Source organism: Alteribacter aurantiacus DSM 18675 (assembly GCF_000429705.1).
Taxonomy (GTDB): Bacteria; Bacillota; Bacilli; order Bacillales; family Salisediminibacteriaceae; genus Alteribacter; species Alteribacter aurantiacus.
Map to the genome: position 1 here is coordinate 173,015 of NZ_KE386941.1, position 56,147 is coordinate 229,161.

Here is a 56,147-nt window from a genome sequence, read left to right on the forward strand (position 1 = left end):
TACAGGTGGAAATGCTAAAGCCGTGGAAGCTCGCTTGAAAAAGAGTCGTGAGCAAATCAATAAAATATGTGAACCTGCAGGTGTTAGCATTCATCCTAAATTCTTAAACAGTAAACTTGAGGAATTATTTTTGCAAGTAGAGTATGCACAAAAGATAGAGGAAGAAAAAGAAGAACAGCGAGAGATTCGAGAGCGGATGCGAGAAGAAGAAAAAGTTGGACGGGAAATAGAAAAGATAAAGCAGAAAATCCAGAAAGAACAAGATCATTTTGAACAAGCTAAAAAAGCTTATGAAGACCAACTGGCTACAGCAACTGGAGAAACAAGGGAAGCTATTCTAGCTAAAATTCAAGAGACAAATATACTATTGGAAAAAACAAAGGCAGAAAAAGAAGATGTAGAATTACGTGAAAAAAATGCACGAGCAGGGTATGTTTATATCATCTCCAATATCGGTTCCCTTGGTGAAGAAGTCTATAAAATTGGAATGACCAGAAGGCTTGAGCCTATGGATCGGATTTCAGAATTAAGTAATGCTTCTGTACCTTTTAACTTTGATGTCCACGCTATGATATTCAGTGAAGATGCACCGGGGCTAGAAGCAAAACTGCATGAGACCTTTAAAGATCAACGTGTCAATAAAGTAAACCTTCGAAAAGAACATTTCAAGGTGACCTTAGGAGATATTGAAAAAGAAATCCGTGATAATCACAATGATACTATTACTTTTACAAAGACTGCTGACGCAATAGAGTATCGTCAGACTCTGGTCTTGAATGAAAAAGTGGAAGAAAAAGTGAGCTGATGTAAACAGGTGCTATCAACAGAGTTGATAGCACCTGTTTACTAAATTATCCGTAATATATGAAATGCTGCTTTTAAGAAAGTGAGGTCAACATGACTATCATTTTTATCACAGGTCTATCAGGGGTAGGGAAGACCAGTGTGTTAGAGCGCTTAAAGAAAGATGGTTACAACGTCATCGATACAGATTATGGCTACATAACGATCAAGAATACCGGTGGTGTTGAAGAAAGAGTTTGGGATGAAGATAAGATTAAGAGGTTGCTAAATAGCAGTAAAGAGGAGAACTTGTTTTTATCTGGATGCTACTCAAATCAAGGGAAATTCTATTCCTATTTTGAACACGTTGTTCTTTTGAAGGCCGACTTGAATGTGATGCTAGAAAGGATCAACAAGCGGAGGTCTCATGATTACGGAAAAAGTGAAGAGGAAAGATCAGAGATAATGGATAGTTATGAGCATGTCTTACCGTTACTGGAAACAAGGTCAGATGTCATTATTGATACTACTCATTCTGACATTGAAACGGTTTGTAACCGTCTTAAAGAGTTAGTAAGTGGGGATTTGAGAAATGCGTGAAATCCTGTTGGCACGAAAGGGAGTGAGGCGTTGATTTATGACAAAAGCCAGAATACGTTAACAACGGACAGGCTATTGCTTAGACCATTTAATAGATTGGATGCAACGAGGGTAACGAAGCATTGTAATAATTATAGGATTTATAGACATACGTTGTACCTTCCTTATCCTTATTTAAAAGAACATGCTTTAACATGGATAGACACTCATCAAAATAACTTTAAATTAGATAAATCCTATGAGTATGCCGTCACTCTTAAGAAAGATGGAGACTTGGTTGGTGCTATTGCGTTAACGAACAATCAAGCGTTCCATCACGGAGAGCTTGCCTATTGGATCGGTGAAGAGTATTGGGGACAGGGATATGCAACAGAGGCTGCACAAGGAATAGTGGATTTTGCTTTTAGAGAAAAAGAGTATCACAAGGTTTTTGCCCGCTGCTTCCAATCAAATCCCGGTTCAGAAAAAGTACTGAAGAAAGTAGGCATGAAAAAAGAAGGTGTGTTGAAGGATCATGTGTTTAAAGAAGGTCAATATGAAAGCCTCATTTATTATGGGTTAGTAAAAGGAGAGATATAGAAGTAAGGAGATCTAAAATGGTGAGGGGAAAATTTGAATGAGGATAAAAAAAGTTGTAATCATAGTCATGTTCTTCATTGTTGCATCATATAGTGTATATTGGGCTTTCTTCGACTGGAGTAGATTCAAACAGGAACTAATTGCTGAATCTACTTCACCGGACGGCACGTATACCATTAATGCTTATCTAAATAATGAACACGCAACGGCGCCTTTTACTGTCCTTGGGGAATTGGTTTTTAACAATGAGAAAAAGCGTTCAAAAAAGATCTATTGGGATAAAACAGATCGAGGTCAAATTGAGTGGATGGATAACACCACTGTTGTGATAAATGGGGTAAAGATCCATTTGCCTGATGAAACGTATGATTTTAGAGAGGTACAGTGACTTTTAAATACGAGAGTATTAATTAGAGATTTTATATGTGCGGAAAACCGGAAATGAAGTAGTTAAGGAAGTGAAAGGAGAAGATGCTACTATGGATTTGGCTTTGGACATTATGAGTGCTTTATTTCCACTTATCTTCGTGAGTTGTATTGTCGTATTTGTCATTCTTAGGATGAATCATAAATATAAAAAAGGTACCTTGGGTAAAAAAGAATCTAAAGGGGCTCAACAACTACTAGATAGTTCAATACCACTAGGGATGCTCATTGGTTGTATGGTTGCGATCGTTCTTAGCTTCTTTATTCCGCTTACATTACTCGATTCCATAAGCTATGGTATTGGAATAGGCTTTTTACTTGGATATGTTGCTTATGAGATTTATAGCAAAAAGGAAGAGAGTATTAACAATTAGCAGTTTTCATAAACAGTAGCTTTATGTGAGCAAAGTGAAAAAGCAGAACTTCCATGTGTATGAAAGCTCTGCTCTTATCACTACAACCATCTGAAATCTATTAATACAAAGACGTATACATACTTTTAATCTGAGTATTTCACCTAACAAAGATACTTCTCATCTATACCGTGCTTCTCTGGTGAAAAAACAATAACACTCGAGAGATCACAGCTAATATCGGAAGCTCCAATAAGGGCCCTATCACTAATGTTAAGGCAATTAACGGCTCATCAGGAAAAGCGGTCATGGCAATTGCTAAGGCAAGAGGGGAGTTCCTTGCAAGCGTAGTAAGGCTAAAACTGGCTCTATCAGGCAGTGAGAAACCCATCAGCGATCCGATTTTTTGACCAACAAAAAAGTTGATCACAAAAAACAGAAGAAGCGGAATGGAAATTTGCAAAATCAGTTCCAGGTTGTCCATCAATAGGTGCCCTTGTGATGCAAACATGGCCACAATCGCAAGGCTCAGAAACAGAATAGGGAAAGGCCCAACCTTTATTATAAAGCGCTCTCGCCTCTCTTCGTTTGATATGATTTTTTTTGTAATAATAGCTAACGCAAGGGGAACAAGTAAAACAATCCCTACACTCTCCAACAGGTAGACCGGTTCAATAACCCCTGATGTACCGCCGAAAATGAGTAGATAAACTGGGAGTAACAGGACTTGGAGAATCAAATTCAATGGTAGGATAGCTGTTGAGAGAGCGACGTTCCCTTTGGCGATTCCTGTAAAAATTAAGTACCAATCCGTACACGGGGTGACCATGAGCATAATGAACCCGATGTATAGTGCCGGGTGATTTCCTAAGAACACCATTGCTAAGAGCCAGGCTAGAATCGGTGCCCAAACAAAGTTCATAATGAGCGACGTGTAGGTAAACGAGATGTTTTTAAATGCTTTCTTTAAATCTTTAAAAGGAATTTGTAGAAACGTAAGATAAAGCATAGCCACCAATAAAGGAACAATCAAGGCTACTAAATGGATTCTGAACCAATCAAATTGCCCTAAGCTTATCCCAGTAATGACGGCCAAAAAAATGATAATGGTATAATATTTTTCTAATAAGCTCATCGCATAACTCCCTGATCTTTTATGTATGCTGTTTTCGTACAGATTTTTGCTTTTTAATATTCTCTTCATCCCTTAGAATTGTTGTTGAAGCATACGGGCCCTTCGCTTTCCGTGGCGGTGCTAGCAAGCCTCCTCGGGCAAACCTGTGCTTCTTCCTCTGCTAGCCTATGCTTCGAGGAGTCTGCGTCGAAGCAACTCGAAGCTTACTCTTGATGTAATCGCTCGTCCCTGTGGGGTCTTGCATTGCCCCCACTGCCACTGGAGTCTCGAGCCCTTCTGCTTCAACCTTTCTTGTATAAAAGCAACAATACTTCCGAAAACAGCGTTTATGTAATTGTTTTATTTATTTTATCATTCCCCTTTGTCTGAAGGACTTAATGTAATATTTACTCGTATTACTAGCCTTAGTGGGTGAAGTGGAGTTTCCTAGATCATTAAGATATTTATGGTAGTTTATAAGTAATTTAGGAGAATAAAGCACATGGATCGTGTGAGAATCCATGTGTTTTTTACAATTCTTTGTATTTTTTTGGCGTTAAGTGAAGGTTTACCCTTTTTAATATGTAGGAAATCGGTTACAATTATCAGATAATACTAGATATTTCGATCTATTCATTATTATAATAGAGGTAGCTATGCTGTTGTGAGTCGGGAAAGTTGTGTACGTAGGTGGAGCATTGTTCATCGTTGCACCTAATGAAAAAGCCAACTCTTTTTTACAAATTTCGGAGATAAGGAAGGGTACTATGAGCAACTTACAGAAGAAAACAGATGTGATTTTAATCGGTGCCGGTGTCATGAGTGCCACTTTAGGAGCGTTATTAAAAGAGCTAAAACCTGAGTGGGAAATCAAAGTATTTGAGAAACTGGCCAAAGCAGGAGAAGAAAGCTCAAACGAGTGGAACAATGCAGGAACGGGGCACGCTGCCTTGTGCGAGCTTAATTATACGTCCGAGAGACCTGATGGATCGATCGACATTTCAAAAGCGGTAAAAGTAAATGAACAATTCCAGCTATCAAGACAATTTTGGTCTTACCTTGTAAACTGTGGTTTGATTAGTAGACCGCAAGACTTTATCATGCCTATCCCTCACATGAGTCTCGTGCAAGGGGAGAAAAACGTTGATTATTTACGAAGACGTTTGGAAGCGCTATCAGATAATCCGCTGTTTGAAGGAATGGAGTTTTCCGATAATCCGGATAAGCTAAAAGAGTGGATCCCCCTTGTCATGGAGGGGCGGACCTCTAATGAGCCTATCGCCGCAACCAAAATTGATTCCGGTACGGATGTGAATTTTGGTGCATTAACATGTACGTTGTTTGATCACTTGCAAAATGAAGGGGTAGAGATCAATTACGAACATAGTGTTGAGAACCTGAAGCGCACAGAGGACGGCTCTTGGGAAGTGAAAGTCCTTGATATGAAAAACGGGAACATGGAACACCATACAGCCAAGTTCCTCTTCATTGGGGCAGGCGGAGGCAGCCTTCCGTTACTTCAAAAAACCGGTATTCCTGAATCGAAGCAAATCGGTGGCTTCCCTGTAAGTGGGCTGTTCATGGTTTGTAAAAATCCAGAAGTTATAGCCAAGCACAATGGGAAAGTATATGGAAAAGCCAAATCTGGAGCCCCTCCAATGTCGGTTCCTCACCTTGATACGAGATATATCGGTGGCGAAAAAGCCTTATTATTCGGACCTTTCGCAGGCTTTTCACCAAAATTCCTAAAAGAAGGCTCTAACTTAGATCTCATCAGTACCGTAAAACCGAATAACGTTCTGACTATGCTTGCAGCAGGTGTAAAAGAAATGTCACTTACAAAGTATTTGATTCAGCAAGTGATGTTGTCACATGATAAGCGTATGGACGAGCTAAGGGAGTTTATCCCGAACGCGAAAAATGAAGATTGGGAAATCGTTACTGCAGGTCAGAGAGTGCAGGTAATTAAAGATACAGAAGCAGGCGGAAAAGGGACGCTTCAATTTGGTACGGAAGTCGTAAGTGCTGCGGACGGATCGGTTGCTGCATTGCTTGGAGCTTCCCCGGGAGCATCCACCGCTGTACACGTTATGCTTGAAGTGATGGAGCGCTGCTTCCCTGAGCATATGTCAGAGTGGGAGCCTAAAATTAAGCAAATGATCCCATCCTATGGCGTTTCCTTATCGGAAAACCGTGAGATGTTCCTTGAGCTACAGGCTTCAACAGCAGAGACACTAGGATTATCTCAGATGGAGAAAGAAAGAGCGCTTGTGTTAAATTAATGACCAAAAGGACCTCCGATCTCTTGATCAATTGGAGGTCTTTTCGTTTGTAAGGGCAAGTGCACCAACCATTGTCTAAATAGATATGCTTACATTATTGAGGAGGAGATTCGTATGAAAACAGAACGTCGACCTTTACCCACCCTGTCCATGTACCGCATCACAGCCAGGTTGTTCACCCATGTGGAAGCCTCTGTTAGCAACTCCTTTGAAGAGGAAGGAATTAGGCTTGTTCAAAGAGGAGTGACTAGGTTTGGCTATGACCTTGCACAAAATATAGCTGTGAGAGCCTCAGAAGAAGGAGAAGCACATGTATTAAGCGACTACATACCAAAAGAGGTTGAAAAGAAAAAACTCGATCTTAATGAAGCGACCGTATACAGTCAGATGGCGAAATTGTTTGGACAGGTAGCGAAAGTAGTGGTCGACCATTACGGAGAAGAAGGAAAAGACGTGGTCCGCGAGGGGGTTAGAACCTTCGGTGAATCAAGAGGGAAAGGCATTCGAGAAAGAGCTGCCCACCTTGGGCTAGACAATACGATTGAGAATTATTTATCCAACTATGACATGGCTCGTAGCGAGCTGTTTGAAATGGAAACCATTCATAAACCGGAAGTCATTGAACAAACCTTTACCGTATGTCCATTTGGTCAACAATGGGCAGACGACGATATGGCTGAATACGGTATTTTGTACTGTGAGATGATCGACCCGTCCATTGCTAAAGGGTATAACAATGACTTTGACGTCGATCATGACAGATATGTGTTGAAAGACGGGGTGTGCGAATTTAAGTTTAAGTTGAAAAAGTAAGTGACATACGTAATAGCCAGAGTTAATGTCTTCTTCTACCAGTCCCTAATGAATATAAAATGACAGGATTATAGATTTACAAAGAGCTATGATAAAGCCAGGAGGTGATTGTATGACGTTAGTCGAGTCATTAAAAAGAACGATCGACATCATTGAAGAGTCATTGCCGAAAAGCGTCTCCATTGAAGAAGCTGCCCAGGTCGCTCACATGTCGCCAGCACATTTGCAAAAAGCGTTTACTGTGTTAACTGGGATGACTGTGGGAGAGTACGCGCGCAAACGAAGGCTCACACTTGCAGCTGAGGAGCTCACAAGAGGTGAGACAAAGATCATTGATATTGCATTAACGTACGGGTATGAAACACCTGAATCATTTGCAAAAGCGTTTCGAAAGCAACATGGAATGACGCCGAAAGAAGCAAGGATACCAGGAGCTCGTCTATCGTGTTACAACCGCCTGCTCATTCATGTAACGTTGAAAGGGGAAAAGGCCATGAGGTATCGAATTGAAGAACGAGAAGAGTTTCAAGCAATCGGGATTCACAGACGGATGACGATGGTTAATAACGAACAATCGAGAGAAATCCCGAAGCTGTGGGGAGAAGTAAACGAGAACGGAACATCAGAGAAGCTTTTCAATTTAAACAACGGGAATATTAAAGGCTTGCTCGGTCTATGCATAGATAACGGAGATCAAACGTTGGACTATTGGGTAGCTACAGATTATATAGGTTCAGTACCGGACGGGTTTTATTCCATTACCGTTCCTTCATCAAAGTGGGCTGTATTCGAAGTTGTCGGAGCTATGCCTCATGCTATGCAACAAGCATGGGAACAGATCTTTTCGGAGTGGTTTCCTTCCAGTCATTACGAGCAGGCTGGAACAATAGATTTTGAGTTGTATAAAGAAGGTGACCCGATGAGTGAAGATTATTACTCGGAGGTATGGATACCGGTGAATTAGCGAAAAGAGAATAAGTGGATCAAACTACAAATAACTGGAGCGAAAGGAATATAAGTGGATCAAACTACAAATATCTGGAGCAAAAAGAAAATAAGTGGATCATCCGAAACTCGAAACATCCACACAAAGCATTCAGCTACCGCTTCTCCTATGGCTGGAGTGGCATGATTAACGAAAAATAGGTTCCGGTTGGATACGGAGCCTTTTTGTGGTGGGGAAGTTCGGGCGGTAGGCGGTATTTGTAGCTAAACCGGAAATAAGTAGCGGGTAGCCGTGAATCGTAAGCGGCTTCCCGTAAATGGAGACGCTCAACCCGTTAATTCCCTATGTGAAGACGTTAATCCACCATCAGAACCCGTGAATCCCCTATGAAACTCTCCCTTCCGACTCCCACTTCACTTCAAAAAACAAGGGACAACGAACCTCAAATCTACCCCGAGCATACGGTATAAGGAGAATGCCTATGAAAGGAATGACTCCTATGTATTCGTATCCCTTTTTCTACAGAAATACATCTAATGAGACCATTGAAGCCGTTCAAGAAGGCTTGAACAAAGAAGCGACGGCGGTGGATTTGTTTAGTCGCTTGGTACATGAAGCCCCAAACACCGATCACCAGCAAGAAATCCTACAAGCACTTCAGAACAGATTCATGCATTTTAACCAATTTGCCACCCTTTACTACTCCATGACGGGTGTTCAGCCTGTCTATCAATTGGAGGAGGTCCGTTACCACGATTATCAAGACGGTTTGCAAAAGGTCACCCAGTTGGGGACTCGTTCATCGAAGCAATATCAATCTCATGCTCAAAGCACCCCTTATCCCCTCGTACAACAAGCATTCTTACAAGCTGCAATAGGGGAAGGATCGCTCCGTTCCTTGTATCGTAATGATATTCAAGACTATGGTTCAAACCCTTACGTAGTAGATATTGAGGAAGTAACTACACAAAATGACACCTTTCGTACAGCGTTGTGGACAGGAACGCACTTGCAGCTTACGTTAATGAGCATCGATGTAGGGGATGACATTGGACTTGAGGTACATCCGGACGATGATCAATTCCTTCGCATTGAAGAGGGGCAGGCGTTGGTTCAAATGGGGGACAGTGAAGATAATCTTACGTTCCAACAAGAAGCCTACGCAGACTACGCTATTTTTGTGCCGGCGGGAACGTATCATAACGTGATTAATACGGGTACTGAGCCACTCAAAATTTACTCGATCTATGCCCCTCCTCATCACCCATTTGGCACGGTTCATCAAACGAAGCAAGATGCCATTGATGCAGAAGGATAAAACGAATTTCATTGAAATACAAAAAAGCATGAGCTTCGTTAACGAGGTTCATGCTTTTTGTTTGCAGGAATGTGTGATGGATAGGAGAGTGAGTTTAGCTGTATATAAAGAGTATGTAGTAGTGGGTACGTTTCTAAAAAGGGGAACCATTATTTTTTCTATCAAGCAAGACAGCTGTCAAAACTTGAATATCATCATCGATTAGTCCCTTTAATGTAAAGTCATCACTATTATTAAGTTCTCTTTTCATCTTTTTAAGTTCATATATAAGAATTTGCCGCTCTTCATCAGAAAGCAAATTAACACCCCATTTATTCCCTAAGTCTATTTAAATGTACCTTACCATAATCATACAGAAAAAGAGAGTGAAATGCGAAGATTAAGAAATGATTGTTTGAAAGATAGTAATATAAAGTTAAAAAAATGTTTTAAAAAGAACATACATCGCTTTATAGAGAAGGTTTATCTCCAATTTAGTAAGGGCACAGAATGATATGAAATAGTCATAGGGGGAGTCTACATGTTAAAGACAATCATCGGATACGCATTGGTAGGACTGGGGATTACGCTCCTGTTAGGTATCATTACCGTGCTCGTATTTAGTTGGCGTGTGTTTCTGTTATCTACTGTGATCATAAGTGTACTAGCTTTTATTCCATTGGCATATGCCGTACTTACAAGCAAAGGGGCCCCTAAACCAACGATATACGGAACATCGGCTCCGAAGCGACACACTACCATTGGAGTGGATGAAGGAAAAAAGACCAGCAAAACAGTAAGCAAGTGGGCCATTCGTTCAGCTGCAGTTGGCGCAGCCATGTTTGTCTCTTTTTTTATTCTGACCATACTCACACTAGAAGGGATTCTCTAATTTCACTATTATCATAAAGGGGATAATCTGGTAAACTCTTCAACTGAGGAGGGGGATCATGAACGTCATTAGTTTTCTAATTTCAGGGTGGGTGCTTATAGGGAGCACCGTAGTCGTCGACTTTATCGTTGATTGAACAAACAAAGAAGATTTACGGTCGTCAATAAAAATTACAGTAGAAAACGAAAAAGCGGATAAAGTGGTTGAGGAGCTGCCAAACGTTTTTGAGCAATACTCATCATACGAATGGGAACGTCGTGAAAGTGACGACAAAACAACAATTGCATTAGATAATCGTGTGAGTGACACGAGCATGAGTAACGTGTTTGCTCGTTATGGAGGTCATGATTCGAATTTCTATAGCCGAACCAAATCACTTCCATTTTATTATTCTAAAATAGTTGAAAATAGAGCATACATAGCCGAGGACCTAACAGCTCTTTTACAGAGTGATGGGCTGGATGTGAAAAGTCGGTTTATCCTGCATTCGCCGGATTTAAAAGAATCAAATGCACAGCAAATGATGGAAGACGGGGACGTTCACATTTGGACTTCCAGTACAAACGAATTGGACATCGTATACACGTTATCAGAAAACAAAGTCTACATTCCCCTAACAGGTGCATTCCTTTTACTAACAGCAGGTACGTTTGCATACATAAGTCGAAAAAGAGTGAGGCCGGCTGAGTAAAACAGGTTGGTAGCCGGTCCTAACGGGAGGTTGATTCATGGGTGGTAAGAACCTACGATCAACCTTTTTTATTTTGCAGAAAAAAGAACAGCTTTTTCTTTATAATAAGGGCTTTTGATTACGATTCCTATTATTAAAGCCTTTGCTCATTTATAACAAAAAATAAATATAACGTAAGTATAACGGAATTCAATAAAATAAAATATTTATAATTTATTTATTCAGAAAATACTAACAATAATCCCTTTTTCATATTGACAGCGCTTTCATTTAGTCTTACTTTTGATATAACGTGAAAATTATCCGGCGTTTTATTTTTATGATGAGGAGTGTTCGTGCATGTCATTTTATACTCGTGAAGAAGGAATCGAGAAACATGAAATGGAATCGATTCAATTTGCCCGACTCAAAACGACCGTTGCTAATGTTTATGAAAATGTCCCGTTTTATAAAAGGGAGTTTGAAAAGGCGGGAGTGAAACCTGAAGCCCTCCATAGTCTCACTGACCTTAAGAAGCTTCCTTTTACAAAGAAGACAGATCTTCGTGATCACTATCCATTTGGCCTTGTAGCTGTTCCTATGGATGAGGTTGTTCGTATTCACGGTTCGTCAGGAACAAGTGGAAAACCTACCGTTGTGGCTTATACGAAAAATGATATTGAACATTGGTCTGACATCGTTGCAAGATCGATATATCTTGCAGGGGGACGAAAAGGAGATCTTCTTCATAATGCTTACGGATACGGTCTTTTTACGGGAGGGCTTGGTCTTCATCATGGCTCAGAAAAACTGGGGTGTGCCACCGTTCCCGTGTCCGGTGGTAATACGGAACGTCAGATTACACTTATTGAAGATTTTAAACCGAGAATCATCTGTTCAACACCGTCTTATCTTTTAAACATTGGAGAGACGATGCTTGCTAAAGGTCTCGACCCGAAAAAGACAAGTTTAGCGTTTGCGATCCTTGGTGCTGAGCCGTGGACGGAAGAAATGAGGGCGACGATAGAAACGATGTTTGATCTGAAGGCCATGGACATTTATGGATTAAGTGAAGTGATGGGGCCAGGGATCGCCATGGAGTGTGTAGATTGTCAGGATGGCCTTCATCTTGCAGACGATCACTTTATTTGTGAAATCATTGACCCTGATACGCTTGATCCTGTACCGGATGGGGAGAATGGAGAACTTGTATTTACGAGTCTTACAAAAGAAGCGTTGCCAATCATTCGATATCGAACGGGAGATATTGCGTCTATTACTCGAGAAAGGTGTGCATGCGGCCGAACGTCAACTAGAATGAGCCGGGTAAAAGGCAGAATTGATGACATGTTTATCATTCGTGGGGTGAATGTGTTTCCATCCGAAGTGGAACGAATTCTTTTGCAGATGGACGAGCTCGTTTGCCACTACAATATTCATCTTAAGAGAGCTGGTTCAATGGACCACGCGGAACTCCATGTGGAAGTGTGCGAATCGTTCTTTAACAGACTACCGAATGGGGACTTTTCGGTGGGAGAAGGGCCGGATCTTATTAAAAAAATCAAATATTCATTAAAATCACAAGCGCTTATTTCGATGGACGTCTGTTTAAAAGCGCCTTACTCTATCCCAAGGTCTGAAGGGAAGGCCAAAAGGGTTATTGATTTGAGGGGGGAAAACGCACTTACAGTAGAATAAGCTGCCTTATTTTTTCCGGAAGTTTAAACTAATCGTTTGTAGGGGGAGTAAAAAGGATGAAGAGTAAACGGAACTATGGTGAAATACATCCAGGGATAAAATGGGGGCCATTTACAATGCGGCTCCCGGGTGTACATTTAAAGCTCACGCCAAGCCAGCACATACAAGGAGGCCTTCTTTTATTAGCTACGTGTGGTTCCATTACGCCGTTAATGATGATGTATTTTGAAGTGTCCTTTGAGGTAGCTTGGACCGTTAGTCTCGTGATGCTGTTTTGGGTATTAGCACAAACAGTTCTGTTTGGGGATATTTATGCTGCAGGAGCCATAACCCCGGCTTTACCACTAACTCTCGTTTACATGAACACGTTAGCCCCAGGGATTGATGCAGTTCACGGCATGATTGCTCTTTTTCTTTTAGTCATTGCCTTGTTTTTATTCTTTGGTGTAACAAAGCTTGGAGAGCGATTTAACAATATGGTTCCTGTTGCCTTAAAAGCGGGGATCATTATGGGGGCCGCCATCGCTGCTTTTCAATCTGAAATGAACCGCTTGCCAAGTATGCCATATTCTCTTGTAACCTCATGGATTATTGTATTGGTGCTTTTGTTTTCAATTCCTTTTTCAAAGTTGCCTGACACCAGGTCAAAGCTGATGATGGGTTCAAACGCCCTTCTTCTTTCACTAGTAGTAGCCGGGGCGGTCGGTTTTTTTACAGGAGAAATGACGTTTCAAATGGAATGGGGATTCTTCATACCGCCAATTGCTGAAACGATGAGTACACTTTCCATTTGGGCTGTTGGCATTCCGTCTTGGGATGTGTTTCTCGCTGTTTTCCCGATCGCGCTCGTTGTTTACATTCTCGCTTTTGGCGATTTGGTTATTGCTCATACTCTTTTAAGAGGAGCTGATAAAGCGAGAAAAGATGAAAAAATTGATATCAATCCTACTAGAAGCCACTTTGTACTAGCAGCTCGAAATGCTGGTCAGCTAATGACGGCTGGACCTTTGCTTTGGATCCACGGACCAATCTGGACAGGCGTTCAGGTATTCTTGATTGAACGGTATAAAAAAGGTCGTAAAGTGATGGACTCGATTTATGATGGTCCGATGAACTTTTATATTATGGCGATTCCACTTGGATTGCTCTTACCGGTTATTGCAATCATTATGCCAATCTTCCCGATTGCTCTAAGCATTTCTCTTTTATTAACAGGATTTGCTTGTGCTTATGTAGCCATGTCTTTGGTTAAAACGAACATCTCAAGAGGTGTCGTTCTTGCGATCGGTATGCTTACCGCTACTTACGGACCTGTTTGGGGAATCGGAGTTGGCATTGGTCTCTACATCTTATTAATCGGACGTCACGGTGAGAAAGTAGAAGACTCTCTTGGAATGGAGAAGGAGGCCAAAGACAAAGAGGATGCAGCTTCTTAGTTGGATAAGCTAAAAAAGCTTAAAGAACACAAAAAAGCAGCGACTGACGCTGCCTTTTTGCGTTTTCTTAAAATGGTACTTCCTCGTCAATATCTTCAATGAGAAGTTTTGTTTCAGCTAAAGCTTCCATGGCTGCACCAAATGATTCAAACCAAGCACCGATAATCCCGAGTTTTCGTCCTTGAATTTGTTGTTGTTCATCAGGTGACACTTCAAGGCTGAAACCAAAGGCCGCTAGTGCGGTGCCAATGGTTTGTAACCAAACACCGGTTACCGCTTGTCGCTCTAATGCAAGCCCTTCTTCATCCGTTTCTCCTTCTTCTTGGAGAGCTTGTAATTCCTCCGTTACCCCAATGGCTTCCAGTGCCGATCCAGCAAATTGAATCCAAACGCCGGCCAACACTTTACTTTCTCCGGAGGAAAGGGAAGGGCTAGGCTCTCGTTCAGCATTATTCAATCTTGTTTGAAGTTCTCGAATACTATTCTTATTTAATTCTCCTCCTTCATCTAAAACGGGTTGGTTAAACGTTCGTTTTTTGAAGTGTTTTCTACGGGCCATTTTCTCGACCTCCACTGCCTTGTATCGCTACCTTCAAGATATTCTTATACAGAAAAACGTGTGAAGAAAACAGGCTCTTGGCGGTGCGAAAACTTTGTGATGCCGTTCACGTGGTGACTGACCCTGTGTTCAGCTATTCACGTAGTGTCTGGCGGGGAAATATAAATGAGTCAAAAGATACGTTTTACTTCCTTTTAGATAGGTAATAGACACCTAACACATAAAAGGAGGAATGAATGATGGCAAATCAAGACAGTAATTCCGATAAAGTAAAAGGAAACGTGAACAAAGCAAAGGGTGAAATGAAAGATCAGACTGGAAACCTGACCAATAATAAAGACCTTCAACGAGAAGGGAAAAAGGATAAGGTGAAAGGGAAAGTTCAAGAAGAAGTAGGGAACATGAAGGATTAAGAATGAAAAAAATACTTAAGTACTAAAATAGAGTAGTACGGCATTACTTTTCCGGTAGGGGCTAAATCCCTACCGGTTTTTTTCGGAGCAAATCCGAGGTGTTTTTCGATTCAACCAGGGCACTGACACTGCTAATAATCCCTTTTTACACTTGATTGTGAATCTATCGCCCAGAATTCCGCCTTTTCCGTTTTAATAGCATATTAACCCCCATTACTAAGGCTAGCATTTCTTCATCGCTTAGGTTATCAGAAAGGTTTTTAACTTCATATGATGGGGATGAAAAGAACCCACTTTCTCTTTTAAAGTGGCCGACGATGGCATCGCTTCCATCTGCTTTGATTTCAAACTCCGTACTAAAGGCTTCTCCGACTACCGTGTAAGAGCCCCGTTCTGAAGTAAGGTATTCGAATTTTTTAGAGAAAAAAGTGAAATTCTGCTTAAGCACCCCTAACTCACGATCGGCATAATCGACAATTGTCCATTTGTTTGAGAAGGCAGGGAACCGAGCTTTTACGAGTACTTCACCGTCTATATTTAATATATTCACATTTGAATTGAATGCACTCTGTAGGTCTAGGGAGCCAATTTCTTTTTTATCCTCATTATAAATGGTCGTTTCTCCAGCTGAGAAAAAGTTATCTGAAACATGCATCGTCGTCATATGATCACTCCGTTCAATAGTAGCTTGGTAGTGTGTACGTTATGGAAGAAAAAAGGTTTCAATTCGGGCAATGAACAGTGTCTTAAAACTCTTTTGTATTTCACATACCGTACACTTATACCGCGGTAAAGAATCCACTTAATAAAAAACAATCCGAATTCATCATTCCAAAAGGGTTGTCCAATCCGCTATAATGAAAACACAAATTGTTTTACCGCAGGAGGAACTATGACGAAAAAAACGATTGTATTTACAGGTGGCGGGACGGCCGGTCACGTGACACCGAACATAGCCATTATAAATGAACTTGACGAATCGAAATGGGATATTAAATACATTGGATCAAAAAAAGGGATTGAAAAAGAGCTGATCGAGAACCGCAACATTCCTTATTACGGTATTCGAAGCGGGAAGCTTCGTCGATATATTGATAAAGAGAACATCATAGATATGTTCCGCGTAATAAAAGGTTGTCAGGAAGCTCGCTCAGTACTCAAAAAACTCAAACCCGCCCTCGTTTTTTCAAAAGGCGGATTCGTATCCGTTCCAGTTATCATCGCAGCCCGTTCTTTGGGCATTCCGATCTTTATCCACGAAAGCGATATTACACCGGGGCTTGCTAATAAAATCTCACAGCGTTTTTCAACGAAGATCTTTACTTCTTTTGAAGAGACGAGAGCGTATTTCCCGTCGTCAAAAACGACTGTGATCGGCTCGCCAATTCGTAAGGAGATTCTAAGTGGCGATTCAATTAAAGGTCGCCAAATGCTCGGGTTTACGAAAGAACTTCCTATTTTAACCATTATGGGTGGGAGTCTTGGAGCAAAAAAAATCAATGAGTCTGTTCGTGGATCTCTTGACGAGCTGACCAAAGATTATCAAATTGTTCATCTGTGCGGAAAAGGAAACGTGGACGAAAGCTTGGTTAGGGTAGCAGGATACAAGCAATTTGAATATGTAAACGAAGAATTGGCTGATATCCTTGCCGCGACGGATATGGTGATTACTCGAGGCGGATCAAATTCCATCTTTGAATTCCTCGCTCTCCATATTCCTATGGTTATTATTCCATTAACTAGAAAACAAAGCCGAGGAGACCAAATTTTAAATGCCAAATCCTTTGAAGAGAAAGGCTTTGCCTTAAAACTGGAAGAAGAAGATCTCACCCGTGATTCTCTATCTAACGCTCTTCACACGTTAAAAGCGAAACGAAATGACTACACAGAAATGATGAAATCCTCTAAAGAAAGCCATGCTTTAGACATTTTAGTGGAACAAATAAATGCTTATCATAAGTAGATAATAAAGGCCTAATGAGTTCAAATGGACAAATAGCGGGTCGAAACACAAAAAGACTGAGCGCCCTCGGCCTCAGTCTTTTTGTACTTTTTCCACATATGTGCCCGCAAGAAAATCGTGTATGCTTCGTCGGTCTTTTCGAATTGCCACCATGGCTGCACTGATTATTGTTGTAAGGCCAAATGTGAATACAGCAAGTAAAAAGTAGCCAATCAATTGGCGCATGAGCATCGTCCAGACAGTGAGCTTCTTTCCATCGACTCGAACAATTCGGATGTTAAATAGCCTTTTTCCGACTACATAACCGCTCCAAAAAAGTGGTGTCACGATGAGATAGACCACGTAAGCATAGTCCCAACCGGGCGTTTCAAGAAACGTAAACCAGTCTTGTCCCATCGCCGCTGCAACGATAAATGTGATTGGAAGAAGTACGATAAAGCTGTCAGCGAGTAAAGCGCCGAGACGGGAAAAAAATCCTGCTGCGTTTTCTCTAGGTGTCATCCTTCTTTCCTCCTGATGTAGTAGTAAGAACAGTGTAGTACAAATATTCTCCTTTTGCGAACATACACTTCAAAAGAGGGGGGGGTGTTTATACTAACGTTAACCTGTTACAATGAATAAACGAACAAACGTTTCGCTATTTTAAAATAACTAAGGAGTTTTTCCTATATGCATAAACTCATTCCACAGTCTATGAAACGGATGAGACAAGAGAACGGTGGGCATATTTTTTATAAGTTTGAAGAAAAGGCGGCGTATCTCGAAAATGCTGTCACTTTTATATGTGAAGCAGTTCGATCCGGTGACGATGTAGCGGTCATTGAAAGTGAGAAGATTTTGCCCCAATTAAAAAGAAAAGTAGAAAGTGTGTTAAGTGCAGAACAGCAAGAAAAAGTCTACTACATTAACAACTTTCAATACTATCTTTTAAATGGAAGCTTTCACGTTTCTAGTGTTGAGAAGGGTTTTCATCGGCTTATTGAAAAATACGATGGGGACGTGCCACCCCTTCGCACGTGGGCGCATGTTGAGTGGGGAGAAGATGCTGACTTGCTTGAGGAAGTCGCTTTGTTTGAACAACAAGCAGATACGATGATTAGTGCACAAAAGATGATCTCAGTGTGCGCGTACCAAAATGAACGAATTTGTAATACAATCGAAAAGCGCCTTCAAGAATGTCACCCTTTTTTTATGACAGATACAAATCTTTCACCTAGTAAACTTTATAAAAAGACTAGTTAAAGCTTCTGATTATATAAAAATGTTTGTTGACTCATAAGGGAGAACGTAATCTTGAGAATTAACACTTTATAGGATGAACACTATCAAATCAAAATTGGGTCATTGGAAGAGACTATGTTTTAAGGAGTTTTTTTATATGGATAAAGACATCGTTTTGGAACTTAAAAGGATGCACAAATCAAGTGGCGGGCACATATTTTATCGTTTCGAAGACCTTGAAGCATACCTGTCCAATGCTGTGACGTTTATAAAAACAGGAGTACAAGCAGGCGATGATGTAGCAGTGGTGGAGTCTGAAAAAATGTTGCCATTATTAAAAGACAGGTTAAGAAATGACCTTACTGATGAGGAATACGAGCACATACACTTTGTAAACAATTTTCAATTTTACCTCCTTAACGGCACCTACAATCCACCGCAAGTGGAACAATATTTGGGGAAAATGATCGAGCCCTACGAAAGTGAAGATACGAAATTGCGAACGTGGGCTAATGTCGAATGGGGCGATGACAATGAAATTTTGCACCAAGTTGCCGATCAAGAAGAAAAGGCGGACAAAATCTTAAAAGAATGGAACATGATTTCTTTATGTGCTTATGAATCTAGTCGCCTAACAGATGAAATTGAAGAGAGGCTAAAAAACTGTCATTCGTACTTTATGACAGACGAAACATTTAAGGCTTCAGAGGTCTATGGGCAAGTAAAATAAATGAGTGGAAGATCAGCCTGGCTCAGGTTGGTCTTTTTTTGTGTGTAAAAAACTCGCGAAAAAATATTTTCTCACACATATTGCAAAAGTTTCCAAAATAGCATATACTACATTACAACACTAATGCACTAACCTTGAGAGGAGGTGCTCGTTTGATTATTAATCCAGATGGTACAAAACCGATCTATGTTCAAATATCAGAATGGATTGAAACTGAGATTCTTAATGAAAGCTTTGTTCAAGATGAAAAAGTGTATTCCCAGTATCAACTGGCGGAAATGATGAACATTAACCCGGCAACAGCGGCCAAGGGATTAACAAAGCTTGTCGAAGAAGAGATTCTTTATAAAAAGCGGGGACTGGGGATGTTTGTAGCATCAGATGCGAAAGACATTATTTTGAATAAACGAAAAAGCAATACATTAACAAAGCTCGTCGATGACGTTGTAGCCGAAGCCAACCACCTTGATGTGAGCGAAACGGAACTTATTTCAATGATCCAAACAAGCATGTCTAAATTGAGAGGGGAAAAAGAATGAAAGCAATCACATGTACTCATTTGACAAAATCGTATGGAAATAAAAAAGCAGTCAATGATCTGGCAGTTTCCATTGAAGAGAATAAAATAACCGGGGTGATTGGCAGGAACGGGGCCGGAAAAACAACCTTTCTTCAACTAGTGGCAGGATTTATAAAGCAAAGTGAGGGTAAGATTCACGTCCTTGGTGAACCGCCATTTAACAGTTTAAAAGCGTCTGCCAATACCATTTTCATTAATGACACGATGAACCTCCCCACGTCCCTTACCATCTATGAAATTTTGAAGATGGGAAATGAGTTTTACCCGAACTGGGATATGGAGCTTGCGGAGCGTTTGTTTGATTATTTCTCCCTTGATCGGTCTCAAAGACATGATCGTTTGTCAAAAGGGATGAAGAGTACGTTTAATATGATTGTCGGATTGGCATCACGCTGTCCGCTGACCATTTTCGATGAGCCAACAACCGGAATGGATGCCTCGGTGAGAAGTGATTTCTATAGAGCCTTACTAAAAGACTACCTCGCCCATCCGAGAACGATCTTACTTTCCAGTCATCACTTAAATGAAATTGAAGAGCTAATCGAGGATGTTCTTCTCATCAAGGATGGTACGAATCATTTGCATGTATCTGTAAGTGATTTGAAGGAATATGGCATAGGGGTTCAAGGAGAGTCGACTAACCTTGAAGCTTGGCTCAAGGGAAAGGACGTTTTTCACAAGCGGGAACTCCCGATGAACAAAGCATACGCGGTGGTTAAGAAAGAACAGTTAGACCCGAATTACAAACAAGCAGGACTTGAAGTGGCTGCTGTTTCAGCAACAGATATGAGCATGTATCTCACAGGTACGAGTGAAGGGGGAATTGATGATGTCTTTAAGTGAGATCGGTTTTTGGGCTACGGTCAAAAGACAGTTTTTCTTTAAGGTTTCATCCTATAAAAACGCATTTTCAACACTGGTTGTCCTACAAGTTCTGGCCATTCTTCTTTCAATGGGCGGAACATCATCAATGGGATCGGGAAGTACGAATGTGTTCGTGTCCGTATCCTACTACTCTTCTTCTGCTGTGATTGTGTTTTCAATGATTTGGTGCTTCATTACGGCTATTCTCATTACAACAAGAGCGTATCGAAATGACGATTTTGCCTTTGTGACCAATCGCCTCACCCAAAATATGGCTAATATTCTTTTTTTACTAACGGCAAGTGTGATTGCAGCAATAACTGCAAATTTAAGCGGGTATGCTGTTCGTGTCGCGGCGTATGCTCTTCACGGAGTGGAATTTGTGGCAAGTCCTTCGCTGTTCAACACGCCAGGTGAATGGCTTATGAGCGTTAGTGCTTCGTTTTTATATATCTTTTTACTTGGCTCACTCGGGTATATTCTTGGAACCCTTACGCATCTGAATCGCCTGTTCATGTTTATAATCCCAGCGGTTTTCTTTGGGGGAATGTTCACAGGAGCGGCGAATGATGGGTTCATTACCCAAACGGTTCTTTTCTTTAACGATGAAACATCCTTCGTGTTATTCATGATTAAAGTAATCGTAACCTCGTCTCTATTATTTATACTAGCCAGCTGGATTACAAATAAGACGGAGGTGCGCTTATGATGATGAATATTGCCATACTTCAATTACTCGTATTCATTGTTCTGATCGGTGTCATCATGTTCTTTATTAAGAGACAAAAAAAGATGGGCTTAATGACGATAAAAGGGCGGAGTCATAATTGGATCTTTTCCATTTATCTTTTGGCACTCATTGTTTGCACCGTCATTTACTTCATGATTCCAAGTAGTGACATGACCTATAGTGAGCCAAAAAGTATTGAACAGTCAATGGAAGAAGAACAAGAGCTTCATGATCGATTGTTCTCGGGAGACATTGCAGAGGCGTCTGAAAATCTTAGAAATGAATTCTATTTCGAATTTACTGAAGACGTATTGATTGTGAAACCAACTTATCAGGATAATTACTACTCAGGAAACATTCTTTTTGAAAGAGTTGAAGACTTCGAGGATGAGGTTCAAGTTTACCTTTATTCAGGTAACTCCTACATTGATGGATTTGACTTTACGGATCGAATAGATCCACCCTCTTTCGTCCTTGAAGAAAACGAGCTGCAAGTAATCGAACGAAGTTCTGAGATTAGTTTTGCGAAACTGGCACAAGAGTTCACCCTTACGCAATTCTCTGATCGACATTCTGGTAATCCTTTTCATACTGAATCATCGAGTTATCACGGGGCGTATTTCGTGTACATTCAAGTACCAATGGACGTGGATGTTACATCGGCGTATAGTGATATCGAATTAACGGAAGTGAAGTAGTAAGATGAAAGGGAAGTATAACAAACATGCTGTTCTTGGATTAACGTTGGGGATTGGGTCAATTTTAATCCCGACGATTGGGATATTCCTTGCAATGGCCGGAATGATTTACGCTTACTTGGCAAAAAAGGAAATTGCGAGAACGGAGGAACCTGGCGAAAAGGTCGCCAAAGCCGGTTTTATATGTAGCGTGATCGGCTTTGCCTTTCAGGCGGTTCTCATTTCCGTTGGTGTGTATTCGCTCTTTAATGCGCCGGTGGCTCCTTAGGGGAGTAATTGTAAAGGTAAATAGGAAGAGCAATCGAACCCGGAGCGTTTTGTGGGGGCGGGGGCTCTTCTTTTTTGTGGAGCGGGGAAGTTGCTTCGCGGGAGGCTAACTCGACTAAAGGTGAGGCTAACTCGACTAAAGGGGAGGCTAACTCGACTAAAGGGGGGCTAACTCGACTAAAGGGGAGGCTAACTCGACTAAGGGAGGATCTAACTCGACTAAAGGTGAGGCTAACTTAACTAAGGGAGGATCTAACTCGATTAAAGGCGCACCTAACTCGACTAAAGACATCCCCCTATCCCCAATAACCCTTTGACAAAGCGCTTGCATTTGAAATATGATTGTATTAATGAATGGAAAGGAAGGTACCTTATACGATGAAGCAGTAATCCTATTTTTTAGACAAGAATTTCATGAAAGTAGAATTCAATTTGTCTGGATAGGATTAGTGTGTACATTTTTAAGGGAGCCCTTTATACGAATAAAAATGGATTTCCCAGTTGCTTGTGGGGAATCTGTCTTTGTTGCTCACTTGCACACCAATCTTCTCTGGCTTAATAGGGAGGATTTTTTTTATGCTTTTATTAGAAACGACACGCATTGAATTAAGTTACGGAGACCGAACGCTGATTAACACAGATTCTATTCGCGTCTATAGAGGAGAAAAGATCGGGATTGTCGGACGAAACGGCGAAGGAAAAACGACGTTACTCAAGATTTTGGCAAATGAACTGAGTCCCGATCAAGGAAATGTCACGGCTTTGGTCCCCTTTGCCTATTTACCTCAGTTGGAGATGACGGTGGAAGACCTTTCTCAAAGGGAGCGGGCAAAGTGGCACGTCCCTGATGGAGATGCCATGAGTGGTGGGGAGAAAACAAGACGAAAGATTGCAGCCACTTTGGCTTCTGGTGCAGAGCTTTTATTGATGGATGAACCTACAAGTCATCTCGACATGGATGGGGTAGAGCAGTTTGAAATTGACATTAAAGAGAGACCTGGTGCTGTCGTCATGATCTCACACGACCGAGAACTCCTTGATCGGGTTTGCACAACCATTTGGGAAATCGAGAAGGGTAGGCTATCTGTATATAAAGGGAACTATACGGACTATGTAAAGAAAAAGGCGGACCAAAAAGAGCGCGAATGGTTTGAGTACGAAGAGTATACAAAGGAAAAAACACGCTTAACCGAAGCGAAGCAACAAACCGCTCAACGATCAAGTTCGATTAGAAAAGCGCCGAGACGGATGGGCAATTCAGAAGCCCGTTTGCATAAACGTAGCTCTGGAAAACAAAAGGCGAAGCTTGATAAAAGTGCAAAAGTCATTCAATCGCGTATTGATCAGTTAGATAAAAAAGATAAACCGTTTACCCAAAGAGAGATCACGTTCGACATGGAACGGTTTACCCCATTACACAGTAAAACGGCGGTAGCTTTTGAAGGTGTAACCGTTCAAAGGGGCGATCAATTGCTGATTAAAGAGTTGAAAGGCTTTATCAAACCAGGTGAGAAAGTGGCTATAACCGGACGGAACGGAGTAGGGAAATCTACGCTTCTAAATATGATTAGAGCCAGAGACCCTCATATTCGCGTAGCGAAGCCTGCGAAAATTGGCGTCTTCGATCAACAGCTTGAGAACTTGGAGGAAGACAAATCCATTCTTGAGAATGTGATGCGATCCTCTCGCTACACGGAAGAATTTATACGTACCATCTTGGCACGTCTACTTTTTAAAAGTGACGAAATGGATCGGGAAGTATATAAGTTGAGCGGGGGAGAACGTGTAAAAACAGCTTTGGCAAAGGTATCTCTGAGCGATGTGAATGTTCTTCTCATGGATGAACCAACCACGTATCTGGACATGCCAACAAAAGAAGCCTTGGAGAATGTTCTTGTTAAGTATCCCGGCACCATTCTCTTTATTACTCACGATCGCTACTTCATACGCCATTTAGCTGATAAAGTACTTGATATCAAAGAGAAAAAAGGAACGTTTGTTGATGTACGAATTGATGAAAAACCCCGCGACACCGGTGCTCAAGAGGAAAAGGCAATGAGTGAGTTAGCCCTTGATCTTAAGATTTCCGAGGTCCTTGGGAAACTTAGTGAAACAGAAGATGAAGAAAAGAAAAAACAACTAAACAACGAGTACATGATACTGCAAAGAAAGAAGCAAGGGTTGTAAAAGGGAGCCATTGTAAAAGGAAACCCCGACGTTTTCAGTGACTTTTACTTAAGTTGCAAAGGTTCCAACGGTTGCGCCCCTGGTACGAACGACCAACACGTAACCATAAAACGTTGCTATGACAGTGGTTTTAGAAATCACTGTCTTTTTTTGTGTCGTTTCAATCCGCGTCTCGTCCTTTCTCATGCTCTCTAACGTCGTATAACGTGATTAAGGGAAACTGTGGGTTTAATGTTGGCGCTTTCATTCACTATTTGCCCTTTATCCTCACTACCTCACATGTACCCCTTGAAGTCAAATATGAGAGTGTTACGATTAATAGCGGATTAAACAACAGGACGGAACAACAATACGTTTTTTAGAGATAAAAAGGAGCTGGATATAGATATGGATACAAACTTACGAGTTGCGTTTATCGGTGCAGGGAACATGGCAGAAGCAATGATTTCAGGCATTGTAAAAACCGGAACACTTGAACCGCATCAAGTGATTGTTACAAACAGAAGCAACGAAGAGAGGTTGCTCGAGCTTCACAACCGATACGGCGTTCAAGGAATGGTGCGTGACCGTTTGCCAATCCACTCAGCAGATGTGATTATTCTTGCGATGAAACCAAAAGACGCAGAACAGTCACTTCTTTCAATAAAAGATCAAATCAGACCCGATCAAGTGGTTATGAGCGTTCTTGCCGGTATTTCGACGGGATTTATGGAAGAACATCTTAATGCGAGTCAGCAAGTGATTCGCGTGATGCCAAATACATCAAGCATGCTTCAAGAATCTGCAACTGCGATTTCACCAGGTGAGCATGTAACAATGAAGAACGTAAAAATGGCTAAAACTCTTCTTAAATCAATCGGAGAAGTGTATGTGATTGAAGAAGATCAAATGGACCTTTTCACAGGAATTGCAGGTAGTGGTCCGGCTTACTACTACTATCTAATGGAACACATTGAAAAGATTGCCCGTGAAAACGGGATGGAGCCGGCACAAGCAAGAGAAATCGGTGCTCAAACCATCCTTGGTGCAGCAAAAATGATGCTTGAGCGTGAGGAATCACCTGCACAGCTCAGAGAAAATATCACATCCAAAAACGGAACAACAGCTTCAGGACTTGAAGCATTAGCTGAAAACGGTGGCGGTAAAGCAATTAAAGCTGCGGTTGAAGGTGCGATGAACCGTTCAAAAGAAATTAGTAAACAGCTTGAAAAAGAACCAGCCCACCAGTAATCGATCGTAGGAGTGATGAAATAAATGACATTAAATAAGCGTGTAGTAATTAAAATCGGAAGCAGCTCTTTAACAAGTCAATCCGGTGATATAAGTAGAAGAAAGATCCAAAAAATTACCGATCAGGTAGCAGAACTAAAAGATCAAGGGCACCAAGTGCTCCTCGTATCTTCTGGAGCAGTGGCAGCGGGATATCGAACGCTCGGTTTTGTGAACAGACCCACTTCTCTGCCTGAAAAACAAGCAGCAGCATCCGTAGGGCAAGGACGTCTCATTGAAACATACTCCGAGTTGTTTTCATCCCACGGCTATGCAGCTTCACAGATTTTGATTACTCGTGGCGACTTTTCAGACGAAAAAAGATACAACAATGTGCGCAACACGGTCAATGTCTTGTTAGAGCGAGGCATTGTACCGATCGTAAATGAAAATGACACGATTACAACAGATCGACTGCGCTTTGGTGATAACGATACCCTATCGGCTAAAGTAGCCGGTCTCGTGGATGCGGACCAACTCATTATTTTATCTGATATCGATGGGTTGTACGATGATGACCCTCGTAAAAATGAAAATGCCGAACTATTGCCAATAGTCACTGAGATTACAGATGAAATTGAGGACATGGCAGGCGAACCGGGTTCCGCAGTCGGTACCGGCGGAATGCGTTCTAAAATTGATGCTTTCAAAATTTCAATGGCTTCAGGAATTCCATCTTTCCTCGGACGTGCAGGTGTGAAAAACATCATTGTAAACGCAGTTGATGAAACCGCGCGAGGAACCTATTTCTCATGCGAAGAAACGGAGCATAATCTCGATCATAAGCGTCAATGGATCGCGTTTAACTCAGGACCAGAAGGAGAAATTACGATTATTGACGAGGCTCGTGAAGCGATTGTAGATAACAAAAACCACCTTCTTCCAAGTCAGGTATATCAAGTGGAAGGCAAGTTTAGCAAAGGATCTGTAGTAAAGATCCGTGATATCCACGGCACCCAGTTAGGCCTTGGCATGATGAACTATTCTTCCGAAGATTTGGCTTCCTTCCAGTTGAAAAAATCACAACCAAAATCAATGGATGCGGTCATGGATAACGAAGCCTTCGTATGCGAACTTGAAGTGGCAATCCCTGTAGGCGTGTAAGATCGTCAAATTTGATCTTTAAGAAGTTGGTGATGAAGCCAAATGCCTAAGATACCTTGGCACTACGACAGAGAGTGAATGGCAAGTAGGCTTCATCACGACTTCCTTTTTATAAAATAGAGCAATATGTAACAGATAAAGCTTAAAAAACCGCTGTTTTCGGAAGAAGTAATGCTTTTATACAAAAAAAGCACCCCTCTTTACGAAAACAGTCAAAAAATACAAGGAGTGGTTGGGTGACTAAAGTAGTCGAACCTGTAAGTGTAAAGTCTCAAGCGAAATTAGCTCAGAAAGCGTCTAAATCATTAGGGATGCTTCCAACTCAAGTGAAAAATGAAGCATTGCATGTGGTTGCGGACTATTTGGATCAAAATGTTGCTACAATTTTGACAGCAAATGAACAGGACCTTCAAAATGGTCGTAAAGAAGACTTTGATGCGGCTTACATGGACCGTTTAGCCTTAACAGAAGATCGTGTGAAAGAATTCGCACAAGGCCTTCGTGACGTTGCTAAGCTAGATGATCCATCAGGAGAAACGGTTGATGAATGGACACTTGAAAATGGGTTGAACGTTGCCACTGTCCGGGTTCCACTTGGTGTAATTGGTATGATTTACGAAGCTCGTCCGAACGTAACTGTTGATGCAACAGGTCTTGCATTGAAGTCAGGGAATGCGATTGTTTTAAAAGGTGGATCCACAGCGATTCATTCAAACCGCGCGATCGTGAAACTGATCAAGGAAGCGCTAGGTAATACAGAAGTATCAGCTGACGCAGTCCAATTTATCGATAGCACCGATCGTAAAGCAACAGAAGAGCTGTTTACAATGAAAGAGCATATCGATGTTCTTATCCCTCGAGGGGGCGGCAAGCTTATTTCCGCCGTTGTAAACAATGCGACAGTTCCGGTACTAGAAACCGGTGTTGGGAACTGCCACATTTATGTTGATAAAGATGCAGATGTTGAAAAAGCAATCAGCATTTTCGTAAATGCAAAAACAGACCGTCCAGCAGTATGTAACGCAGCGGAAACGCTCATCGTTCACCGTGCTTGGTTAACGGAGAACAAAGATGCTTTAGTAAGTGCATTTAAAGAGCACGGCATCGGTGTTTACGGATGCGAAAAAGCAGTAGAGGAAATTGAAGGGGCTGAGCCTGCCACTGAAGCCCATTGGGCAAATGAATTCTTAAGCCTTGATGTAGCTGTTAAAGTGGTCGATGACGTTGCGGAAGCCGTTCAACACATCGACACATACGGTACGAAGCACTCGGAAGCGATTGTGACCGAAAACAAAGGAACAGCGGCTCGCTTCACAGGATTGGTTGATGCTGCTGCAGTGTATCACAATGCATCTACTCGCTTTACAGATGGAAGTGCCCTCGGATTTGGAGCGGAGATCGGAATCTCCACACAAAAGCTTCACGCACGTGGTCCGATGGGATTACCGGCACTAACAACTGTGAAGTATGTGATGACAGGGAACGGTCAAATTAGATAATAAGAATGTGACGACTCTGGGAGTTTTCGACTCTCGGAGTCTTTTTTATACCTCTAAGTCACTGAACGTTTTCAGTTATATGAAGTGCCGTGTCGTTTTTTATACGCGTAGAAGTTGCAACGAGCGTTTACCTCGTGAATATGTGCTGGGAGTTGCTTCGACGCAAAAACGATGAAGTGTCACCGTTACTAGCAGAGGAAGAAGCAGAGTTCTTCTAATGAGCCGATACTGCCGCGGAAACGGAGCGGAGCAGATTGCGTGAAATTGAGACTTGTACACTGATTTAAAGGTATACTCATTTTTTATTGAAATAAAGGGTCTGAGGGTTTTGGCGAGAAGAGTGTGAATAAGGAAGTTATTTTCCTTAATACGAATAGAGGAGTCCTTGCTTTGAAGTTTCCTGTGCTTGAGACGAAAAGGCTGAGCCTGGTAAAGATCACCTACGACTATACGAAAGATCTTTACCACATTCTCTCGAGAAAAGATGTCATGAAGCATTACGGTATGGACCGTATCTTTAATTATGAAGAGGCTGCAAGGGTCATAGAATCATATAGAGCGAGTTTTGCAAGACAACAAGGCATTCGTTGGGGTATGGTAATCAAAGATTCCAATACCTTTATCGGCACGATCGGTCTGGATCATATAGGTGTATCTGGAAAAAAGGCGGAGATAGGCTTTGATTTGCACCCATCGTATTGGGGGAAGGGATTGGGTTCTGAAGCGTTAAGAGAAATATTGAGGTATGCGTTTGAGGAACTTCATTTGTACCGAATTGGTGCAGTGACGTTTCCTGAAAACCTCGACTCCATTACTCTTCTGGAAAAATTCCATTTTGAAAAAGAAGGGTGTTTAAGAGGCTACTTTTATCAAAACGAACATTTCTACGATGCATTTGTATTTTCTGTTATTTATCCTGATTGGAAGGGTAAAGAGAAGTAGTCGTGGATTTTGTATATCATTGTCGATTAGTTTTTGAAAAGTGAGCTACATTCATACTCCTAAATCCGTGCAAATAGGATTATAATTATCTAGATGATTAGTAGGGATTGACTTTTTCTCATTAAAAGAGAGGGGTAGAGCAAGTGATAAACAAAGAAAAACCTCCATCGCTGAATGGGCATGTCTTTTTGGCAAAGCTAATTACACAATATGCACATATTCACGAGCGAACAGTGGGAAAAGGAGCCCAAGAATATATTAGAGAAATTGGGCTTAGGACAGGGGAATGGTTGGAACGGTTTTATGAAGATGACCAAAACCACTGGTCTATTGAGAAATATGCAGATGTGATTGTCGATATTAAGAATTCCATTGGTGGGCACTTTAGAATAGCTGAAGTGTTTCCGGACCGTGTTGTCGTTAAAGCGACGGCTTGTCCTTTTGGAACTGTCGTTCAAGATGCACCACACTTATGCATGATGACGTCAAGCGTCTTCGGAGGCATTGCCGCTCGCCAGTTCGGGTACGGAAAAGTAAGTCTTCGTGAGCGTATTGCCCTCGGGCATGAAGGCTGTGAAGTAGCGATCTATTTTACACCGGACAGCCTTGAACCTGGTGACGAATATGAAAACCTCCATGTTACGCCTCATTACGGAGATCCGTTCAACTGGGAAGAAGAAACGATTTCCATGCTGAATGAAGAGCTGAAAAAAAGTGATCATATGATCCAAACGCTGTTGGAAGAACTTGAGGAATTAAAAAAAGAGCGTAGAAAATAGATAGGAAAACCCAGGTGGCTAAGGTGGCTGTTTGGGTTTTTTTGATTTTTTCATGGTGCAATGTATGGGGGAGTTCGGTCGTTGGGTGAGGGGGTGATTTGATCCAACCCGTAAATAGGGGGCATGAAGGCGGGAATTCGGAAAGTGAAACCGTGAAAAAGTAAGGAAAAGTCGTAAATAAAAGAAAGGTTCAGTAGAAAAGCGCCTACTAACCTGTAAAAACTTGAAAGCTAGAGGTTCGGGTATTGGAGGAGGGGATGTATCGATGAAGAAAAGGAGCAAGTCGATGGATAAATCTCAAAGTCGATGAAAAAACCAGTCAAGTCGATTAACAAATCTCCGCTTCTCCTTATCCTAGTTAAAGCTCAACCTTATCCTATCCCAATCCACCTTTCACTTATTCACAAAGAAAAACTCCCATCCATCGTCACACTACTTCCTACCTAAGCCTACACACCAACTCCATGACTCGGTCATATTCTAATACAAGCATGCATACATCACGAATGGAGTTGGAACAAAATGAAAGAAATTTTCAAAAGCCTTATTAAAAGTGGATTCTTATGGCTTCTTATGATTCCTATCATCCTCGCCTACGGTACACTTTCTGTTGTAACCTATCAACTAATCGAAATTACAGCAGACAAACTTGAAGAAATGGAGCCCGAAATTATAGAAGCAAAAGAATCGGGAGAGCGGTTGCCGTTTAAAGAGCGAAATGCTTACGAATCCACGTATAACCTCTACTATAAATCACAGAACCTCATACAAAGCTTCTGGATGAAATACTTCTTCACCTTCCCTAAATTCACTGAACCACAATAACCGAGCTACGCTTTAGCCAAAACGTTTTGGGGTCTGTCCCCGTACATTTTTGTGTGAAAGTGTGGACGGTCTTCAAATGTTTTTCATGAAAGTTTGATTTTCTTATAGCATAGAGTAGGACAAAGGGGTCTTCATGTAGAATGTTTACTTAGTTCTAATATACTAAACATTATGAATCATTTTTGTCGAATTAGGGTAGTAGAATTGTAGACAATTTCACCGTTCGGAAAGGGGTCTTTCTGTGAATAAGAATAAAAAAGTGATCTTGATTCTGTTTCTCTGTGTTATGACGGTAGGACTCTTATTTGGTACGGTTCGCCCGAGTTCGGTTCATGATTTTCCTGTGCCTTTTCATGCTGAAATTAAAGAAGTACACTCTGAGAACAGTTACACGTACAAACACATGGGTATTAATCGTCTTTATCTTTTTCAGGCGCGGCTGTGGGGATGGAAAAAAGTAGACGGCATGGGATCACTTCAAGTGTTCGAGAAGGATGGGAAACGTGTGGATGTGATTACGTTTCAAGACGGTTTTGACATTGGAGCATCAGTGGATGAGTGAATGTAATCTCCATTCAATACTGTAAAAAGAGCACGAACGAGTTACGTATGTGCTCTTTTTGTATGCTATTGATTCATTAAAAACAATAGCCATACAGCATGATTTTGTTCGTCCCATGCTGCTCTTCTAAAGGTGTTTCTGACAGCAGGAACGTCTGCTTGTTCGGCAACCTTCAAATAAAACGCTACATTATTTTGTTTATTAAAAAATGCTTCTCGAAGCCCTGACTTATATTCACTAGGGCATACGGCCATCATTTGAGGAGAGTGTTCCCGACCAGTTAACGTGAAGTACAACTCGGCAAACATACGGTAATGGCGGAACTCTTCTACCCTAATGGCAAGCAGGCGATTTCTCTCTTCTTGATTAGGTGCCAGCTGGGCCAACACTTCAAGACAAAAAATAGACGTATAAACGATATTCATGGTTCTTGCAATGTTATTTATTTGTTCTGGATTTATACCTTCTGAAAGTTGTGGGGGAGAGGTGAACATGTGTAGCACTCCAATCCGGTAAGTTTCATGTTCATTATCGTATGCGTAATGGCAGTTGTTGTGTACGTCCAAGGTTATGTTACTTTCTATATAGAAAACCTCTTTCATTACGTTAATGGTATAATTTGTACTACGATATTTTATTTAGAAAAGAGGGATCAACGATGAAATTGGATAATATTCGTCTGCTCGTTTCGCATTTTGAAGACTGTTTTTATTTTTACAGAGATACGCTTCAACTGGCGGTCACGTGGGGAGAGGCCGGAGGAGCATATGCAAGCTTTCAAGATGAAGATGAGAATACAATTGGACTTTTCAAAAAAGAGTTAATGGCAGAAGCAGTTAATAAAGATGACTTGCCACCGGATGTTCAAGACCGATTCGCATTTATTTTTAGAGTGGATAACCTTGAAGAGACAGTAGCTACTTTAAAAGAAAAAGGAGCACATGTAACGGATATTAAGGAGCAATCGGGCTGGGGAATCAAGACGGCTTACATACGAGATCCCGACGGAAACCTGATTGAATTAATGGAAAGCATACCAAGAGACACATGGGACAAGTCCCTAAAAGAAGAAGACGCGAAGTACTCACAGTAAAAAGATAATGATAAATTTCTCAACCCTTGTTAAAATGGCAATGGATCGTTAAAAATATGGAAAGCGTTATATAAAAGGAGTTTTTACACAATGGCAAATGACAAAGTATTGATTTTCGGACACAAGAGCCCTGATACGGATACAATTTGTTCCGCTCTTGCGTATGCAGAGTTGAAGAAAGAGCTAGGGATGGATGCAGAACCTGTTCGTTTAGGTGAAGTAAGTGAAGAAACAACGTTTGCACTTGAAAAATTCAACGTACAAGCCCCACGTCAAATTGAAAACGCGGCTCCTGAGGCGGAGCAAGTCATTTTGGTTGACCATAACGAGCGTCAGCAAAGTGTCGATGATATCGATGCTGTACGTGTGCTTGAAGTGATTGATCACCACCGTATCGCCAACTTTGAAACAAAAGATCCACTCTATTACCGCGCTGAGCCTGTTGGTTGTACGGCTACGATTCTAAACAAAATGTATAAAGAAAACGATGTGAAAATTAAGCCTGAAATTGCGGGTCTGATGCTATCCGCGATTATCTCAGATTCCCTACTGTTCAAATCGCCTACGTGCACAGACGAAGACATTCAAGCAGCAAAAGAATTAGCTGAAATTGCGGGTGTCGACGCTGAGAGCTATGGCCTTGATATGCTTAAAGCTGGTGCGAACTTAAGTGACAAGACGGTTGAGCAGTTAATCTCACTTGATGCAAAAGAATTCACGATGGGTGGAGCAAAAGTGAAAATTGCACAAGTGAACACAGTCGACACGGACGAGGTGTTTGACCGCCGCGATGAACTTGAAAAAGCAATCAACAGTGACGTGTCGGAGAAAGAACTCGATTTGTTCATGCTCGTCGTAACGGATATTCTTACAAATAACTCTACGATCTACGTAGAAGGACAAGCGTCAGAAAACGTAGAAAAAGCGTTTAATGTTAAACTGGACAACAAAACGGCTGTACTTGAGGGCGTTGTATCTCGTAAAAAGCAAATCATCCCACCACTAAATGGTGTAATGGCATAAATAAAAAGGAAGCATGGGACTCCTATGCTTCCTTATTTTTGTGTTTCTTTTTTTCCATGAACTGAGTGCTGTAGTTGACAGCAATCATCATAACTAATGTGACGGCAAAGATTCCTTGATAATCAAGCGGTTGATCTACAATCCAACCGAGCACTACCGCGGTCAAATAACCCAAGAAAGCGAAAACGTAAGAACGGCGATAGGCTTTAAGTTGAATTGCGTTTTTTTGTTCCTGATTTAAGTGGTCCATGTTGTCAATTCCCCTTTGTAAGTCATGTATGGTGATAATTTTAGCATACATAAGGGGTGGTTGAGCTAATGAAAGTGTACGTATTAATCAAAAGGAAATCTCAAGCCGTGTAACAAGACGAAAGTCGTGATGAACATGCCATGGGCTTTTGAAAGATGTTTTTAATGATTTATCCCAATAGTTTCCTCCACTGGTAGAACAAAGGCAATTCCTTTGCCTGGTTGGTTTAGAGAGGCTTCTTCTTCAATCTGGGATAGGACTCGTTTGACGTTTTCCCGTGTTACAAGAGTGAGAACGATCTCTTTTTCCGGTTCAATGATCATGGAGAGAAGCTTTGCTTGTTCATGAATACCGGAGCCGCGTCCTGAAAGAATGGTGCCCCCTTCAGCCCCGGCCCGCTTTGATGCATCCACAACGATCCCTGAATCCCCTTTGTTGACGATTGTAACAATTAATTCAAAATTCACGTGCTCAGCCATCGTGCCAAATGCCTCCTCTTCAACGGTCATGTCCATCTGATTGTGAACAATTCCCTTTACTGCAAGTACATCTACGACAAACCCGATTCCAGTTCCTTTTTTATTTAGTTTTGCTTCGTTTTGGATGTGGTCCAAAATATTTTGAAGACGGTCTTCGGGAATTAACGTAAATACAATTTCCTTTTCATATAACATATCAATTCCGAAAAAAGACTCTTTTTCATGTATACCAAGACCGGATCCCAAGAGAATCGTGCCCCCTTCAGCTCCACCTCTTTTAGCCGCAGCCATCACTTTATTGGCTTGTTTCTTTTTCACGATTGTGATGATGAGTTTGTATCGGCGTTTTGTCATGGCTTGCTTCCTCCTTTTTGCTATAAAGTAGGCCCAATACAAGAACGGATAAAATAGGGGTAAGGGCAACGAGTGAGATCATGCCGAATCCGTCCATAAGAGGGTCACGACCTTCAGTCACATTTGCTACGCCAACGGCAATGGCCATAATAAAGGTGACAGTCATAGGGCCTGTGGCAACACCTCCAGCATCAAATGCGATTGTAATAAAGCGTTTTTTTGAAAATCGAATCAAAATTAAAGCGATCACATATCCGGGAACGAGTATGAGCCATAATGGAATGCCGACAATGATGCGGACCATCGATAATGCGATGGATAAAGCCACACCGATGGATAAAGTAAGAAGTAACACATTACTTGAGATTGAACCTGCAGTTACTTTTTCCACCTCATGATTAAGAATGCGAATGGCGGGTTCAGCGAACGTAACCACAAACCCGAACACTAAACCGATGATAGGCAGATATAGCCATGCTCGGGGTTCTTGACCAAGCATTTCTCCAATCGCCTGTCCTGCTGGGAAAAAACCAATGCCAACACCTTGTAAAAAAAACGAAAGCCCGAAAAACGTCAGGGTGATTCCGATCATCATTTTCCATACCTTTTTTAAACTAAGGCGGAGAAAGAACACCTGAAAAATCGCAAACATTACAATCAAAGGCAAGATCGCCATGGCTACTTCATATAGGACGTGGTCGAATCCGTAAAAAAAGTGTGTGATCAACCAAAAATCACCCCCAAAAGCATCACGGCCAAAATCGGGCCAATCGATGCCAAAGCTACAAACCCAAACCCGTCACTCGTCTGCTTTGAATCCGCTCGTCTTAACACGGAAGCAACACCAACGCCAAGAGCCAAGATAAACGGAACCGTCATCGGTCCAGTCGTGACTCCCCCGGCATCAAACGAGATTGGCAAGAAATGAGGTGGTGTAAAAAGGGCGAGAAGGAAAACAAGAGAGTAGCCTCCAATAAGTAAGTGAACAAAGTTCAAGTTGAATACAACCTTTATCATTGCGAGTGCGACGAAAAATGCGACACCTACTGCTACGGTGTAGACGAGGAGGTTGTTTGAGATTGCCCCCTCAGAAACTTGGTCCACCTGCAAAGCCAAAACCCGTACATCAGGTTCTGCAACGGTCAAAACCAGCCCTAAGAAAAAGCCGATTGCTACGATAAGCCACGTTTTTTTCACTTTGGGCAAACTAGCCCCGATCATCTCACCAATAGGAAGGAGACCAATATGGACACCAACTAAAAACAAAAACAACCCGATTCCTACAAAAACAACGCCTGCTAAAAATGAAACAAAAATGTCGGTAGGAAGACCAATGACAGTGAACTGGAGAACGATGACAACGAGCGCTAAAGGGATAATCGCAAATGTCACTTCTTTTAGCTGTTCAAGAATATTGGCCATGTTGGTCTCCTCTCGTAATGATTCTAAAAACGGGAAAGTGCATTTTAGTGCTCTTTATTGGAGATTAAATGGAAAATGTAATGATCGAATATGATTAGTACCTTCATTCATGAATGGAGTTTACGACTTGGCGACAGGGGTTTATGTGGAAATGGTTGTAAACATACTTGGAGTATTATGAAAAAGCATATTTGTCATGATGTAACATAACCTTATGTTATCATTATAATATGTAACCTATGGAGGATTCCTATGAAATATGTCGAGCCAATAAAAAATATTCAAAAAATTCACGAGTTGAAACAAATTCTTTTAAATCGATCACGAAGAGACTATTGCTTGTTCGTGATGGGTATCAATACAGGCTTAAGAATTACTGAACTTTTACATAGTAAAGTGAGCGATGTGTATTGTGAAGAAACTGGCCGGGTGTTGGATTTCTTAAGCCCTGAAACGAGAAAAGGTACTTCCTATCCGCATTTCTACCTTAACGACCAAGTCAAACAAGCGGTTGGACTTTATTTATCTGATAACCATTTGAAGAGTGAAGACTTCTTGTTTTGTTCAGCCAAAACGAATTCCCCTATTACAAGGCAACAGGCTTACCGTGTCATTCATGCTGCAGCGAGAGAAGCGGGCATTGAACATAATGTTGGAACTCACACGATGCGCAAGACGTTTGGCTATCATGCTTACCGAAAAGGTGTGGCGATCAGCCTTCTACAAAAAATCCTTAAGCACGCGAGTAAAAGTGAAGCATATGTGTATTTGGGCATTGATCCATCTTCTGAAGAGCCAGTGCAAATTGATGTGAATTTATAAATGGATAAGAAGAGGAGAGCGAACATGATACGGCCCTCATATTTATTTGTATGATCCACTTATCAGCGGTATAGATGAAAGACCTGCAATTTATATTTCTATCCGATAAATAAAGGAGCGTTTGTCCATCGATACGTTTATTAATACAGATTATGTCGTTTTACTTATTGCACTTCTACTTATAATTGGTGTCCTTACTACCAAGTTCTCTACTCGCCTTGGTGTTCCTGCCCTTGTTTTGTTTATTTTGCTCGGGATGATTTTTGGGAGTGACGGTCTTGGACTGATTTATTTTGATAACGCCTCTTACGCGCAAATCATTGGAATGATTGCACTTGTGATTATTTTATTTGAAGGTGGTCTGTCTACGAAGTGGACGACAATAAAACCTGTAGCGGTACCGTCCCTTTTGCTAGCGACTGTAGGGGTTTTGATCACTACAGGTGTTGTTGCAGTGGCAGCCAAACTGGTACTTGATGTCACTTGGCTCGAGGGAATGCTCTTTGGTGCTATCGTTGGCTCAACGGACGCAGCAGCTGTTTTTGCTGTATTAAAAGGACAGAACATTAAAACGCGCCTTGGAGCCACACTCGAAGCGGAGTCGGGGACGAACGATCCCATGGCCATGTTTTTAACACTTGCATTAATTGAATTGATCATGCTTGATGATGTTGGCTTCCTATCCACAGTAGGCTCGTTTTTCTGGCAAATGGGCTTTGGTTTATTGGTTGGAATAGGAATAGGTTATTTCGCTTCCTGGGCCATTAATCGCATAAATTTGGATGCCAGTGGTCTCTATCCGATTTTGGCAATCAGTTTTGCCCTTCTTACGTTTAGTGTTGCAAGTTTGTTGGGAGGTAGTGGATTATTAGGCGTTTATGTCGCGGCTCTTATCATTGGAAATTCCGACCTAACATACCGTCATTCCATCTTCCGATTTAATGAAGGTTTTGCGTGGATGATGCAAATTCTAATGTTCATCATTCTAGGGTTGCTTGTTTTCCCAGGGCAAGTATTTACATTTGACGTCATTGTTACAGGATTAATTTTGTCTTTTACTTTGATTATCGTGGCAAGACCTTTGGCGGTATTTTTATCGACAATCGGTTTCAAGTACACATGGCAAGAGAAAACTCTTCTTTCGTGGGCTGGGTTAAGAGGAGCGGTCCCAATCGTTTTGGCTACATTTCCGATGATTGCAGGGTTTGACAACGCCCAGTTGTTCTTCAATGTCGTCTTTTTCGTTGTGTTAACTTCTGCACTCATCCAAGGGTCGACGATTCCGTTATTTGCAAAAAAATTAGGATTAACCGGTCCTAAAAAAGTAACACCACTACATTCGTTGGAGCTTGTAAGCATCGGTCAAGCAAACGCGGAGATTGTGGAGTACCAAGTGCAAGAGGACGCGAAAGTGGTAGGTAAGCGTTTAGCTGACATTAATTTCCCTGAAGATGTCCTCATTAATGCTGTGATTCGAAGTGGGGACCTCGTTACACCATATGGGGAGACCATTATTGAACAAGATGATATATTATACATTCTTGTGTCCAGGAAAAGTAAAAAAGAATTGCGTATGCTTCTGAGTGAAGAGAGCGCAAAAAGTGAGTAATAAAAAAGAGACATCCTTTAATTGTAAAAGGCTTGTCTCTCTTTTTTTATGGAAACAGTGTTCCTTTCACACTGCGAAGTGACCGACAATAGCGAAGAAAAACACGAGACTAAATGCGAAAAATGTTCGGCGCATAATGAAACCCTCCTTGATGAAAAAAGTAAAAAAGAGCTAAATACTTGTATATTGAGCTAAAAACACTATAAAAACTAGATGACGTTTGCTTATATCGGTTTAGCTCTTTATAACTCTATTTTAAATGATAATAATACGTTTTTAAAGTGTTGTGTTTTTCCTTTTTCCGTTTTTTTATTTATGTAAACATGGATTTCTAAAAGGATGATTTTTTTGAAATCCGAAAAGGCGGTGTCACGCCTTCGTTAGGAAGTTAAACGCACAAAATGACGGTTAATTTACATTTAATACAAAACCATTTGCAAAATATTTATTGCAAAATGCAATATATCCTTTACATTTTGTTTTTAATCGCGTACATTAGTAGTAAGATGTTGGAAAAGGAAGGAATGCCTATGTTAAAAAACCGTGTAAAAGAACTACGGGCCAGGTTTAACTTAACGCAAACAGATCTAGCCAAAAAGATCGGCGTTACAAGGCAGACGATCGGTTTGATTGAAAAGGGGGACTATGCACCAAGCATTACCCTTGTCATTAAAATGGCTAAAACATTCGAAACATCGATTGATGAGATATTTTGGCTTGAAGGAGAGGAAGAGTAGGATGTTAGAAAAAGTGATACGATCTCCGTTAGCAATAATGATTTCGTTATTTTTCGCAGTGACTATGCTTTGGTCCATTTATTACGGAAATCTTTCAAACGTTGTTGAGCAGTCAGTGGTACTAGTTTTCTTTTTGTGGACATTTATCTTTTTAATTATGATCATCATCCATAACAAACGAAGTCCTGAACGTAGAATCAGCTGGAAAAGCTGGACGCCATATGAATTGAAAGAAGAGGACGAAGGGCAGCAGTGGGTCACATTCCAAGCGACGCGTAAAGTTTACATTTTCTTTTACTTTGCGATCCCCCTCGGACTAGTGCTAGTTGCTGTGTTTAGACACATTGAAGCCATGCCGCTGTTTGTATTATTTGTTTTAGGAGTGACTCAGTACGGGATTTACTGGTACGAGTCGAGAAAATACTTAAATGACCAGGAGGAAATTGAAGAATGACTACTTTTATTGCGTACGTTGTTGTGTTTTTGTTGGCTGCTACCCCGTTTTTTGAGATGATTGCCGTGATCCCACTAGGTGTGGCAGCAGGCCTGCACATCGTTCCCGTCACTGTTTTAGCTCTCTTAGGCAATGTTGTTACCGTACTCCTAGTCATTTTATTAATTAACCATATTCAAGCTTGGCAAAAAAGAAGAAGAGAGGCAAAAGGCAAAAACAAAGAGTCTAAGCGTGAAGGTCGTGCGAAAAAAGTATGGAATCGATTTGGATTGCCAGGTCTTGCAGTCGCCGGTCCGTTCTTTATCGGAAGTCACTTGGCAGCTTTGATGGGAATGAGCTTTGGCGGAACCAAAAAACGCATGGCTACTTGGATGGTAGGAAGCTTGACAGTTTGGTGTTTGATCACAGCCGTGGCATCCTATATCGGGATTGATCTCTTGTTTACACACACCGATCGTGAAGGGTTTTTAGTAGACTATTTAAATCAATAAAGGTAGGTTGATAGAGTCGCATGGTGTGATGTGACTCTATTTCTTTTGGCGTTGTGGATCGGGGATAAGGAGAGTTTTAAAGTGATGGATAAATGGATCAAAGTGATGGACAAAATTGAAAAGTGATTGATAAGAGGATTAAAGTGATGGATAAATCTGAAAAGTGATTGATAACCGACTGAAAGTGATGGATAAACCTCAAAAGTGATTGATAAACCGACTAAAGTGATGAACAATTGCAAATGTGCTCAAGTGAATTCCAAGACCAATAAGAACATCCACACCACAGTACCTCTAAATCAAAATTTCCCTTTCCGAGCTCCATAATAGTGTACAAGATTTGCGCATATAGTGAGGTAACGAAGAAGGGGAGTGATGCAGCATGAGACTGAATGTGATTACGCTTCTCGTTGTAATTTCTTTTGCTTTCCTTGGTCTATGGGGCTATTTTCCGAGCATCGATCATGCTCCGTTGTGGTGGCTTTACCCGAGTGCGGCTTGGACGTTTGCCCTTTTTATTCAACAAATCCCTCACTTATGGGTAAAGTGTTTCGGGTCGTTGTTGTCAGTTGCTAGTGCCATGTTTTGTGTGATTTTTTTCATCGCCAGAATGTTTTTATAAAAGGAGGAAGTCACCCTCTTTGGATTGAATACAGGAATAGGGTGTCAAATAAGGCATCCTTTCTTTTTTCTAGTAAAGTGTTCTTAACGTGACAATAAATGATGTGAGGAGAGAGCGTGATGATGAAAGGGTTTCTCATAGTGGGCATGTGTTTCTTCATCGTTGCTTGTTCCAATCAAGTCGAATCCCAAGTAAATAAAAATATGCTTGATGAATACGTAACGTTTACATATACAATTCCCGAGTTGGAAGGGTATGTGATTACAAAGATAGATGTGGCACCGTATGAAGGTGAGGCCAACCGAATTGATATTTACTATACAAATCAAGAGGATGTAGATCGGAATTGGGACTTACTAGATTTGGAGGAAGCCTTAGATGAAGAATTTGACCTGAAAACCGTGTATGGACCTTATGAAGAATGGCCAGATTATGGACTTGTCCTTTCTCAAATGACCGAAGACGTTACAATTGAATACAAAGAAAGCTTTGAAGTTGATGAGAGTAAGATCAAGTACAATACTATTGTTAGCGGTGAAGACACGTTTTTGTCCTTCTACATTCGTATTGATGAAGCCCTTTACCAAGGAACGCTTTTTCATCCTGAAGGAGAGTCCAAGGAAGATGTGGAAAAAGAGATTGAAGAGGTTTACAAACAATTAGTCGATGAAATGACACAATAAAAAAGATTGTGAGGTTCAATTAATAATGAGTTACTTTAGTGAAATGAGAAAATACGTGGGCAACCGGCCTTTAATTTTGCCTGGGTCAGTTGTCATTATTTTAAATGAGGAAAAGGAAGTACTTCTTCAGCAACGGCCGGATATGAGCTGGGGATTGCCAGGTGGCTTGATGGAGCTTGGTGAGAGTTTAGAAGAGACGGCAGCACGTGAAACGCTGGAAGAAACGGGCCTAAGGGTATCCGAATTGAAACTCGTCCATGTTTTCTCAGGTGAAAAGTATTACTTAAAAGTAGCAAACGGAGATGAGTTTTATTCTGTAACGGCTGTTTATGTTGCAGGCAAGGCAAAAGGAAGCTTGAAAGTAGACGGAATAGAAACGAAATCCCTCTCGTATTTTCCCTTGAATGATCTGCCAAAGGGTCTTGGGAGGTCGTATAAGGAGTTTTTGGATACATATAAAAAGTTGAACGGTGCAGCTGAAGAGTTGCGTGCATAGGTGATGTGTTTTAACATACCTAAGGATTTATGTGATAGAAGCCCAGGAGTAAGGGGCTTCTTTTTTTTTAAACGTGATAAGTGATACGCTTGTCATTGTTCATCATCTTTCACAAAAAGTCACATACTCTCACTTGAGAGCATCATACAATCAATCTATAATCAAGTAGTGTAATTATGTTGGCTTCAAAAATTTGAAGCAATGGGGCGACAGTTTGTTTGATAAACAAGTGATCGTTGTATAGAAAGGGAGTTAAGAGATGAAAAAGGTTTTTTTCGTTACACTAATGAGCGTGTTCATAGTCGCTTGCGGTGGACAGGATGAGGAAGATACACAAAGCTCGGATCCTTTAGATAATCTCGGACCGATTGATGTAGAAGTGACGATGGATAGTGAAGGAGACCCTGGTGACTGGACGTTGGAAGCCCTAGTGAGTCAAGAGGGGGATCCGGTAAACAATGCGGATGAAGTGGTTTTTGAAGTATGGAAGCAAGGGGAAAAGGAAGATAGTGATATGCTTGAGTATGAAGAAGTAAATGATGGTGTTTATTCTGCTTCATATACGTTTGAAGAAGAGGGCATTTACTTTGTCATCCCTCATGTCACGGCTCATGGTATGCATGTGATGCCAACTCACGAACTGGTCATTGGGGATGTAGATCCTGACGAGCACTACCATGAGGCGGAAGAGGAGCAAGGTCACGACCACGAAGACCATGGTCATGAATCTGAACCAGGTCATCACCATCATTCTGAACTTGTTGAAGTGGAAAGCAACTTTGATGATCTTGAGCGAGATGCGCAGATTGAACTGACGATCACGGAAGAAGGAGAAGGTTTGGAAGACGCACGTGTTCAGCTTGAAATTTGGCAACATGGGGACGAAGTGAGAACGTGGGTTGACGCGGATGACGAAGGTAATGGTAACTATACTGCGAATCACGAATTTGATGAAGCAGGCGATTACCACGTTGTGATTCATATTGAGAATGATGAGCTTCACGAGCACTTGGATGAGTCATTTACGATCGAGTAAAGGATTCTATCTATAAAGGGATATAAGCATTGAGAAGGAAGCCAGCTGAATCAGCTGGCTTCTTTTTTGCATAGGCTATGAAAAAGTGAGGTGCCTTGCATGAATCCAGAAGAGGCGTTTATGCAGTATGCTGCTCATTCGTCGGCTGTGGACCACTATCGTAGACTAAAAGAAGCAGAGGCGGAAAATTCAGATGAATATTACAGGTTGGCTGAAAGGGAAGCTTACCATCAATGGCAAGCGGTCTATTACCGCAGGTTTTTCAAGTCTCCCTTGGCGTAGGGATGATTTGTAGCTCGTTTTAAAGGGGGGGACACATTTATAATGAATGTTTCAGAGGATATAATGAATGTTGGAGGATTTATGATGAACCTTTTCAATATATAATGAATCGTCATTGATTTATAATGAATAATCCGAATATATAATGAAACCTTACCTCTCACCACCCACGCGCCATCAAAAAACTCCCTCAACCACATCAGTTGAGGGAGTGACACGTTTATAAGAACGTAAAGATGAGCGTTCCACCAAGTGCGCCAACAATGACGACCATCCAGGCAGGGACTTTCCAGAAGACGAGAAGGCCGAACATTCCTACGGCCAAAGCGAAATCAACGGACGATGTGATGGCACTTGTGAAAATTGGGTTGTAAAAGGCAGCGGCCAAGATGCCGACTACGGCTGCGTTTACTCCAAGTAATGCTCCTTGGATCGTTGGGTTTTTGCGAATGACGTTCCAAAATGGCAGAGTGCCCAAAATCAATAAAAAGGCGGGCAAAAAGATCGCGATGGTTGCGACAAGGCCGCCAACCCATCCGTTTGCGATCGTCCCTAAATAAGAAGCGAACGTAAACAGTGGGCCTGGAACGGCTTGGGCTGCTCCGTATCCCGCGAGAAAGTCTTCTGCGCCGACAATTCCTGTTGGTACTACTTCTCGCTCAAGCATCGGTAAGACGACGTGTCCGCCACCAAAAACGAGAGCTCCTGCGCGGTAAAAGCTGTCGAAGAGGGCAAACAGGTCTGAGGTGAACACATTCCTTAGGGCCGGGAGAAGGACCAAAAGAGAGAAAAAGGCAACGAGACAGAGTGATGCGAAGCGGTAGCTGAGCTTGATCCCCATGTCAGGGGGATTCTCGTCTTTCTTTTTCCTAAAAATAAGGAGTCCGGCGATTCCAGCAAGGATGATGAGCAGGACTTGGCTGTAGACGGTCTGCCAGACGAGCAATACCATTAGGGTGGTGATGGCGATTGTGGCTCGTGTTCGGTCGGGGGCGAGTTTTTGCCCCATACCGAGGATGGCGTGTGCGACGACGGCTACGGCTACGAGTTTGAGACCGTGAATCCATCCGGCTTGACTGATGTCAAACGTTTGAAGGATGGTGGCGAAGGCCATTAATGCAAGAACGGATGGTAACGTAAAGCCGAGAAAGGAGATAAAGGCTCCGAGTAGACCGCCGCGTATGAGCCCGATTCCGATGCCTACTTGGCTGCTTGCGGGACCGGGAATGAATTGGGAGAGGGCGACGAGATCGGCGTAGGCTTTGTCGTCGAGCCAATTGCGTCTATTTACATATTCATTATGAAAGTATCCTAAATGGGCGACGGGACCTCCGAATGAGGTGAATCCAAGCCTTGTTGAAACGAGTAAGATTTCGAGTAGTGTTTTTAAGTGCATAAGTATTCTCCTATATGTCAGAATCAGCGTTATTATATCATAGCTTGGCCGGAGGTTTGTTAAGGGTTTGTAAAAAAAGATAATGAGGTGTTGGTAGTGTACGAAACTTTTGACGTGTTTATGAGAAGCTTGGGGCGACAACGGACGGTGCGGGTGCTATTGCCAGAAGGGTATGGAACATCTTTAAAGGTGTATCCGGTGTTGTACATACATGATGGCCAGAATTGTTTTCGGGATGAGGAAGCGAATTTCGGAGTATGTTGGGACGTGGAAGGGGCTTTGATGAAGGTCGGGATTGATATTATTGTGGTGGGCGTCGATTGTAATCATGAAGGTTTTAAGAGATCTGATGAATACGATCCTTGGGGAAATGAGACGATTGGCCAGGTGTTGTTCGGTGTGCCTGGTGTAATTGGCGGGGAAGGGAAGGCGTATGTTGACTTTCTCGTAAACGAATTGAAACCGTTGATCGATGAAAAGTATCGGACGAACCGAGATGTAACAGGGTTGGCAGGCAGTTCCATGGGTGGTCATATTTCAACTTATGCCGCATGTGCATACCCGGAGATGTTTTCGAGAGTGGCCTGTTTGTCGTCGGCTTTCTGGTTTAATCAGGACAAGGTTGAGGAACTTGTGTCGGCTTCGGATTTGAGTCAGATCAAAAGATGGTATATGGACACCGGGACAGAAGAGGTTACAGCGACTGTTGGACCGGATGTTTATTTGGAAGCTAGTGATCGTGTTTACGACAAGGTGAAGAGGAAAGTGAGGAATTGTCGCTACGAGGTTGTGGAAGGAGGCAAGCACCATGAGAAAGCTTGGAAAGATCGGCTCCCTGACGTACTTGCCTATTTGTTTTTTGATCAGCCTAAAAAGAGTTTGTAAATGCCGATGGAAATGAGAACGAGCGGGGGAAGAACTTTTTTGTTCTTGGTCAGAAATTGAAAGCGGGCGGAGTGTCCGATGATGATGCCTGTGATAAAGAGGGCGAAGAAGCTAACGGCTACGAGAATGCTTGTAAGGGGATGAATGTCTTGGACACCGGAGATGACGCCGTAACCGATATTGTCGATGTTGACGACAATAAAAAGGTTACGAACCAGGCGGCCGAACATGAATCCACCGGAGTGAGTGAGTTGAAAAAGGCCGATGCCTAAAAAAACCAAACCGGAAGCTTGATTTAAAAAGCGAGTTGAACCTTCGAATCCGATGGAGGCACCGATTAGATACGTAAAAAAGAACACAAATCCCACTCCGATAGAGAGGAAGATGAGCTGGCCAATTGGGAAATAGATTCGTTTATATCCTAGAATGGCTCCCCAAAGGAGTCCGTCAAAGCCGATCAATAAGCAAATCATAAGTGTCGCTAATGCCATCGTTCTCACACACCTTTAGTACATATGTATGAGCTATGGGTATGGAGTAGGACATAAAAAGAGGATGACTCCCTTCGCTTTAAAGGTTGGTCATCCTTTTTATGTCTTTAATGAGATCGTTTGTTTTTTCCGGGCTTACTGCTCGTTTTATTTGCGAGCTTGTCGTCAAGGCGACGCTCAATTTTGGAAAGTTCTTGTTCGTTTTTCATAAGTTCTTCTTTATTTTGATCAATTAGAAACGTCATAGATGTCTTAATCACAGAAATCATCCTTTCTTATCGTAATGATTCGAGATTTTTGTACAAACGATTCCTTAAAGCCTTTTCATGCACAACAGACCTTGGATTCTCTTTTTCTTATAAACGGCTTGCTGTATATCATGTGCATGTTTAAAAAGGTAAAACTTATATTCTATATTATAGATGATAATGATTTTCACCGTCAATCGACATGTTTCGACTTCGACAATTTTACATAAGAGGACGTGAGTTGACCACATTGCATAATCAGGTTTCTGTCGCGCCCATATGGGCATGATGATTATGTAATTTGTTTAAACTACATCCATAGCCAAAAGACTGATTTATATAAAAAAAATAACATATTAATCATTGATTATATAACTGTTTGATTATATAATGAGTTCGAAAGAGCCAATTTCAGTTGGAAAAGGAGTTTTTACGATGACAAAACCAATCATTTACTTCCTATGTACAGGAAACTCTTGCCGAAGCCAAATGGCAGAAGCGTGGGGAAAACACTATTTAGGTGATAAATACGACGTTTATTCTGCGGGGATTGAGGCACATGGTGTAAATCCTAAAGCAGTAAAAGCGATGAATGAAGTAGATATTGATATTACGGACCAAACGTCCGATACGATTGATCAAGAACTATTGGATCGTGCGGATCTTGTGGTTACTCTTTGTGGACATGCAAACGACGTTTGTCCTGCAACGCCACCGAACAAAGACCGTGTTCACTGGGGCTTCGATGATCCTGCAAAAGCAGAAGGAACAGATGAAGAAAAGTGGGCTGTGTTCCAACGGGTTAGAAATGAAATTGGTGAGCGTATCAAGCGCTTTTATGAAACAGGTGAATAATAAAAAGAAGCCGGGAGATTTCCGGCTTTTTTTATAGAAAGGACGTGTGTACAAGTGACTAAAATTCGAATTTTTGATCCTGCCATGTGTTGTGAAACAGGCGTGTGTGGTCCTGTTGTAGACCCTGAACTTACTCGGGTAGCAAATGCGTTATTTTTACTTGAAAGTAAAAATATGGATGTGAAACGTTACAATTTGGGTAACGAACCGCAAGCATTTATTGATGAAGCGCTTGTACAAGAATTGCTTGAGAAAAAAAGTACGGATGCCTTACCTACCGTCATCGTAAACGGAGAGGTAAAGAAAGTAGGTTCCTATCCGACTAACGAAGAGCTGGCTTTATGGACAGGGATTGATAAAGACGAATTGCAACCGAGAAAGAAAGAATCAGACGACCTGACGCTTTTTTAAGGAGAGGGGGAGATCGAATGTATACCGACTTTTCAATTGATGCGGTTTCAACAACACCATTTCTCTTTTTTACAGGTAAAGGTGGTGTGGGTAAAACATCAACGGCAAGTGCCACGGCAGTCGGCCTTGCGGATAAAGGAAATAAAGTGTTACTTGTAAGTACGGACCCTGCATCAAATCTTCAAGACGTATTCGGAATGGATGCGAGCTTAAAACCGATAAGCGTTCCTGAGGTGGATGGGCTGTTCATGGTTAATATTGACCCGGAAGCAGCAGCTTTTGACTACAGGGAACGTGTCGTAGGACCATACAGAAACAAGTTACCTGAAGCAGTAGTAAATCAAATGGAGGAGCAACTGTCAGGAGCTTGTACTGTTGAGATTGCAGCTTTTAACGAATTTGCTTCCCTCCTTACAAAAAAAGAAGTGGTCGACTCTTTTGACCATATCCTTTTTGATACAGCTCCTACGGGACATACGTTGCGACTACTTCAATTGCCTGCCGCTTGGTCAGGTTTCTTGGATGAGAGTACCCATGGTGCATCGTGTCTTGGACCTCTCTCGGGACTAGGTGATAAAAAAGCGTTGTACGAAAACACCGTTGAAGCCCTGTCAGATGATAATCAAACAACGCTGATCCTTGTGACCCGGCCTGATCGATCATCGATTCAAGAAGCGGGAAGAACGGCAGAGGAATTAAAAGAAATAGGCCTTACAAACCAAAGACTGTTACTAAATGGTTTATTTGAAGAGAAGTCTAATGATCCAATTGCACACGCTTTTTATACAAAACAGCAGATCGCCTTAAAACCGGTTGAAGAAAAGTTCATTGACCTCCCTGTATTTAAACTTCCTTATATTGCGTATCCATTGACTGGAATGGATGCTTTACGTCGTTTCCTGAAAGGGGACGAAGAGGGATCTCCTCCTTTAGCTTCGGATGAGGGAACGCCTTCGTTACCTGGGCTTGACCGGATTATTCACGATCTTTCGCCCAAGCAATCAGGAGTTGTTATGACGATGGGTAAAGGCGGTGTCGGTAAAACGACGATGGCCACTGCCATTGCATTAGGTTTGGTCTCAGAAGGAAAGAAGGTTCACCTTACTACAACCGACCCGGCAGCTCACCTCCACCATGTGATTGAAGATAAAGGATTATCAGACCAGTTAACCGTAAGTACCATCGATCCTCAAAAAGAAGTAGAGAAGTATCGAGCAGAAGTTCTTGCTCAATCTGCTACTCAATTGGATGAAAAAGGCCTTGCTTATTTAAAAGAAGACCTTGAATCTCCGTGTACGGAAGAAATTGCGGTCTTTCGGGCGTTTGCAAACGTGGTTGAACGAGCGGACCAAGAGTTTGTGGTCATTGACACGGCGCCAACGGGACATACTCTGTTACTTTTGGATGCTAGTTCTTCTTATAATAAAGAAATTGAGCGATCTACTGGTGAAGTACCACATTCGGTTCGAAAGCTTCTTCCACGATTACGAAACAGGGACGAAACTTTTGTTGCCGTCGTCACACTGCCGGAAGCGACGCCTGTTTTGGAAGCGTCCAGACTCCAAGGCGATTTAAAGCGGGCTGGAATTACACCTGCTTGGTGGATTGTTAATCAAAGTATGGCAAAAACCCATACGAAACATCCCCTTTTACTGGCCCGTGCTTCTTCGGAAAGGCAATGGATTGACCGCTCCCTTAAGGAAAACAAAAATACAGTGGTGTTACCATGGTTTACAGAAGATCTGACAGGAACGAACGCACTGATGACGATGTTTAGAAAAGAGGTACGGTAATCATGCAAATTACAAACGAAGCAAAGCAGTTTTTACAAGAAATGATGAGCAGAAAAGACGTGGAGACAGTCCGTTTTTTCTTTGCGGGAATGGGTTGTGGCACGCCACAAATGGGTGTGCGATTAGAGGAAGCTCAACCAAAGGATCATGTGAGTGAAGTGAACGGGGTTAAAGTAGCCATTGACCCTACGATAAAAGATCAAACAGAAAACATTACTCTCGATTTTGAAGAGCGCGAGGGCTCAAGAAGCATTGTGCTGCACGGTTTGGATTCTTGTTGTTAACATGTGTTTGCCCGGTAGGAGAAAGAATTCCTGCCGGGCATTTGTTTTTAATGATCACGTGAGTACAATCACTACTTATTGTTTTGAATTCTTGTTCTCGCTGCTTTTCACTTCTGAAATTTTAACTGAACAGCAGGACTGTTTACCCTCTTTTTTGGAAAAAGAAAAGAGTTTTTTAAGCATGGTCTCACCTCCCTTTACATGAGCGTGATTAAATGAAATAAAATATAAATCCTGAAACGGTCGACATGGTTAGAACTGAGATTACAAATGCTGCGATCAGTTGCTTTTTGAAAATGGACTTAAGTAAAACCAGCTCCGGGAGGCTGGCTCCGGCAGAACTGATGAGCATAGCCATAACAGGACCTGTTGCCATGCCACTGGCAATAAGCACTTGTGAGACGGGGACCATACTTGCTAAGCGAATATAGAGAGGAATACCAAGGACTGCAGCCAATGGGATGAGCCACCAAGCGTCTCCTCCCAAATGAGTCGCAATAAAGTGAGCAGGGACTAATCCATGGATAATGGCCCCAATGGCGGCTCCAATAAGTAAGTAAGGATAGACGTTTTTCATCATGTGCCATGTTTCTTTAACAGCACCTTTAAACGAAACGTGCTGAGATTGGTCAGGATTGAAACCTTCCATCACCACATTCTTTAAAGATGAAGCGAAGCCAAAGCGCTCCAATGTGAGTCCTATAATGATCGAAAACACAACCGTTACCATTGTGTAAACAAGAGCCACTTTCCACCCCATAATAACAGCCATCACAGTTAGGATAGTCGGATCGAGGAGGGGAGAAGCGAACAGGAACACCATGACTATACCAAAACGGACGTGATTTTTAAGGAGGTTGACGATGACCGGAATTGTGGAACAGGAACAAAAAGGTGTAATAAAGGCAAAAAATACAGCTAAGAGGCTTGCTTTAATCGGATTGGCTCGCTTTAACCAGAGCTCGACTTTACCATAAGGAATGCGAGCTTGAATGAAGTAGAGGGCAAACGAGATAGCAACAAACAATACAGTGAGTTGAGTAGCGATGTACAAAAAGCTTTTGAGTGTTTCAAGCATAATAATCCCTGCTTTCAGGTTTATTTATCAAAAAAAATTGATTTATTAAATCAAAAAAAATTGATATTAAATGCCGCCCTGTTTATTAATCTGCAGGACGGAGTATACAACAAAGTTCTTCTGATAAAAGCTTGGATAACTCCGAGCGGTTGCTACTGTAATAATTCCATGTGCCTCTTTTTTCTCTTGTAACAAATCCGGCATCCAAAAGAAGCTTTAGGTGGTAGGAGAGTTTTGACTGTGGCATGTTCATGTGATCTTGCAAGTCGCACACACACACTTCCCCTTTATTTGAAAGCAAGGACAAAATTTCTAATCTTTTTTCATCGGCCAAAGCCTTAAATTGTTTCTCAAACGTTTTAAATGACGTGTTTCCGAGTAATTGCTCTTCAGACAGTGTTCGGCTCATTGTAAACACTCCTTCATCAACTTTTCTTGATGGATTAATCATAATGGAAAATAAATGAAGTTGCAAGCGTTTAATCAAAAAAAATTGATTTATTTTCAGGCTGGAGTTTCTTGTAAGCAAAATAAAGAAAAGGTCGGTGCACAGTTCAACTGCCACTAATCCTATGCGAGGCTACGACTACTAAAATCAATAGCCATTTTTGTCTTTTTTTGTCTCTCTTCTATGTTACAATCGAATTAATGGAAAATGAGACCAGTTGATTAGTGATTTTTCCGGGAGGGACATTTATGAATAGCAAGCCGTCTGTCACGTTTGCCATGCTTCTTGTCACTTTGTTTTTGCTTATTCCTCCGTTAATTGTGTACTTGAACTTGAACGGTAATCCGATTACCAATTATAAAATAGAGCAAGATGTGTTTTTGTATTTAGAAGGCCAAGGTTATGAAGATGAGGATGTTGCAGACTATATGAGGGTTAGAGACGGCAGCACGCTTGCAGACGTCTATCGTACACATATTCAAGTGTTTTTTGAGAATGAACCTGACTTTGGTTACCACTATGTAAAGATGGAGTCGACCGGTGAAGTATACCAACTTTGTAAAGTGAGTGGCCAATCCAACTCTGCGGTCAGTGGTGGAGGTGAGGATCCTATTCATTTGGATGATGAGTGTCACAACCCGGGGCTTGATGAGATCTCAGGATGAATTTGGTTAATCCTTTACAGCTACCTTTTTCTCCAGTACGCTTTTATGTGGTCTAAAACTCGTTATGATAGTAGAGGGCAGACCCATTCATCAGGCCAGTATTTGTTATAATAGAAGGATCCGGTTTGTTACCGGATTACATAAATAGAATAAGATAGAATAGGAGATAAGGAAGATGGAATTAGTATTCGTTGGAGCTACGTTCGTATTTATCGTCGGTTTTTTAGTTGTCTTCAGTAAACTGATGAACCCAGTTACTCGTGGGGAAGTGGGGAGAGAAGACTTCAAAAAGTTACAAACAAAGTTTTTTATCCAAGTTGCAATACTAGAGGCGCCTATTATCATTGCTATTGTTTTTGTACTTTTTAATGCAGATGGGCAGGCTTTGTCTGGTGTCACTTTACCAATCATTTTAATTGTAACGATGGCGTTAATTGGAATGGTGATCACGTTTATGATTGCAAGAGGGGCATGGGAAAGTGAAAATGGTCGCGCGTTCAAGCAACCAATACAAACGTTCTTGTATATTGGTTTTTCTCTTGTGAATGCCATCCCGATTATATGTGCCGTCCTTCTTCTTTCACTAAGCGGGAACATATCGTAACATGCTTGGTAAGAATGACTACAATCCTTTGTACGTCATTGGAGGAGCTTGTTTTTTGGCATCGCTGGTAGCGGCTCATGTATATGATTCGGAAGTGCTTCGATTCATAGGAAGACTGGGCTTGATTATCCTTCTCACAGCTCTTTTCTTTCAATCAAGAAAAAAGAACGTTTAGGAATTGTACACAGAGGATAATTAAATAATACAAAAGCAGACGAACTCATTGCGAGCTCGTCTGCTTCTTTATTCTTATATAGTTTCATAGATTAGTTAGTTTCAAGTACTTTTACTTCTACAGTTTGACGACCGAATTCTAGTGCTTCATCTTTAGTAGCCATGTGAAGATCGATGCGGTTGCCTTTGATTGCTCCGCCGATGTCTCCAGCTACTGCTTCGCCATAACCTTCAACATAAACTGTAGAACCTAGTGGAATAACGTCAGGATCAACGGCAACTACTTTTTTGTCCGGGTTAGCACGAAGATCTTGTCCGGTATAAGTGATGCCTGTGCAACCTTCACAGTATGCTGTGTATGCAGTTGCTTCCATTTCTAGTACAGATTGTACTTCAGAAGAGGACTCTTCGTTTGAGCTCTCAGAAGAATCAGTGCTTGTTTCTTCAGTTGCTTCTTCTTGAGTAGACTCTTCTTGAGCTGGTTCTTCAGAAGCTGTTTCTTCTTCAGTTACTTCTTCTTGAACTGGTTCTTCAGGAGCTGCTTTTTCTTCAGTTGCTTCTTCTTGAGCTGGTTCTTCAGAAGCTGCTTCTTCTTCAGTTGCTTCTTCTTGAGCTGGTGCTTCAGCTTGTGTTTCGTTAGAACCAGATAGGGCAACATGTAATGTGCCGTATGTTTGAGGTCCTGCTAAACCGTCAACTAAAATCTCTTTTGCAGATTGGAAGCTTTTAACCGCATCATGTGTACCACGATCAAATTCTCCATCTACTTCTGATTCAAAATATCCAAGCTCTTGCAAGCTTTCTTGAAGGGCAGCTACAGCTTGTCCTTCGTCACCTTCACGTAGAATGGATAATGCACCTACAGTTTGAACACCTGCAAGTCCATCTACTAAAATGTTAGAATCCGTTTGGAATTCTACTACTGCTTCTTTAGTTGCTGGATCGAAAACTCCGTCTATAGCATCTTGCTCTAAGTATCCGCGCTCATGAAGTAATTCTTGAAGTTCTTCAACTTGGGAGTTTTCTTTGCCTTCTAATAGAAGTCTATCTCCTAAGTTGTTCTCACTTCCAGCTTCACTGATCGCTGGTGATACGAAGAATAATGCACCTGCTGCGATTATTGGTAAGCCTAGTGTTTTAAGTTTTGATAAACCAAAGCTTTTCATATGTCAGCCTCCTTAGTTGATAAGTGATCTTCGCTAACGAGTTCAATACTACCAACCCCACCGATACAAAAGCAATGGATAAAGCGTTACTTAAAGGAATTGAAATATAGTTGTAATTGATGAAATCTGATTTAACATAAACGCCATTAATGTAATGATAAATGTGACAAAAACCTTTATTATTCGCATTTTTTCTGACGAAATTGAGTGAATCATGGGAGTTTATCGAGATTATGATAAAGAGTGGAATATTATTCTTTCATAACACTGTAAACGTTTTCCTCCAACGTATTTTCACTTTTCTCTTTCTTAAAAGGGAAACTCCGATATAATGAAATAGAGTTTTATATTGGAGGAGTGAAGAAAGCGTGGCTCTATACAATCAAATTGGGTCTACATATGATATTTCTAGAAAAGCGGATGCTGAAATTGTCAATCGCTTAGTTTACTTATTGCAATTGCCTACAAAAGAAGCGAAGCTTTTGGATGTAGCGTGCGGAACCGGAAATTATACAGTATCTCTTGAAGAAAAAGGATACACCATGAGTGGTTTGGATCTTTCTGAAACAATGCTTGACCAAGCAAGACAAAAAAGTGATACGATTCAGTGGTTTTGTGGAGATGTAAAACAATACAATTTGCCTCAAGAACAATTTGAAGGTGCAACATGCGTATTAGGCGTTCATCATTTTGATCATTTATATGAGAGTTTCGCGAATGTTTATCGTTCTTTAAAGCCAGGGTCTCGGTTTGTTATCTTTACGTCTGGTTCAGAGCAGATGCAACGGTATTGGCTGAACGCGTATTTCCCTGAAATGATGAAAGCAGCTATGGGACAAATGCCTCTTATAAGAGAGATTGCTAAAGCATTAAAGAAGGCAGGCTTTACTTTTCAGGGGTCAGAGTCTTTCCTTGTCCAACCTTCTTTGGAAGATGCATTCTTATATGTTGGAAAAGATGATCCAAAGATGTACCTTGATCCTGACGTTCGAAATGGCATTAGCGCTTTTTCAAACCTCATTTCAGATGAAGAGTTGGATAAAGGGCTTACAATGTTAAAGAATGACTTGGAGGACGGAACATTTCAGGAACGAACGGCACCTTTTGACAGCCGCAAAGGGGATTACATGTTTATGGTGGCGAAAAAATAAAAGAACGATGGTCATAGCATCCAACTATGTCCATCGTTTTTTTATTTACTCAAACGTTCGTAATCGGTTTTAAGCATGGACATCTCATACATATCCCAATACTGATCGCCAACTCTTCTGAAGTCTCGAAAATACCCTTCCTCGTGAAAGCCTGTTTCCTTGTATAGCTGAAAGGCCAGTTTGTTGAAAGAAAATACACCCAGGGCAAGCCTGTGGATGTTTAATTCCTCAAAAGCTATTGTGATAGCTCGTCTAATAGCTATCTTTCCATACCCTTTGCCGCGGTACTCAGGGAAGATCAGAACTTTTCCTAGGCGGGCACCTCCGTGAAAATGGTCGATGTTACGGATGGCTAGGTGACCAACAGTGTTATTTGTTTTGAGCAACGTAAGTTTATATATGTGGTTCTTTGATTCAGGGTTATTGGCTCCTTCTATGTAGGTTAGGAGTTGTTCTCTTGAGAGTGGAAACGTAAATGTTGGACCACTCCATTGCATGAAAAAAGAAGGAGATGTTCCGTTAACGTGCTGGATTAACGTATCAAAGTCTTCTTCAGTAAAGTAGTCGAGTCTGATCATTAATGGTACTCCTTTATTTATGTGTTTGAGGATAGTTTAGCATATAAAAACACATTTAATTATTCAATACATAAATGGAACCACTCGGTTGTCCTGCACAAGAATTTGCATGCTTAACAGTAATAGAAGAGTGAACTTTATCCTCGAAATCAATGGTGCCATTAACGCAAATCTTTGAATCTGGTTTCCAATTAGGTGTGACGTTTCCGCGTACTTTCATGTCACCACCGACTAGTACTTGTGACGTACCTTGAAAGTGAAGGCCGCCATCAATAGTAAGATCACCACCAATCTGTGTCTTAGAACTATCATGGAACTTACCATTTCCTTTAACGATCATTGATTCATCCACATTTAAAAAGGAATTGTTTTGAGGGAAAAAATCTCCACCAATCATTAATGTTTTTGTCTTAAATATTGTATTTGAAAACTGGTTTAAACTACCCGATATGGATGAACGAGTGCCTATTAAGATCTTTGATTCATTATGCATAGTTACGTCCCCTACTACACTTAACTGGGCTAAAGATTGTATTTCACTATTGCTAAAAGTATGAATATGTTTACCTGAATAAATGTTCCTCTTTGCAAAAAGGGAACTGTTTCTATCTAATCTTAAGTTCCCGTTCGTAAAAAAGTCTTCTTCTAAAGAAAGACTGGTGTCGGTGTTCAGTGTAAGGTCGTTAATGAAGAGCGCTGATCCTTGATCTATCCCAGGATTTATACAAACTTTACCTGTTGAGTGATCCAACGTGGTTTGGGAGCTCCAACCACTAAATGGAAACCTACAAGATCTAATAGGGTTGTTCTCCTTAGGTGCACTATCTGTTGTGAACTCAATTTGGTTTCCAAATTCGCTTACCTCTGGAGGAAGAACCTCTTCATCCAGTGCAGGGCTCCCATTGTCTGTTTTATGAACAAAGGTATTACTTCGAGTAGGGATCACTGTTTGTAGCTCATATTCAGCTTCATCACTGTTTACTATT

Annotated in this window: 68 protein-coding genes (2 of these 68 running past the window's edge); 50 read left to right on the forward strand and 18 right to left on the reverse strand. The window is 41.4% G+C overall.

Features of this window, described 5'->3' with window-relative positions:
• The 5 genes from G476_RS0103910 to G476_RS0103930 form a co-directional block, all read left to right on the forward strand.
• On the forward strand, positions 1–805 hold the 3' portion of the coding sequence (locus G476_RS0103910) for an SNIPE associated domain-containing protein (RefSeq protein ID WP_035186092.1). The gene continues 560 nt to the left of window position 1, outside the view; only the last 805 of its 1,365 coding nucleotides appear in the window; the start codon falls outside the window, past its left edge; the stop codon is at positions 803–805.
• Between the two features lie 92 nt (positions 806–897).
• On the forward strand, positions 898–1,383 hold the full coding sequence (locus G476_RS0103915; RefSeq protein ID WP_026688923.1) for an AAA family ATPase: 486 nt from the start codon (positions 898–900) through the stop codon (positions 1,381–1,383).
• Between the two features lie 30 nt (positions 1,384–1,413).
• Positions 1,414–1,962, forward strand: coding sequence for a GNAT family N-acetyltransferase (locus tag G476_RS0103920; protein WP_026688924.1), 549 nt, complete (start codon positions 1,414–1,416; stop codon positions 1,960–1,962).
• Positions 1,963–1,999: 37 nt separating this feature from the next.
• Positions 2,000–2,350, forward strand: a complete 351-nt coding sequence (locus tag G476_RS0103925) for a DUF5412 family protein (RefSeq protein WP_035186095.1) — start codon at positions 2,000–2,002, stop codon at positions 2,348–2,350.
• A gap of 91 nt (positions 2,351–2,441) precedes the next feature.
• On the forward strand, positions 2,442–2,762 hold the full coding sequence (locus tag G476_RS0103930; RefSeq protein ID WP_026688926.1) for a hypothetical protein: 321 nt from the start codon (positions 2,442–2,444) through the stop codon (positions 2,760–2,762).
• Positions 2,763–2,925: 163 nt separating this feature from the next.
• Here G476_RS0103930 and G476_RS0103935 read toward each other — a convergent pair whose 3' ends face one another.
• The gene (locus G476_RS0103935) at positions 2,926–3,876 is read right to left on the reverse strand and encodes an arsenic resistance protein (protein ID WP_026688927.1); all 951 of its coding nucleotides are present in this window, start codon (positions 3,874–3,876) and stop codon (positions 2,926–2,928) included.
• 746 nt (positions 3,877–4,622) lie between these two features.
• Here G476_RS0103935 and G476_RS0103940 point away from each other — a divergent pair.
• The 4 genes from G476_RS0103940 to G476_RS0103955 all read left to right on the forward strand — a co-directional run bounded on the left by G476_RS0103940 (position 4,623) and on the right by G476_RS0103955 (position 9,214).
• Positions 4,623–6,137: a malate:quinone oxidoreductase gene (locus tag G476_RS0103940; protein WP_026688928.1), complete on the forward strand. Its 1,515-nt coding sequence runs from the start codon at positions 4,623–4,625 to the stop codon at positions 6,135–6,137.
• 114 nt (positions 6,138–6,251) lie between these two features.
• Positions 6,252–6,950 (forward strand): L-2-amino-thiazoline-4-carboxylic acid hydrolase, encoded by a 699-nt coding sequence (locus G476_RS0103945; RefSeq protein ID WP_026688929.1) that lies wholly within the window; start codon positions 6,252–6,254, stop codon positions 6,948–6,950.
• 112 nt (positions 6,951–7,062) lie between these two features.
• Positions 7,063–7,914: an AraC family transcriptional regulator gene (locus tag G476_RS0103950; RefSeq protein WP_026688930.1), complete on the forward strand. Its 852-nt coding sequence runs from the start codon at positions 7,063–7,065 to the stop codon at positions 7,912–7,914.
• A 463-nt stretch (positions 7,915–8,377) separates the two neighbouring features.
• Entirely contained in the window at positions 8,378–9,214 is an 837-nt protein-coding gene (locus G476_RS0103955) for a cupin domain-containing protein (RefSeq protein WP_245579624.1), read from the forward strand.
• A 133-nt stretch (positions 9,215–9,347) separates the two neighbouring features.
• On the opposite strand, the gene G476_RS23470 is transcribed toward G476_RS0103955, so the two are convergent.
• Positions 9,348–9,512: a hypothetical protein gene (locus G476_RS23470; RefSeq protein WP_156906511.1), complete on the reverse strand. Its 165-nt coding sequence runs from the start codon at positions 9,510–9,512 to the stop codon at positions 9,348–9,350.
• 222 nt (positions 9,513–9,734) lie between these two features.
• On the opposite strand from G476_RS23470, the gene G476_RS0103965 reads away from it, so the two are divergent.
• The 4 genes from G476_RS0103965 to G476_RS0103985 all read left to right on the forward strand — a co-directional run bounded on the left by G476_RS0103965 (position 9,735) and on the right by G476_RS0103985 (position 13,889).
• Complete coding sequence (locus G476_RS0103965) at positions 9,735–10,085, forward strand: hypothetical protein (RefSeq protein WP_026688932.1); 351 nt, start codon at positions 9,735–9,737, stop codon at positions 10,083–10,085.
• A 199-nt stretch (positions 10,086–10,284) separates the two neighbouring features.
• The gene (locus G476_RS0103970; RefSeq protein WP_026688933.1) at positions 10,285–10,776 is read left to right on the forward strand and encodes a hypothetical protein; all 492 of its coding nucleotides are present in this window, start codon (positions 10,285–10,287) and stop codon (positions 10,774–10,776) included.
• A gap of 339 nt (positions 10,777–11,115) precedes the next feature.
• The gene (gene paaK, locus G476_RS0103980; protein WP_026688934.1) at positions 11,116–12,453 is read left to right on the forward strand and encodes a phenylacetate--CoA ligase PaaK; all 1,338 of its coding nucleotides are present in this window, start codon (positions 11,116–11,118) and stop codon (positions 12,451–12,453) included.
• Positions 12,454–12,509: 56 nt separating this feature from the next.
• Complete coding sequence (locus tag G476_RS0103985; RefSeq protein WP_026688935.1) at positions 12,510–13,889, forward strand: hypothetical protein; 1,380 nt, start codon at positions 12,510–12,512, stop codon at positions 13,887–13,889.
• A gap of 67 nt (positions 13,890–13,956) precedes the next feature.
• Here G476_RS0103985 and G476_RS0103990 read toward each other — a convergent pair whose 3' ends face one another.
• Complete coding sequence (locus G476_RS0103990) at positions 13,957–14,448, reverse strand: hypothetical protein (protein WP_026688936.1); 492 nt, start codon at positions 14,446–14,448, stop codon at positions 13,957–13,959.
• Positions 14,449–14,687: 239 nt separating this feature from the next.
• Here G476_RS0103990 and G476_RS23160 point away from each other — a divergent pair, with 239 nt between their 5' ends.
• Complete coding sequence (locus tag G476_RS23160; protein ID WP_084405591.1) at positions 14,688–14,861, forward strand: CsbD family protein; 174 nt, start codon at positions 14,688–14,690, stop codon at positions 14,859–14,861.
• 163 nt (positions 14,862–15,024) lie between these two features.
• Here G476_RS23160 and G476_RS0104000 read toward each other — a convergent pair whose 3' ends face one another.
• Positions 15,025–15,525 carry an LURP-one-related family protein gene (locus tag G476_RS0104000; protein WP_051314642.1) on the reverse strand — a complete coding sequence of 167 codons (501 nt, stop codon included), beginning with the start codon at positions 15,523–15,525 and terminating at the stop codon, positions 15,025–15,027.
• A 228-nt stretch (positions 15,526–15,753) separates the two neighbouring features.
• Here G476_RS0104000 and G476_RS0104005 point away from each other — a divergent pair, with 228 nt between their 5' ends.
• Entirely contained in the window at positions 15,754–16,824 is a 1,071-nt protein-coding gene (locus tag G476_RS0104005; protein WP_026688938.1) for an undecaprenyldiphospho-muramoylpentapeptide beta-N-acetylglucosaminyltransferase, read from the forward strand.
• 72 nt (positions 16,825–16,896) lie between these two features.
• Here G476_RS0104005 and G476_RS0104010 read toward each other — a convergent pair whose 3' ends face one another.
• Positions 16,897–17,325 (reverse strand): RDD family protein, encoded by a 429-nt coding sequence (locus G476_RS0104010; RefSeq protein WP_026688939.1) that lies wholly within the window; start codon positions 17,323–17,325, stop codon positions 16,897–16,899.
• 168 nt (positions 17,326–17,493) lie between these two features.
• On the opposite strand from G476_RS0104010, the gene G476_RS0104015 reads away from it, so the two are divergent.
• From G476_RS0104015 to G476_RS0104085, 15 genes are all read left to right on the forward strand, one after another.
• Positions 17,494–18,066 (forward strand): MEDS domain-containing protein, encoded by a 573-nt coding sequence (locus G476_RS0104015; protein ID WP_026688940.1) that lies wholly within the window; start codon positions 17,494–17,496, stop codon positions 18,064–18,066.
• Between the two features lie 136 nt (positions 18,067–18,202).
• Positions 18,203–18,775, forward strand: coding sequence for an MEDS domain-containing protein (locus tag G476_RS0104020; protein ID WP_026688941.1), 573 nt, complete (start codon positions 18,203–18,205; stop codon positions 18,773–18,775).
• Between the two features lie 152 nt (positions 18,776–18,927).
• Complete coding sequence (locus tag G476_RS0104025) at positions 18,928–19,314, forward strand: GntR family transcriptional regulator (protein WP_026688942.1); 387 nt, start codon at positions 18,928–18,930, stop codon at positions 19,312–19,314.
• Positions 19,311–20,198 carry an ABC transporter ATP-binding protein gene (locus G476_RS0104030; protein ID WP_026688943.1) on the forward strand — a complete coding sequence of 296 codons (888 nt, stop codon included), beginning with the start codon at positions 19,311–19,313 and terminating at the stop codon, positions 20,196–20,198. Before G476_RS0104025 ends, G476_RS0104030 begins: the two co-directional genes overlap by 4 nt.
• Positions 20,182–20,928 carry a hypothetical protein gene (locus G476_RS0104035; protein ID WP_156906512.1) on the forward strand — a complete coding sequence of 249 codons (747 nt, stop codon included), beginning with the start codon at positions 20,182–20,184 and terminating at the stop codon, positions 20,926–20,928. The genes G476_RS0104030 and G476_RS0104035 overlap by 17 nt, the downstream gene beginning before the upstream one ends.
• Positions 20,925–21,647, forward strand: coding sequence for a hypothetical protein (locus G476_RS0104040; RefSeq protein WP_026688945.1), 723 nt, complete (start codon positions 20,925–20,927; stop codon positions 21,645–21,647). The genes G476_RS0104035 and G476_RS0104040 overlap by 4 nt, the downstream gene beginning before the upstream one ends.
• 4 nt (positions 21,648–21,651) lie before the next feature.
• Entirely contained in the window at positions 21,652–21,915 is a 264-nt protein-coding gene (locus G476_RS0104045) for a DUF4190 domain-containing protein (protein WP_026688946.1), read from the forward strand.
• Between the two features lie 575 nt (positions 21,916–22,490).
• The gene (gene abc-f, locus G476_RS0104050; protein WP_026688947.1) at positions 22,491–24,101 is read left to right on the forward strand and encodes a ribosomal protection-like ABC-F family protein; all 1,611 of its coding nucleotides are present in this window, start codon (positions 22,491–22,493) and stop codon (positions 24,099–24,101) included.
• Between the two features lie 387 nt (positions 24,102–24,488).
• Positions 24,489–25,331, forward strand: a complete 843-nt coding sequence (gene proC, locus G476_RS0104055; protein ID WP_026688948.1) for a pyrroline-5-carboxylate reductase — start codon at positions 24,489–24,491, stop codon at positions 25,329–25,331.
• Between the two features lie 24 nt (positions 25,332–25,355).
• Entirely contained in the window at positions 25,356–26,474 is a 1,119-nt protein-coding gene (gene proB, locus G476_RS0104060; protein ID WP_026688949.1) for a glutamate 5-kinase, read from the forward strand.
• Positions 26,475–26,710: 236 nt separating this feature from the next.
• Complete coding sequence (locus G476_RS0104065) at positions 26,711–27,973, forward strand: glutamate-5-semialdehyde dehydrogenase (RefSeq protein WP_026688950.1); 1,263 nt, start codon at positions 26,711–26,713, stop codon at positions 27,971–27,973.
• 390 nt (positions 27,974–28,363) lie between these two features.
• Positions 28,364–28,915 (forward strand): GNAT family N-acetyltransferase, encoded by a 552-nt coding sequence (locus G476_RS0104070; RefSeq protein WP_026688951.1) that lies wholly within the window; start codon positions 28,364–28,366, stop codon positions 28,913–28,915.
• A 143-nt stretch (positions 28,916–29,058) separates the two neighbouring features.
• The gene (locus G476_RS0104075; RefSeq protein WP_026688952.1) at positions 29,059–29,694 is read left to right on the forward strand and encodes a methanogen output domain 1-containing protein; all 636 of its coding nucleotides are present in this window, start codon (positions 29,059–29,061) and stop codon (positions 29,692–29,694) included.
• 522 nt (positions 29,695–30,216) lie between these two features.
• Positions 30,217–30,519: a hypothetical protein gene (locus G476_RS0104080; protein WP_026688953.1), complete on the forward strand. Its 303-nt coding sequence runs from the start codon at positions 30,217–30,219 to the stop codon at positions 30,517–30,519.
• A gap of 241 nt (positions 30,520–30,760) precedes the next feature.
• Positions 30,761–31,081: a hypothetical protein gene (locus G476_RS0104085; protein WP_026688954.1), complete on the forward strand. Its 321-nt coding sequence runs from the start codon at positions 30,761–30,763 to the stop codon at positions 31,079–31,081.
• A gap of 65 nt (positions 31,082–31,146) precedes the next feature.
• Here G476_RS0104085 and G476_RS0104090 read toward each other — a convergent pair whose 3' ends face one another.
• A complete protein-coding gene (locus G476_RS0104090; RefSeq protein WP_051314643.1) occupies positions 31,147–31,575 on the reverse strand; it encodes a ferritin-like domain-containing protein in 429 nt (142 codons plus the stop codon).
• A 164-nt stretch (positions 31,576–31,739) separates the two neighbouring features.
• Between G476_RS0104090 and G476_RS0104095 the strand changes: the two genes are divergently transcribed.
• Complete coding sequence (locus G476_RS0104095; protein WP_026688956.1) at positions 31,740–32,174, forward strand: VOC family protein; 435 nt, start codon at positions 31,740–31,742, stop codon at positions 32,172–32,174.
• 90 nt (positions 32,175–32,264) lie between these two features.
• Complete coding sequence (locus tag G476_RS0104100) at positions 32,265–33,197, forward strand: manganese-dependent inorganic pyrophosphatase (RefSeq protein WP_026688957.1); 933 nt, start codon at positions 32,265–32,267, stop codon at positions 33,195–33,197.
• 22 nt (positions 33,198–33,219) lie between these two features.
• Here the strand turns inward: G476_RS0104100 and G476_RS0104105 are convergent, their stop codons facing one another.
• From G476_RS0104105 to G476_RS0104120, 4 genes are all read right to left on the reverse strand, one after another.
• Positions 33,220–33,447, reverse strand: coding sequence for a hypothetical protein (locus tag G476_RS0104105; RefSeq protein WP_026688958.1), 228 nt, complete (start codon positions 33,445–33,447; stop codon positions 33,220–33,222).
• 161 nt (positions 33,448–33,608) lie between these two features.
• On the reverse strand, positions 33,609–34,280 hold the full coding sequence (locus tag G476_RS0104110; RefSeq protein WP_026688959.1) for a P-II family nitrogen regulator: 672 nt from the start codon (positions 34,278–34,280) through the stop codon (positions 33,609–33,611).
• Entirely contained in the window at positions 34,222–35,007 is a 786-nt protein-coding gene (locus tag G476_RS0104115) for a DUF1538 domain-containing protein (RefSeq protein WP_026688960.1), read from the reverse strand. The genes G476_RS0104110 and G476_RS0104115 overlap by 59 nt, the downstream gene beginning before the upstream one ends.
• Positions 35,004–35,702, reverse strand: a complete 699-nt coding sequence (locus tag G476_RS0104120; protein WP_026688961.1) for a DUF1538 domain-containing protein — start codon at positions 35,700–35,702, stop codon at positions 35,004–35,006. Before G476_RS0104120 ends, G476_RS0104115 begins: the two co-directional genes overlap by 4 nt.
• A gap of 252 nt (positions 35,703–35,954) precedes the next feature.
• On the opposite strand from G476_RS0104120, the gene G476_RS0104125 reads away from it, so the two are divergent.
• The 10 genes from G476_RS0104125 (at position 35,955) to G476_RS0104170 (ending at position 42,934) form a co-directional block, all read left to right on the forward strand.
• Positions 35,955–36,524, forward strand: coding sequence for a tyrosine-type recombinase/integrase (locus G476_RS0104125; protein ID WP_026688962.1), 570 nt, complete (start codon positions 35,955–35,957; stop codon positions 36,522–36,524).
• A gap of 121 nt (positions 36,525–36,645) precedes the next feature.
• Positions 36,646–38,133, forward strand: coding sequence for a potassium/proton antiporter (locus tag G476_RS0104130; RefSeq protein ID WP_245579625.1), 1,488 nt, complete (start codon positions 36,646–36,648; stop codon positions 38,131–38,133).
• Positions 38,134–38,663: 530 nt separating this feature from the next.
• Positions 38,664–38,870: a helix-turn-helix transcriptional regulator gene (locus G476_RS0104135; RefSeq protein ID WP_026688964.1), complete on the forward strand. Its 207-nt coding sequence runs from the start codon at positions 38,664–38,666 to the stop codon at positions 38,868–38,870.
• Between the two features lies 1 nt (position 38,871).
• Positions 38,872–39,324 carry a hypothetical protein gene (locus G476_RS0104140; protein ID WP_026688965.1) on the forward strand — a complete coding sequence of 151 codons (453 nt, stop codon included), beginning with the start codon at positions 38,872–38,874 and terminating at the stop codon, positions 39,322–39,324.
• Positions 39,321–39,815 carry a small multi-drug export protein gene (locus G476_RS0104145; RefSeq protein WP_026688966.1) on the forward strand — a complete coding sequence of 165 codons (495 nt, stop codon included), beginning with the start codon at positions 39,321–39,323 and terminating at the stop codon, positions 39,813–39,815. Before G476_RS0104140 ends, G476_RS0104145 begins: the two co-directional genes overlap by 4 nt.
• A gap of 382 nt (positions 39,816–40,197) precedes the next feature.
• A complete protein-coding gene (locus tag G476_RS0104150; protein WP_026688967.1) occupies positions 40,198–40,437 on the forward strand; it encodes a hypothetical protein in 240 nt (79 codons plus the stop codon).
• Positions 40,438–40,556: 119 nt separating this feature from the next.
• Positions 40,557–41,120: a hypothetical protein gene (locus G476_RS0104155; RefSeq protein WP_026688968.1), complete on the forward strand. Its 564-nt coding sequence runs from the start codon at positions 40,557–40,559 to the stop codon at positions 41,118–41,120.
• Between the two features lie 25 nt (positions 41,121–41,145).
• Positions 41,146–41,616, forward strand: a complete 471-nt coding sequence (locus G476_RS0104160; protein ID WP_026688969.1) for an NUDIX hydrolase — start codon at positions 41,146–41,148, stop codon at positions 41,614–41,616.
• A gap of 259 nt (positions 41,617–41,875) precedes the next feature.
• On the forward strand, positions 41,876–42,652 hold the full coding sequence (locus tag G476_RS0104165; RefSeq protein WP_026688970.1) for a FixH family protein: 777 nt from the start codon (positions 41,876–41,878) through the stop codon (positions 42,650–42,652).
• Between the two features lie 99 nt (positions 42,653–42,751).
• Positions 42,752–42,934, forward strand: coding sequence for a hypothetical protein (locus G476_RS0104170; protein ID WP_026688971.1), 183 nt, complete (start codon positions 42,752–42,754; stop codon positions 42,932–42,934).
• 220 nt (positions 42,935–43,154) lie between these two features.
• On the opposite strand, the gene chrA is transcribed toward G476_RS0104170, so the two are convergent.
• Positions 43,155–44,330, reverse strand: a complete 1,176-nt coding sequence (gene chrA, locus G476_RS0104175; protein ID WP_205620290.1) for a chromate efflux transporter — start codon at positions 44,328–44,330, stop codon at positions 43,155–43,157.
• 96 nt (positions 44,331–44,426) lie between these two features.
• Here chrA and G476_RS0104180 point away from each other — a divergent pair, with 96 nt between their 5' ends.
• Complete coding sequence (locus tag G476_RS0104180; RefSeq protein ID WP_026688973.1) at positions 44,427–45,215, forward strand: alpha/beta hydrolase; 789 nt, start codon at positions 44,427–44,429, stop codon at positions 45,213–45,215.
• On the opposite strand, the gene G476_RS0104185 is transcribed toward G476_RS0104180, so the two are convergent.
• Together G476_RS0104185 and G476_RS23475 are read right to left on the reverse strand one after the other, a co-directional pair.
• Positions 45,194–45,706, reverse strand: coding sequence for a hypothetical protein (locus G476_RS0104185; RefSeq protein WP_026688974.1), 513 nt, complete (start codon positions 45,704–45,706; stop codon positions 45,194–45,196). The two genes, G476_RS0104180 and G476_RS0104185, sit on opposite strands and share 22 nt — an antisense overlap.
• A 107-nt stretch (positions 45,707–45,813) precedes the next feature.
• Complete coding sequence (locus tag G476_RS23475) at positions 45,814–45,966, reverse strand: FbpB family small basic protein (RefSeq protein ID WP_245579626.1); 153 nt, start codon at positions 45,964–45,966, stop codon at positions 45,814–45,816.
• 423 nt (positions 45,967–46,389) lie between these two features.
• Here G476_RS23475 and arsC point away from each other — a divergent pair, with 423 nt between their 5' ends.
• The 4 genes from arsC to G476_RS0104210 are packed head-to-tail and all read left to right on the forward strand — an operon-like array spanning position 46,390 to position 49,297.
• The gene (arsC, locus tag G476_RS0104195) at positions 46,390–46,809 is read left to right on the forward strand and encodes an arsenate reductase (thioredoxin) (RefSeq protein ID WP_026688975.1); all 420 of its coding nucleotides are present in this window, start codon (positions 46,390–46,392) and stop codon (positions 46,807–46,809) included.
• Between the two features lie 54 nt (positions 46,810–46,863).
• Positions 46,864–47,220, forward strand: a complete 357-nt coding sequence (gene arsD / locus G476_RS0104200) for an arsenite efflux transporter metallochaperone ArsD (RefSeq protein ID WP_026688976.1) — start codon at positions 46,864–46,866, stop codon at positions 47,218–47,220.
• Between the two features lie 17 nt (positions 47,221–47,237).
• Positions 47,238–49,013: an arsenical pump-driving ATPase gene (gene arsA / locus G476_RS0104205; protein WP_026688977.1), complete on the forward strand. Its 1,776-nt coding sequence runs from the start codon at positions 47,238–47,240 to the stop codon at positions 49,011–49,013.
• A 2-nt stretch (positions 49,014–49,015) separates the two neighbouring features.
• Positions 49,016–49,297 (forward strand): iron-sulfur cluster assembly accessory protein, encoded by a 282-nt coding sequence (locus G476_RS0104210; protein ID WP_026688978.1) that lies wholly within the window; start codon positions 49,016–49,018, stop codon positions 49,295–49,297.
• Positions 49,298–49,508: 211 nt separating this feature from the next.
• Here G476_RS0104210 and G476_RS0104220 read toward each other — a convergent pair whose 3' ends face one another.
• Together G476_RS0104220 and G476_RS0104225 are read right to left on the reverse strand one after the other, a co-directional pair.
• Positions 49,509–50,375 (reverse strand): permease, encoded by an 867-nt coding sequence (locus G476_RS0104220; RefSeq protein ID WP_026688979.1) that lies wholly within the window; start codon positions 50,373–50,375, stop codon positions 49,509–49,511.
• Between the two features lie 85 nt (positions 50,376–50,460).
• On the reverse strand, positions 50,461–50,784 hold the full coding sequence (locus G476_RS0104225) for an ArsR/SmtB family transcription factor (RefSeq protein ID WP_051314644.1): 324 nt from the start codon (positions 50,782–50,784) through the stop codon (positions 50,461–50,463).
• Between the two features lie 287 nt (positions 50,785–51,071).
• Here G476_RS0104225 and G476_RS0104230 point away from each other — a divergent pair, with 287 nt between their 5' ends.
• Together G476_RS0104230 and G476_RS0104235 are read left to right on the forward strand one after the other, a co-directional pair.
• Positions 51,072–51,488, forward strand: coding sequence for a hypothetical protein (locus G476_RS0104230; RefSeq protein ID WP_026688981.1), 417 nt, complete (start codon positions 51,072–51,074; stop codon positions 51,486–51,488).
• Between the two features lie 175 nt (positions 51,489–51,663).
• A complete protein-coding gene (locus G476_RS0104235; RefSeq protein WP_026688982.1) occupies positions 51,664–52,092 on the forward strand; it encodes a hypothetical protein in 429 nt (142 codons plus the stop codon).
• 266 nt (positions 52,093–52,358) lie between these two features.
• Here the strand turns inward: G476_RS0104235 and G476_RS0104240 are convergent, their stop codons facing one another.
• Positions 52,359–53,432 carry a peptidoglycan-binding protein gene (locus tag G476_RS0104240; RefSeq protein ID WP_026688983.1) on the reverse strand — a complete coding sequence of 358 codons (1,074 nt, stop codon included), beginning with the start codon at positions 53,430–53,432 and terminating at the stop codon, positions 52,359–52,361.
• Positions 53,433–53,800: 368 nt separating this feature from the next.
• On the opposite strand from G476_RS0104240, the gene G476_RS0104245 reads away from it, so the two are divergent.
• Entirely contained in the window at positions 53,801–54,583 is a 783-nt protein-coding gene (locus G476_RS0104245; RefSeq protein ID WP_026688984.1) for a class I SAM-dependent methyltransferase, read from the forward strand.
• Positions 54,584–54,624: 41 nt separating this feature from the next.
• On the opposite strand, the gene G476_RS0104250 is transcribed toward G476_RS0104245, so the two are convergent.
• A complete protein-coding gene (locus G476_RS0104250; protein WP_026688985.1) occupies positions 54,625–55,161 on the reverse strand; it encodes a GNAT family N-acetyltransferase in 537 nt (178 codons plus the stop codon).
• Positions 55,162–55,216: 55 nt separating this feature from the next.
• Positions 55,217–56,147: the 3' portion of a PulJ/GspJ family protein gene (locus tag G476_RS0104255; protein WP_084405595.1), read on the reverse strand. It continues 401 nt past the right edge of the window; the window shows 931 of its 1,332 coding nt (coding positions 402–1,332); the start codon falls outside the window, past its right edge; the stop codon is at positions 55,217–55,219.

Excerpts from the sequence above, each read along its gene's own strand:
- proC (WP_026688948.1), top strand. The coding sequence starts at position 24,489 with ATGGATACAAACTTACGAGTTGCGTTTATCGGTGCAGGGAACATGGCA.
- G476_RS0104090 (WP_051314643.1), bottom strand. The coding sequence starts at position 31,575 with ATGTTCACCTCTCCCCCACAACTTTCAGAAGGTATAAATCCAGAACAA.
- G476_RS0104020 (WP_026688941.1), top strand. The coding sequence starts at position 18,203 with ATGGATAAAGACATCGTTTTGGAACTTAAAAGGATGCACAAATCAAGT.
- G476_RS0104235 (WP_026688982.1), top strand. The coding sequence starts at position 51,664 with ATGGAATTAGTATTCGTTGGAGCTACGTTCGTATTTATCGTCGGTTTT.
- G476_RS0103930 (WP_026688926.1), top strand. The coding sequence starts at position 2,442 with ATGGATTTGGCTTTGGACATTATGAGTGCTTTATTTCCACTTATCTTC.
- G476_RS0104045 (WP_026688946.1), top strand. The coding sequence starts at position 21,652 with ATGAAAGGGAAGTATAACAAACATGCTGTTCTTGGATTAACGTTGGGG.
- G476_RS0103940 (WP_026688928.1), top strand. The coding sequence starts at position 4,623 with ATGAGCAACTTACAGAAGAAAACAGATGTGATTTTAATCGGTGCCGGT.
- G476_RS0104170 (WP_026688971.1), top strand. The coding sequence starts at position 42,752 with ATGAATCCAGAAGAGGCGTTTATGCAGTATGCTGCTCATTCGTCGGCT.
- arsC (WP_026688975.1), top strand. The coding sequence starts at position 46,390 with ATGACAAAACCAATCATTTACTTCCTATGTACAGGAAACTCTTGCCGA.
- paaK (WP_026688934.1), top strand. The coding sequence starts at position 11,116 with ATGTCATTTTATACTCGTGAAGAAGGAATCGAGAAACATGAAATGGAA.
- arsA (WP_026688977.1), top strand. The coding sequence starts at position 47,238 with ATGTATACCGACTTTTCAATTGATGCGGTTTCAACAACACCATTTCTC.
- G476_RS0104100 (WP_026688957.1), top strand. The coding sequence starts at position 32,265 with ATGGCAAATGACAAAGTATTGATTTTCGGACACAAGAGCCCTGATACG.
- G476_RS0104000 (WP_051314642.1), bottom strand. The coding sequence starts at position 15,525 with ATGACGACGATGCATGTTTCAGATAACTTTTTCTCAGCTGGAGAAACG.
- G476_RS0104035 (WP_156906512.1), top strand. The coding sequence starts at position 20,182 with ATGATGTCTTTAAGTGAGATCGGTTTTTGGGCTACGGTCAAAAGACAG.
- G476_RS0104105 (WP_026688958.1), bottom strand. The coding sequence starts at position 33,447 with ATGGACCACTTAAATCAGGAACAAAAAAACGCAATTCAACTTAAAGCC.
- G476_RS0103965 (WP_026688932.1), top strand. The coding sequence starts at position 9,735 with ATGTTAAAGACAATCATCGGATACGCATTGGTAGGACTGGGGATTACG.
- chrA (WP_205620290.1), bottom strand. The coding sequence starts at position 44,330 with ATGCACTTAAAAACACTACTCGAAATCTTACTCGTTTCAACAAGGCTT.
- G476_RS0103925 (WP_035186095.1), top strand. The coding sequence starts at position 2,000 with ATGAGGATAAAAAAAGTTGTAATCATAGTCATGTTCTTCATTGTTGCA.
- G476_RS0103955 (WP_245579624.1), top strand. The coding sequence starts at position 8,378 with ATGAAAGGAATGACTCCTATGTATTCGTATCCCTTTTTCTACAGAAAT.
- G476_RS0104015 (WP_026688940.1), top strand. The coding sequence starts at position 17,494 with ATGCATAAACTCATTCCACAGTCTATGAAACGGATGAGACAAGAGAAC.
- G476_RS0104125 (WP_026688962.1), top strand. The coding sequence starts at position 35,955 with ATGAAATATGTCGAGCCAATAAAAAATATTCAAAAAATTCACGAGTTG.
- G476_RS0104140 (WP_026688965.1), top strand. The coding sequence starts at position 38,872 with ATGTTAGAAAAAGTGATACGATCTCCGTTAGCAATAATGATTTCGTTA.
- G476_RS0104250 (WP_026688985.1), bottom strand. The coding sequence starts at position 55,161 with ATGATCAGACTCGACTACTTTACTGAAGAAGACTTTGATACGTTAATC.
- G476_RS0104110 (WP_026688959.1), bottom strand. The coding sequence starts at position 34,280 with ATGACAAAACGCCGATACAAACTCATCATCACAATCGTGAAAAAGAAA.
- G476_RS0104120 (WP_026688961.1), bottom strand. The coding sequence starts at position 35,702 with ATGGCCAATATTCTTGAACAGCTAAAAGAAGTGACATTTGCGATTATC.
- G476_RS0103990 (WP_026688936.1), bottom strand. The coding sequence starts at position 14,448 with ATGGCCCGTAGAAAACACTTCAAAAAACGAACGTTTAACCAACCCGTT.
- G476_RS0104225 (WP_051314644.1), bottom strand. The coding sequence starts at position 50,784 with ATGAGCCGAACACTGTCTGAAGAGCAATTACTCGGAAACACGTCATTT.
- G476_RS0104220 (WP_026688979.1), bottom strand. The coding sequence starts at position 50,375 with ATGCTTGAAACACTCAAAAGCTTTTTGTACATCGCTACTCAACTCACT.
- G476_RS0104230 (WP_026688981.1), top strand. The coding sequence starts at position 51,072 with ATGAATAGCAAGCCGTCTGTCACGTTTGCCATGCTTCTTGTCACTTTG.
- G476_RS0103945 (WP_026688929.1), top strand. The coding sequence starts at position 6,252 with ATGAAAACAGAACGTCGACCTTTACCCACCCTGTCCATGTACCGCATC.
- G476_RS0103935 (WP_026688927.1), bottom strand. The coding sequence starts at position 3,876 with ATGAGCTTATTAGAAAAATATTATACCATTATCATTTTTTTGGCCGTC.
- G476_RS0104145 (WP_026688966.1), top strand. The coding sequence starts at position 39,321 with ATGACTACTTTTATTGCGTACGTTGTTGTGTTTTTGTTGGCTGCTACC.
- G476_RS0103950 (WP_026688930.1), top strand. The coding sequence starts at position 7,063 with ATGACGTTAGTCGAGTCATTAAAAAGAACGATCGACATCATTGAAGAG.
- G476_RS0103985 (WP_026688935.1), top strand. The coding sequence starts at position 12,510 with ATGAAGAGTAAACGGAACTATGGTGAAATACATCCAGGGATAAAATGG.
- G476_RS0104210 (WP_026688978.1), top strand. The coding sequence starts at position 49,016 with ATGCAAATTACAAACGAAGCAAAGCAGTTTTTACAAGAAATGATGAGC.
- G476_RS0104155 (WP_026688968.1), top strand. The coding sequence starts at position 40,557 with ATGATGAAAGGGTTTCTCATAGTGGGCATGTGTTTCTTCATCGTTGCT.
- G476_RS0104095 (WP_026688956.1), top strand. The coding sequence starts at position 31,740 with ATGAAATTGGATAATATTCGTCTGCTCGTTTCGCATTTTGAAGACTGT.
- abc-f (WP_026688947.1), top strand. The coding sequence starts at position 22,491 with ATGCTTTTATTAGAAACGACACGCATTGAATTAAGTTACGGAGACCGA.
- G476_RS0104240 (WP_026688983.1), bottom strand. The coding sequence starts at position 53,432 with ATGAAAAGCTTTGGTTTATCAAAACTTAAAACACTAGGCTTACCAATA.
- G476_RS0104160 (WP_026688969.1), top strand. The coding sequence starts at position 41,146 with ATGAGTTACTTTAGTGAAATGAGAAAATACGTGGGCAACCGGCCTTTA.
- G476_RS0104135 (WP_026688964.1), top strand. The coding sequence starts at position 38,664 with ATGTTAAAAAACCGTGTAAAAGAACTACGGGCCAGGTTTAACTTAACG.
- G476_RS0104030 (WP_026688943.1), top strand. The coding sequence starts at position 19,311 with ATGAAAGCAATCACATGTACTCATTTGACAAAATCGTATGGAAATAAA.
- G476_RS0104010 (WP_026688939.1), bottom strand. The coding sequence starts at position 17,325 with ATGACACCTAGAGAAAACGCAGCAGGATTTTTTTCCCGTCTCGGCGCT.
- G476_RS0104185 (WP_026688974.1), bottom strand. The coding sequence starts at position 45,706 with ATGGCATTAGCGACACTTATGATTTGCTTATTGATCGGCTTTGACGGA.
- G476_RS0103915 (WP_026688923.1), top strand. The coding sequence starts at position 898 with ATGACTATCATTTTTATCACAGGTCTATCAGGGGTAGGGAAGACCAGT.
- G476_RS23160 (WP_084405591.1), top strand. The coding sequence starts at position 14,688 with ATGGCAAATCAAGACAGTAATTCCGATAAAGTAAAAGGAAACGTGAAC.
- G476_RS0104165 (WP_026688970.1), top strand. The coding sequence starts at position 41,876 with ATGAAAAAGGTTTTTTTCGTTACACTAATGAGCGTGTTCATAGTCGCT.
- G476_RS0104150 (WP_026688967.1), top strand. The coding sequence starts at position 40,198 with ATGAGACTGAATGTGATTACGCTTCTCGTTGTAATTTCTTTTGCTTTC.
- G476_RS0104040 (WP_026688945.1), top strand. The coding sequence starts at position 20,925 with ATGATGATGAATATTGCCATACTTCAATTACTCGTATTCATTGTTCTG.
- G476_RS0104080 (WP_026688953.1), top strand. The coding sequence starts at position 30,217 with ATGAAAGAAATTTTCAAAAGCCTTATTAAAAGTGGATTCTTATGGCTT.
- proB (WP_026688949.1), top strand. The coding sequence starts at position 25,356 with ATGACATTAAATAAGCGTGTAGTAATTAAAATCGGAAGCAGCTCTTTA.
- G476_RS0104005 (WP_026688938.1), top strand. The coding sequence starts at position 15,754 with ATGACGAAAAAAACGATTGTATTTACAGGTGGCGGGACGGCCGGTCAC.